At 71.2% G+C, this 57,671-nt stretch carries 45 protein-coding genes (1 of these 45 only partly in view); 21 read left to right on the forward strand and 24 right to left on the reverse strand.

Annotated elements, in window-relative coordinates; translation table 11 throughout:
* Positions 1 to 41: 41 nt before the first annotated feature.
* From ACN6LB_RS07040 to ACN6LB_RS07055, 4 genes are read right to left on the reverse strand one after another with little or no spacing between them, the layout of a single operon-like run.
* The gene (locus ACN6LB_RS07040) at positions 42 to 1,202 is read right to left on the reverse strand and encodes an acyl-CoA dehydrogenase family protein (protein WP_356141180.1); all 1,161 of its coding nucleotides are present in this window, start codon (positions 1,200 to 1,202) and stop codon (positions 42 to 44) included.
* 5 nt (positions 1,203 to 1,207) lie between these two features.
* On the reverse strand, positions 1,208 to 2,167 hold the full coding sequence (locus ACN6LB_RS07045; protein WP_445025014.1) for a hydroxymethylglutaryl-CoA lyase: 960 nt from the start codon (positions 2,165 to 2,167) through the stop codon (positions 1,208 to 1,210).
* A complete protein-coding gene (locus ACN6LB_RS07050) occupies positions 2,164 to 4,179 on the reverse strand; it encodes an acetyl/propionyl/methylcrotonyl-CoA carboxylase subunit alpha (RefSeq protein ID WP_445025015.1) in 2,016 nt (671 codons plus the stop codon). The genes ACN6LB_RS07045 and ACN6LB_RS07050 overlap by 4 nt, the downstream gene beginning before the upstream one ends.
* A gap of 6 nt (positions 4,180 to 4,185) precedes the next feature.
* The gene (locus tag ACN6LB_RS07055) at positions 4,186 to 5,802 is read right to left on the reverse strand and encodes a carboxyl transferase domain-containing protein (RefSeq protein ID WP_445025016.1); all 1,617 of its coding nucleotides are present in this window, start codon (positions 5,800 to 5,802) and stop codon (positions 4,186 to 4,188) included.
* A gap of 87 nt (positions 5,803 to 5,889) precedes the next feature.
* Between ACN6LB_RS07055 and ACN6LB_RS07060 the strand changes: the two genes are divergently transcribed.
* The 4 genes from ACN6LB_RS07060 to ACN6LB_RS07075 all read left to right on the forward strand — a co-directional run bounded on the left by ACN6LB_RS07060 (position 5,890) and on the right by ACN6LB_RS07075 (position 9,492).
* Positions 5,890 to 6,480 (forward strand): SACE_7040 family transcriptional regulator, encoded by a 591-nt coding sequence (locus ACN6LB_RS07060; RefSeq protein WP_445025017.1) that lies wholly within the window; start codon positions 5,890 to 5,892, stop codon positions 6,478 to 6,480.
* 107 nt (positions 6,481 to 6,587) lie between these two features.
* Positions 6,588 to 7,745 (forward strand): acyl-CoA dehydrogenase family protein, encoded by a 1,158-nt coding sequence (locus ACN6LB_RS07065; protein WP_445025018.1) that lies wholly within the window; start codon positions 6,588 to 6,590, stop codon positions 7,743 to 7,745.
* A gap of 45 nt (positions 7,746 to 7,790) precedes the next feature.
* On the forward strand, positions 7,791 to 8,663 hold the full coding sequence (gene tesB, locus ACN6LB_RS07070) for an acyl-CoA thioesterase II (RefSeq protein WP_356141168.1): 873 nt from the start codon (positions 7,791 to 7,793) through the stop codon (positions 8,661 to 8,663).
* 151 nt (positions 8,664 to 8,814) lie between these two features.
* Positions 8,815 to 9,492 carry a maleylpyruvate isomerase N-terminal domain-containing protein gene (locus tag ACN6LB_RS07075; RefSeq protein ID WP_445025019.1) on the forward strand — a complete coding sequence of 226 codons (678 nt, stop codon included), beginning with the start codon at positions 8,815 to 8,817 and terminating at the stop codon, positions 9,490 to 9,492.
* A 187-nt stretch (positions 9,493 to 9,679) separates the two neighbouring features.
* Here ACN6LB_RS07075 and ACN6LB_RS07080 read toward each other — a convergent pair whose 3' ends face one another.
* On the reverse strand, positions 9,680 to 10,468 hold the full coding sequence (locus tag ACN6LB_RS07080; protein WP_445025020.1) for a phosphatase: 789 nt from the start codon (positions 10,466 to 10,468) through the stop codon (positions 9,680 to 9,682).
* 121 nt (positions 10,469 to 10,589) lie between these two features.
* Positions 10,590 to 12,119 carry a PucR family transcriptional regulator gene (locus ACN6LB_RS07085; protein ID WP_445025021.1) on the reverse strand — a complete coding sequence of 510 codons (1,530 nt, stop codon included), beginning with the start codon at positions 12,117 to 12,119 and terminating at the stop codon, positions 10,590 to 10,592.
* Positions 12,120 to 12,225: 106 nt separating this feature from the next.
* Between ACN6LB_RS07085 and ACN6LB_RS07090 the strand changes: the two genes are divergently transcribed.
* The 3 genes from ACN6LB_RS07090 (at position 12,226) to ACN6LB_RS07100 (ending at position 16,464) form a co-directional block, all read left to right on the forward strand.
* On the forward strand, positions 12,226 to 13,698 hold the full coding sequence (locus tag ACN6LB_RS07090) for a sodium:solute symporter (protein WP_445025022.1): 1,473 nt from the start codon (positions 12,226 to 12,228) through the stop codon (positions 13,696 to 13,698).
* Positions 13,699 to 13,813: 115 nt separating this feature from the next.
* Positions 13,814 to 14,782: an agmatinase gene (speB, locus tag ACN6LB_RS07095; protein ID WP_356141158.1), complete on the forward strand. Its 969-nt coding sequence runs from the start codon at positions 13,814 to 13,816 to the stop codon at positions 14,780 to 14,782.
* On the forward strand, positions 14,779 to 16,464 hold the full coding sequence (locus tag ACN6LB_RS07100) for a thiamine pyrophosphate-binding protein (RefSeq protein WP_445025023.1): 1,686 nt from the start codon (positions 14,779 to 14,781) through the stop codon (positions 16,462 to 16,464). The genes speB and ACN6LB_RS07100 overlap by 4 nt, the downstream gene beginning before the upstream one ends.
* A 62-nt stretch (positions 16,465 to 16,526) precedes the next feature.
* On the opposite strand, the gene ACN6LB_RS07105 is transcribed toward ACN6LB_RS07100, so the two are convergent.
* Positions 16,527 to 17,330: an endonuclease I family protein gene (locus tag ACN6LB_RS07105; protein ID WP_445025024.1), complete on the reverse strand. Its 804-nt coding sequence runs from the start codon at positions 17,328 to 17,330 to the stop codon at positions 16,527 to 16,529.
* Between the two features lie 205 nt (positions 17,331 to 17,535).
* Entirely contained in the window at positions 17,536 to 19,770 is a 2,235-nt protein-coding gene (locus tag ACN6LB_RS07110) for a mannosyltransferase YkcB-related protein (RefSeq protein ID WP_445025025.1), read from the reverse strand.
* Positions 19,771 to 19,982: 212 nt separating this feature from the next.
* On the opposite strand from ACN6LB_RS07110, the gene ACN6LB_RS07115 reads away from it, so the two are divergent.
* Together ACN6LB_RS07115 and ACN6LB_RS07120 are read left to right on the forward strand one after the other, a co-directional pair.
* On the forward strand, positions 19,983 to 20,921 hold the full coding sequence (locus ACN6LB_RS07115) for a serine hydrolase (protein ID WP_445025026.1): 939 nt from the start codon (positions 19,983 to 19,985) through the stop codon (positions 20,919 to 20,921).
* A 145-nt stretch (positions 20,922 to 21,066) separates the two neighbouring features.
* Positions 21,067 to 24,795 (forward strand): ABC transporter ATP-binding protein, encoded by a 3,729-nt coding sequence (locus ACN6LB_RS07120; protein WP_445025027.1) that lies wholly within the window; start codon positions 21,067 to 21,069, stop codon positions 24,793 to 24,795.
* Positions 24,796 to 24,807: 12 nt separating this feature from the next.
* Here ACN6LB_RS07120 and ACN6LB_RS07125 read toward each other — a convergent pair whose 3' ends face one another.
* On the reverse strand, positions 24,808 to 25,299 hold the full coding sequence (locus ACN6LB_RS07125) for a hypothetical protein (protein ID WP_356143311.1): 492 nt from the start codon (positions 25,297 to 25,299) through the stop codon (positions 24,808 to 24,810).
* Between the two features lie 156 nt (positions 25,300 to 25,455).
* On the opposite strand from ACN6LB_RS07125, the gene ACN6LB_RS07130 reads away from it, so the two are divergent.
* On the forward strand, positions 25,456 to 25,842 hold the full coding sequence (locus tag ACN6LB_RS07130; protein ID WP_445025028.1) for a hypothetical protein: 387 nt from the start codon (positions 25,456 to 25,458) through the stop codon (positions 25,840 to 25,842).
* A gap of 104 nt (positions 25,843 to 25,946) precedes the next feature.
* Positions 25,947 to 27,395, forward strand: coding sequence for a S28 family serine protease (locus tag ACN6LB_RS07135; protein ID WP_445025029.1), 1,449 nt, complete (start codon positions 25,947 to 25,949; stop codon positions 27,393 to 27,395).
* A gap of 31 nt (positions 27,396 to 27,426) precedes the next feature.
* Here the strand turns inward: ACN6LB_RS07135 and ACN6LB_RS07140 are convergent, their stop codons facing one another.
* A complete protein-coding gene (locus tag ACN6LB_RS07140) occupies positions 27,427 to 28,071 on the reverse strand; it encodes a hypothetical protein (RefSeq protein ID WP_445025030.1) in 645 nt (214 codons plus the stop codon).
* Positions 28,072 to 28,209: 138 nt separating this feature from the next.
* On the reverse strand, positions 28,210 to 30,057 hold the full coding sequence (locus tag ACN6LB_RS07145) for a glycoside hydrolase family 3 protein (RefSeq protein ID WP_445025031.1): 1,848 nt from the start codon (positions 30,055 to 30,057) through the stop codon (positions 28,210 to 28,212).
* A 494-nt stretch (positions 30,058 to 30,551) separates the two neighbouring features.
* On the opposite strand from ACN6LB_RS07145, the gene aroA reads away from it, so the two are divergent.
* The gene (gene aroA / locus ACN6LB_RS07150) at positions 30,552 to 31,793 is read left to right on the forward strand and encodes a 3-phosphoshikimate 1-carboxyvinyltransferase (protein WP_445025032.1); all 1,242 of its coding nucleotides are present in this window, start codon (positions 30,552 to 30,554) and stop codon (positions 31,791 to 31,793) included.
* Entirely contained in the window at positions 31,790 to 32,422 is a 633-nt protein-coding gene (locus ACN6LB_RS07155) for a GNAT family N-acetyltransferase (protein WP_445025033.1), read from the forward strand. The genes aroA and ACN6LB_RS07155 overlap by 4 nt, the downstream gene beginning before the upstream one ends.
* Positions 32,423 to 32,460: 38 nt before the next feature.
* On the opposite strand, the gene ACN6LB_RS07160 is transcribed toward ACN6LB_RS07155, so the two are convergent.
* The 7 genes from ACN6LB_RS07160 to ACN6LB_RS07190 form a co-directional block, all read right to left on the reverse strand.
* Positions 32,461 to 34,281, reverse strand: a complete 1,821-nt coding sequence (locus tag ACN6LB_RS07160; protein ID WP_445025034.1) for an SPFH domain-containing protein — start codon at positions 34,279 to 34,281, stop codon at positions 32,461 to 32,463.
* A complete protein-coding gene (locus ACN6LB_RS07165) occupies positions 34,272 to 35,693 on the reverse strand; it encodes a TIR domain-containing protein (RefSeq protein WP_445025035.1) in 1,422 nt (473 codons plus the stop codon). Before ACN6LB_RS07165 ends, ACN6LB_RS07160 begins: the two co-directional genes overlap by 10 nt.
* A gap of 97 nt (positions 35,694 to 35,790) precedes the next feature.
* Positions 35,791 to 36,717: a protein kinase domain-containing protein gene (locus ACN6LB_RS07170; protein ID WP_445025037.1), complete on the reverse strand. Its 927-nt coding sequence runs from the start codon at positions 36,715 to 36,717 to the stop codon at positions 35,791 to 35,793.
* The gene (locus ACN6LB_RS07175) at positions 36,717 to 37,295 is read right to left on the reverse strand and encodes a TIR domain-containing protein (protein WP_356143290.1); all 579 of its coding nucleotides are present in this window, start codon (positions 37,293 to 37,295) and stop codon (positions 36,717 to 36,719) included. Before ACN6LB_RS07175 ends, ACN6LB_RS07170 begins: the two co-directional genes overlap by 1 nt.
* Before the next feature lie 82 nt (positions 37,296 to 37,377).
* Positions 37,378 to 38,175: a sugar phosphate isomerase/epimerase family protein gene (locus ACN6LB_RS07180; protein WP_445025102.1), complete on the reverse strand. Its 798-nt coding sequence runs from the start codon at positions 38,173 to 38,175 to the stop codon at positions 37,378 to 37,380.
* Between the two features lie 32 nt (positions 38,176 to 38,207).
* Positions 38,208 to 39,362, reverse strand: coding sequence for a dihydrodipicolinate synthase family protein (locus ACN6LB_RS07185; protein WP_445025038.1), 1,155 nt, complete (start codon positions 39,360 to 39,362; stop codon positions 38,208 to 38,210).
* Complete coding sequence (locus ACN6LB_RS07190; protein ID WP_445025039.1) at positions 39,359 to 40,510, reverse strand: Gfo/Idh/MocA family protein; 1,152 nt, start codon at positions 40,508 to 40,510, stop codon at positions 39,359 to 39,361. Before ACN6LB_RS07190 ends, ACN6LB_RS07185 begins: the two co-directional genes overlap by 4 nt.
* A gap of 440 nt (positions 40,511 to 40,950) precedes the next feature.
* On the opposite strand from ACN6LB_RS07190, the gene ACN6LB_RS07195 reads away from it, so the two are divergent.
* From ACN6LB_RS07195 to ACN6LB_RS07220, 6 genes are all read left to right on the forward strand, one after another.
* Positions 40,951 to 42,000, forward strand: a complete 1,050-nt coding sequence (locus tag ACN6LB_RS07195; RefSeq protein ID WP_445025040.1) for a LacI family DNA-binding transcriptional regulator — start codon at positions 40,951 to 40,953, stop codon at positions 41,998 to 42,000.
* 211 nt (positions 42,001 to 42,211) lie between these two features.
* On the forward strand, positions 42,212 to 42,661 hold the full coding sequence (locus tag ACN6LB_RS07200) for a nuclear transport factor 2 family protein (RefSeq protein ID WP_445025041.1): 450 nt from the start codon (positions 42,212 to 42,214) through the stop codon (positions 42,659 to 42,661).
* A gap of 145 nt (positions 42,662 to 42,806) precedes the next feature.
* A complete protein-coding gene (locus ACN6LB_RS07205; RefSeq protein ID WP_445025042.1) occupies positions 42,807 to 43,331 on the forward strand; it encodes a hypothetical protein in 525 nt (174 codons plus the stop codon).
* Between the two features lie 48 nt (positions 43,332 to 43,379).
* The gene (locus ACN6LB_RS07210; protein ID WP_356143278.1) at positions 43,380 to 44,318 is read left to right on the forward strand and encodes a bifunctional helix-turn-helix transcriptional regulator/GNAT family N-acetyltransferase; all 939 of its coding nucleotides are present in this window, start codon (positions 43,380 to 43,382) and stop codon (positions 44,316 to 44,318) included.
* An 11-nt stretch (positions 44,319 to 44,329) separates the two neighbouring features.
* Complete coding sequence (locus tag ACN6LB_RS07215) at positions 44,330 to 45,130, forward strand: sugar phosphate isomerase/epimerase family protein (RefSeq protein ID WP_445025043.1); 801 nt, start codon at positions 44,330 to 44,332, stop codon at positions 45,128 to 45,130.
* Positions 45,131 to 45,207: 77 nt separating this feature from the next.
* Positions 45,208 to 46,449: an MFS transporter gene (locus tag ACN6LB_RS07220; protein ID WP_445025044.1), complete on the forward strand. Its 1,242-nt coding sequence runs from the start codon at positions 45,208 to 45,210 to the stop codon at positions 46,447 to 46,449.
* Between the two features lie 214 nt (positions 46,450 to 46,663).
* On the opposite strand, the gene rbsD is transcribed toward ACN6LB_RS07220, so the two are convergent.
* The 5 genes from rbsD to ACN6LB_RS07245 form a co-directional block, all read right to left on the reverse strand.
* Entirely contained in the window at positions 46,664 to 47,053 is a 390-nt protein-coding gene (gene rbsD / locus ACN6LB_RS07225; RefSeq protein ID WP_356143272.1) for a D-ribose pyranase, read from the reverse strand.
* Positions 47,050 to 47,949 carry a ribokinase gene (locus tag ACN6LB_RS07230; RefSeq protein WP_445025045.1) on the reverse strand — a complete coding sequence of 300 codons (900 nt, stop codon included), beginning with the start codon at positions 47,947 to 47,949 and terminating at the stop codon, positions 47,050 to 47,052. The genes rbsD and ACN6LB_RS07230 overlap by 4 nt, the downstream gene beginning before the upstream one ends.
* Positions 47,950 to 48,041: 92 nt before the next feature.
* A complete protein-coding gene (locus ACN6LB_RS07235; RefSeq protein ID WP_356132974.1) occupies positions 48,042 to 49,997 on the reverse strand; it encodes an ABC transporter permease/substrate-binding protein in 1,956 nt (651 codons plus the stop codon).
* Entirely contained in the window at positions 49,987 to 51,534 is a 1,548-nt protein-coding gene (locus tag ACN6LB_RS07240; protein WP_445025046.1) for a sugar ABC transporter ATP-binding protein, read from the reverse strand. Before ACN6LB_RS07240 ends, ACN6LB_RS07235 begins: the two co-directional genes overlap by 11 nt.
* Positions 51,531 to 52,547 carry a LacI family DNA-binding transcriptional regulator gene (locus ACN6LB_RS07245; protein ID WP_356132978.1) on the reverse strand — a complete coding sequence of 339 codons (1,017 nt, stop codon included), beginning with the start codon at positions 52,545 to 52,547 and terminating at the stop codon, positions 51,531 to 51,533. The genes ACN6LB_RS07240 and ACN6LB_RS07245 overlap by 4 nt, the downstream gene beginning before the upstream one ends.
* A 179-nt stretch (positions 52,548 to 52,726) precedes the next feature.
* Here ACN6LB_RS07245 and recD2 point away from each other — a divergent pair, with 179 nt between their 5' ends.
* Both recD2 and ACN6LB_RS07255 read left to right on the forward strand, forming a co-directional pair.
* A complete protein-coding gene (gene recD2 / locus ACN6LB_RS07250; RefSeq protein WP_445025047.1) occupies positions 52,727 to 54,988 on the forward strand; it encodes an SF1B family DNA helicase RecD2 in 2,262 nt (753 codons plus the stop codon).
* A gap of 243 nt (positions 54,989 to 55,231) precedes the next feature.
* Positions 55,232 to 56,530 carry a citrate synthase gene (locus tag ACN6LB_RS07255; RefSeq protein ID WP_356132982.1) on the forward strand — a complete coding sequence of 433 codons (1,299 nt, stop codon included), beginning with the start codon at positions 55,232 to 55,234 and terminating at the stop codon, positions 56,528 to 56,530.
* A gap of 590 nt (positions 56,531 to 57,120) precedes the next feature.
* On the opposite strand, the gene ACN6LB_RS07260 is transcribed toward ACN6LB_RS07255, so the two are convergent.
* Positions 57,121 to 57,671: the final stretch of a heavy metal translocating P-type ATPase gene (locus ACN6LB_RS07260; protein ID WP_445025048.1), read on the reverse strand. 1,720 nt of this gene lie beyond the right edge of the window; only the last 551 of its 2,271 coding nucleotides appear in the window; its start codon lies beyond the right edge, outside the window — the gene reads right to left on this strand; the stop codon is at positions 57,121 to 57,123.

Below are 57,671 nucleotides of genomic sequence, written 5' to 3' on the forward strand. Positions count from 1 at the left end.
CTCCCGGGCGTGCCCGGGAGCCCCGAAGCACGATGGCGAGCTCAGCCGGTGAGCCCCAACTCCCGGGCGATCAGCATCCGCTGGACCTCACTCGTGCCCTCGCCGATCTCCAGGATCTTGGAGTCGCGCCACATACGGGCCACCGGGTACTCGTTCATGAAGCCGTAGCCGCCGTGCACCTGCGTGGCGTCGCGGGCGTTGTCGACGGCGACCGTGGAGGAGTAGAGCTTGGCGATCGCCGCCTCCTTCTTGAAGGGCTCGCCGGCGACCAGCCGGGACGCGGCGTCGCGCCAGCCGACGCGGGCCATGTGCGCCTTCATCTCCATGTCCGCGATCTTGAACTGGATCGCCTGGTACGCCCCGATGTTCCGCCCGAACGCATGCCGCTCCTTGGCGTACTTCACCGACTCGTCCACACAGCCCTGCGCGAGCCCGGTCGCGAGCGCCGAGATGGCGATGCGGCCCTCGTCGAGGATCCGCAGGAACTGCGCGTAGCCGCGGCCCTCCGCGCCGAGCAGGTTCGCCGCCGGGACGCGCACGTCGGCGAAGGACAGCTCACGGGTGTCCGACGCGTTCCAGCCGACCTTCGAGTACGGCGCCGCGACCGTGAAGCCCGGGGTGCCGGACGGCACGATGATCGAGGAGATGAGCGGCTTGCCGTCGGGCTTGCGGCCGGTGACCGCCGTGACCGTCACCAGCCCTGTGATGTCGGTGCCCGAGTTGGTGATGAAGCACTTGGTGCCGTTGATCACCCATTCGTTGGTGTCCGCGTCGAGGCGGGCCGTCGTCCGGGTGGCGCCCGCGTCGGAGCCGCCGTCCGGCTCGGTCAGCCCGAAGGCGCCGAGGATCTCGCCCGAGCACAGGCGCGGCAGCCACTCGGCCTTCTGCGCGTCGGTGCCGAAGAGATGGATCGGCATCGCGCCCAGCGAGACGCCCGCTTCCAGGGTGATGGCCACGGACGAGTCGACGCGGGCCAGCTCCTCCAGGGCGATGCCGAGCGCGAGGTAGTCGCCGCCCATGCCGCCGTACTCCTCCGGGAAGGGCAGCCCGAACAGGCCCATCCGGCCCATCTCCCGCACGATCTCGTACGGGAACTCGTGCCGCTCGTAGAGGTCGCCGATCTTCGGAGCGACTACGTCGTGCGCGAACTCCTCGACGGTGCGCCGGAGTTCTTCGAGCTCGGGTGAGAGCTTGTGGTCCATGGGTGTCACTGCTCCTGGTCGGGAGGTGTCGTCTTGCCGAGGGCTTTGACGGTGCGGGACGGGCTGGGTCGGCCCAGTTGTCCGGCCATCCACACGCTGGTGGCGGTGAGACGGTCGAGGTCGACCCCGGTGTCGATGCCGAGGCCGTGCAGCATCCACACGAGGTCTTCGGTGGCGAGGTTGCCGGTGGCGGACTTGGCGTAGGGGCAGCCGCCGAGACCTCCTGCGGAGGCGTCCACGGTGCGCACGCCGTGCTGGAGCGCGGCGAGGGTGTTGGCGAGCGCCTGGCCGTAGGTGTCGTGGAAGTGCACGCCGAGCGTGTTCGTGGGCACACCCTGTTCGTTCAGGGAGGCGAGGAGCGCGAGGACATGCCCCGGGGTGGCGACGCCGATCGTGTCGCCGAGGCTCAGCTCGTCGCAGCCCATGTCCCGCAGGGCTTTGCTGACGTGGACGACCTGCGCGAGCGGGACCGCGCCCTCCCAGGGGTCGCCGAAGCACATCGAGAGATAGCCGCGGACGTGCACGCCCTGCGACTTCGCGCGCGCCACCACCGGCTCGAACATGGCGAGCGCCTCGTCGACCGTCCGGTTCAGGTTGGCCTTGGCGAAGGACTCGGTGGCGCTGGCGAACACGGCGACACGGCGGGCGCCGAGAGCGAGGGCGCGATCCAGGCCGCGTTCGTTCGGCACCAGCACGGGCAGGTGCACGCCCGGAAGGCCGCCGAGGAGAGGGAACAGCTGCTCGGCGTCGGCAAGTTGGGGAACCCACTTGGGGTGGACGAAGCTGGTGGCCTCGATCGTGGTCAGCCCCGCGTCGGCGAGCCGGCGCACGAACTCCGCCTTGACCTCCGTCGGGACGGTGGACTTCTCGTTCTGCAGCCCGTCGCGGGCGCCGACCTCATGGATCCGCACGCGAGCGGGCAGACCCTCGGCCGGTACGACCATGGGGAGCCCTTGAACAGTCATTCCGCCTCCTCGTGCGGGGTGATGACGGCCAGCACCTGGTCCATGGCGACCGTGGTGCCCGGCGTGACGTCCAGCTCGCTGACGGTCCCGGCGTGCGGCGCGGAGATGACGTGCTCCATCTTCATCGCCTCCACCACCAACAGGCTCTGCCCGGCGGTCACTTCGTCACCGACGGCGACCTTCACCACGGTCACCGTGCCCGGCATCGGCGCGGTGAGGGAGTCGGCGCCGCTCGCCCCGGCTCCGGTCAGCGAGGCGGCCACGGGGTCGTGGTCGCGCACGTGCCAGGCGTCGCCGTCGCGGCCGAGCCATGTGCCGTCCGGCAGGGCGGCGAAGGTGTGGAGGACGCCGTCGAGCCGGAAGGTGAACCAGCCTTCGGCGCCGGGCCGCGGGGGCACGCCCCCGGACCCCCGAAGAGGCTTGTCCGCGCCGGGCAGCAGCAGCTCCGTCGCGCCGTCCGGCGTGCTGCGCACGCGCACGGTGACCGGCTCGTGGCCCGGCACCCGCACATGGTGCGGCGTCCACGCCCGCTCGCCGCCCAGGCGCCAGCCGTCCGCGGCAGCGAACGGGTCGGCCCAGCCGGAGCCGGCCGCGGGCACGAGAGCGGCCTGGCGCGCCAGCGCCGCCGCCGCGTAGACCTCTACGGGCACGTCGTCCGTGACGAGCGCGTCCACCTCCCGCTCGACCAGCCCCGTGTCCAACTCGCCCGCCACGACCGCCGGATGGGCAAGGAGCCGGCGCAGGAACCCGGCGTTCGTCTGCACGCCCAGCGTCACCGTCCCCGCGAGGGCGGCCCGGAGCTTTCTCAGCGCCGTCTCCCGATCCGGCCCGTACGCGATCACCTTGGACAGCATCGGGTCGTAGAGCGAACCGACCTCCGTGCCCTCGGTCAGGCCCGAGTCGGTGCGCACGCCGTCGCCCTGCGGCTCGCGCAGGGAGAGCACCGTGCCGCCGGACGGGAGGAACCCGCGCGAGGGGTCCTCGGCACAGATGCGGGCCTCGACCGCGTGTCCGGTGAGAGAGATGTCGTCCTGCCCGTAGGGCAGTTGCTCGCCGGCCGCGACCCGCAGCTGCCACTCGACCAGGTCCAGGCCGGTGATGAGTTCGGTCACCGGGTGCTCGACCTGGAGGCGGGTGTTCATCTCCATGAAGAAGTACGAGGAGGGGTCGCCGCCGGGGACGATGAACTCGACCGTGCCCGCGCCCTCGTAGCCGCAGGAGCGGGCCGCCTGGACCGCCGCCTCGCCCATCGCCGCGCGCGTGGCGTCGTCGAGGAGCACGCTGGGCGCCTCCTCGATGATCTTCTGGTGGCGGCGCTGGAGGGAGCATTCGCGCTCGCCCAGGTGGACCACGTTGCCGTGGCCGTCCGCCAGGACCTGGATCTCGATGTGCCGGGGTCGGTCCACCCAGCGCTCCACGAGGAGGGTGTCGTCGCCGAAGGAGGCGCGGGCCTCGCGGTGGGCGGCGGCGATCTCATCGGCCAGTACGCCCGCGTCGCGCACCAGCCGCATGCCCTTGCCGCCGCCGCCCGCGCTGGGCTTGAGCAGCACGGGCATGCCGATCTCCCGTGCGGCGTCGGCGAGTTGGGTGTCCGTGAGACCGCTGCCGCTCGACCCCGGTACCACCGGGACCCCGGCAGCCTTCACCGTCTCCTTGGCGCGGATCTTGTCGCCCATCAGCGAGATCGCGTCGGCGGGCGGCCCGATGAAGACGAGCCCCGCCTCCGTGCACGCACGCGCGAACGCGGCGTTCTCCGCGAGGAATCCGTAGCCCGGGTGGACCGCCTGCGCGCCCGTCCGTGCGGCGGCCTCAAGGAGCCGCTGCGCCGACAGATAGCTCTCGGCCGCCGGCGCCGGACCGATCCGTACCGCCGTGTCGGCCTCCCGCACATGCCGGGCGTCCGCGTCGGCGTCGGAGAAGACGGCCACCGAGCGCACACCGAGCGCGCGCAGGGTGCGGATGACGCGCACGGCGATCTCGCCCCGGTTGGCGACGAGCACTGTGTCAAACATGGGTCCTCACATCCGGAAGACGCCGAACTGGGGGTCACCCAGGGGCGCGTTGGCACAGGCGGTCAGGGCCAGACCCAGCACCTGGCGGGTCTCCATCGGGTCGATCACGCCGTCGTCCCAGAGGCGGGCCGTCGCGTAGTAGGCGTTGCCCTGCTGCTCGTACTGGGCGCGGATCGGCGCCTTGAAGGCCTCTTCGTCCTCCGCCGGCCAGGACTCGCCGCGCCCCTCCAGCTGGTCGCGCTTGACGGTCGCAAGGACGGAGGAGGCCTGCTCGCCGCCCATCACGGAGATCTTGGCGCCGGGCCACATCCACAGGAAGCGCGGCGAGTAGGCCCGGCCGCACATCGAGTAGTTGCCCGCTCCGTACGACCCGCCGATCACCACCGTCAGCTTCGGCACGCGCGTGCAGGCGACGGCCGTGACCATCTTGGCGCCGTGCTTGGCGATGCCCCCGGCCTCGTACTGCCGGCCCACCATGAACCCGGAGATGTTCTGCAGGAACACCAGCGGGATGCCGCGCTGGTCGCACAGCTCGATGAAGTGGGCGCCCTTCTGGGCGGACTCGGAGAACAGGATGCCGTTGTTGGCGACGATCCCGACCGGGTGGCCGTGGATCCGGGCGAAGCCGGTGACCAGGGTCTGCCCGAACTCCGCCTTGAACTCGGCGAACCGCGAGCCGTCGACCACGCGCGCGATGACCTCGCGTACGTCGTAGGGGGTGCGGGAGTCGACCGGCACGGCCCCGTAGATCCCGGCGGGGTCCACCTTCGGCTCGACGGAACTCTCGACGGACCAGGGCAGTGCCCCGCGCGCGGGAAGCGTGGCGGCGATGTTCCGGACGATCCGCAGCGCGTGCGCGTCGTCCTCCGCGAGGTGGTCGGTGACGCCGGAGACCCGGGAGTGCACCTCGCCGCCGCCCAGCTCCTCGGCCGTGACGACCTCGCCGGTGGCGGCCTTCACCAGGGGCGGGCCGCCGAGGAAGATCGTGCCCTGGTTCCGCACGATCACGGCCTCGTCGCTCATCGCCGGGACATACGCGCCGCCCGCTGTGCAGGAGCCGAGAACCGCCGCGATCTGCGGGATTCCGGCGCCCGACATACGCGCCTGGTTGTAGAAGATCCGCCCGAAGTGCTCGCGGTCGGGGAAGACCTCGTCCTGCATCGGCAGGAACGCGCCCCCGGAGTCCACCAGGTAGATACAGGGGAGGCGGTTCTCCAGGGCCACCTCCTGGGCGCGCAGATGCTTCTTCACGGTCATCGGGTAGTAGGTGCCGCCCTTGACCGTGGCGTCATTGGCGACGACCACGCACTCGCGGCCGCTCACCCGCCCCACTCCGGCGATCACTCCGGCGGCCGGTGCCTGCCCGTCGTACATCCCGTCGGCCGCCAGCGGCGCCAGCTCCAGGAAGGGCGAGCCCGGGTCCAGCAGGGCGTCCACCCGCTCGCGCGGCAGCAGCTTCCCGCGCGCGGTGTGCCGCTCGCGGGCCCGCTCGCCGCCGCCGAGCCGGGCCGCGCTCAGCTTCTCGCGCAGCTCCTCGCCCAGCGCCCGGTGTGCCGCCTCGTTGGCCCGCCAGGCCTCCGACGCGGGATCCGCCGCGCTGTGGAGCTCCGGTGCCTCGTGCATCCTGCGGTCCCCTCATAAATGTTAATGAGCGTTAACGCGTTTCCTCCAGGTTAACGAGCGCTAACCTCCCTGTCTAGAATTACTTCCATGGCCACGAGAACCGACGCCCCCACCCGCCGCGAGCAGATCCTCAAGGAAGCCGCTCGGCTCTTCGCCGAGCGCGGCTTCCATGGCGTAGGAGTCGACGAGATAGGGGCGGCCGTCGGCATCAGCGGCCCCGGTCTGTACCGGCACTTCCCTGGCAAGGACGCGATGCTCGCCGAGCTGCTGGTCGGCATCAGCGGCCAGCTGCTGACCGGCGGGAAGCGCCGGGTCGCGGAGGCGCGGGGGGGCGCCGAGGGCCTCCTCGACTCGCTCATCGAGGGGCACATCGACTTCGCGCTCGACGACCGCCCCCTGATCACCCTGCACGACCGCGAGCTGGACCGCCTGCGCGACAGCGACCGCAAGCTCGTACGGCAGTTGCAGCGGCAGTACGTCGAGCTGTGGGTGGAGGTCGTCCGTGAGGTCTATCCGGGCCTGGCCGAGCCCACGGCCCGCTCGGCGGTGCACTCGGTCTTCGGGCTGCTGAACTCCACACCGCACCTGGGGCGGCCCGGCTCGCTGCCCGGGCGCGCGGCCACGGCCGAGCTGCTGCACCGGATGGCCCGTGGGGCCTTCGAGGCCGCCGGAGCGTGACGAGCGTCTCGGGGTGGTTGCTCTGGACGACTGTTGCGACTGGCCGGTAACCTTTGTCTGAGCAAGCGCTTAGACATAACCCCGGAACGACTCAGGTGGAGGTAACGGTGCGCCGTACGGTGTTCAACGAGGATCACGAGGCGTTCCGGGAGACCCTGCGCGCCTTCATCGAGGCCGAGGTCGTTCCGGTCTACGACGAGTGGTTCGCAGCCGGCCAGGCGCCGCGCGACTTCTACTACAAGCTCGCCGAGCTGGGTGTCTTCGGCATCCGCGTCGACGAGGAGTTCGGCGGCGCCGGCATCGACTCGTACAAGTTCGAAGCCGTGATGTACGAGGAGACGGCCCGCGCGGGCGTCCAGTTCGGCGGCTCCGGCGTGCACGTGCTGCTCGGCCTGCCGTACATCAAGATGCTCGCCACCGACGAGCAGAAGAAGCGCTTCCTGCCGAAGTTCGTCTCCGGCGAGGAGATGTGGGCCCTCGCGATGACCGAGCCGGGCACCGGCTCCGACCTCGCGGGCATGAAGACCACCGCGAAGCTGTCCGACGACGGCACGCACTACGTCCTCAACGGCTCCAAGACCTTCATCACCGGCGGCGTGCACGCCGACAAGGTCATCGTCTGCGCCCGCACCGACGCCCCGTCGGCCGATGACCGCCGCCACGGCATCTCCCTCTTCGCCGTCGACACCAAGTCCGAGGGCTACTCCATCGGCCGCAAGCTCGACAAGCTCGGCCTGAAGACCTCCGACACCGCCGAGCTGGCGTTCGTCGACGTGAAGGTCCCCGTCGAGGACCTCCTCGGCGAGGAGAACAAGGGCTTCTACTACCTCGGCCACAACCTCGCCTCCGAGCGCTGGGGCATCGCCTTCGGCGCGTACGCGCAGGCCAAGGCCGCCGTCCGGTTCGCCAAGGAGTACGTGCAGGAGCGCACCGTCTTCGGCAAGCCCGTCGCGTCCTTCCAGAACACCAAGTTCGAGCTGGCCGCCTGCCAGGCCGAGGTGGACGCCGCCGAGGCCGTCGCCGACCGCGCCCTGGAGGCCCTCGACGCCGGCGAGCTCACTCCCGCCGAGGCCGCCAGCGCCAAGCTGTTCTGCACCGAGGTCGCGCACCGCGTCATCGACCGCTGCCTCCAGCTGCACGGCGGCTACGGCTTCATGAACGAGTACCCGATCGCCCGCCTGTACGCGGACAACCGCGTCAACCGCATCTACGGCGGCACCAGCGAGATCATGAAGACGATCATCGCGAAGGACATGGGCCTGTAAGGCCCACGGAAGATCACAGGAACAACTGCGCGGTACAACTGACGCATGAGTCAGGCACTTGAGTCCCTGCTCGATCTGCTCGACCTGGAGCAGATCGAGCGGGACATCTTCCGCGGCGAGTCCCGCTCCGCCGTCGTCCCCCGCGTCTTCGGCGGCCAGGTCGCGGCCCAGGCGCTGGTCGCCGCCGGGCGCACGGTCCCCGAGGACCGGCTCGCGCACTCCCTGCACGCGTACTTCCTGCGCGCCGGGGACCCGGGCGCGCCCATCGTCTACTCGGTGGACCGCATCCGCGACGGGCGCTCCTTCACCACGCGCCGTGTCGTCGCCGTCCAGCACGGACAGCCCATCTTCCACCTCTCCGCGTCCTTCCAGACGTACGAGGAGGGCATGGAGCACCAGGCGGACATGCCGCCCGCGCCCGACCCCGAGACGCTCCCGACCGCGGCCGAGCTGCTGCCGCGCTACGCCCACCTCTTCACCGACCCGGGCGTCACCGAGCGGCTCCTCGAAGCCCGCGAGGCCGTCGACCTGCGCTACGTCGACGCGCCGCCGTACGGCACGGTCGGCGAGGCCCGCGAACCCCACTCCCAGGTGTGGTTCCGCACCAACGGCAAGCTCGCCGACGACCCGCTGCTGCACGTCTGCCTCGCCACGTACGTCTCCGACATGACCCTCCTCGACTCCGTGCTCCTCGCGCACGGCCGCGGCGGCTGGGTCACCGGCGACGTCGTCGGCGCCTCGCTCGACCACGCGATGTGGTTCCACCGGCCCTTCCGCGCCGACGAGTGGCTCCTGTACGACCAGGAGTCACCGTCCGCGTCCGGCGGGCGCGGCCTCGGGCAGGCCCGGATCTACACGCAGGACGGACGGCTGGCCATTTCGGTCATCCAGGAGGGTGTCGTCCGCGTTCCTCGGTGAACCGCGCGTGCCTGGACCCGACGCCGAGGCATGCGTGGCGACGGGGGGCTCAACCCTTGGCCTTGGTCCACTTTGTGTGAAGTGGACCAGTGGGTGGAGGGCTACGCGTGCGAGGATCCCGACACGGGAGCTTGGACACGAGGGGGCGGGCATGGCCGGGGTGGACGAGACGTGGAACTGGCGGGGCGAACGGATCCGGGAGGCGTTCACCGAGGCCGCGGAGACAGTCGCCGTACTGCTTGACGAGCCCGCCGTCGCCGCGGACTGGGGGAAGCCCGGCGCGCTGCGGGACTTCAGTGTCGGAGGCCTTGCCGGGCACCTCTCCTGGCAGGTGACGGCCCTCCCGGAACTGCTGGCGAAGCCCGTGCCGACGGAGCCGGTGGTCTCGCTGCGCGAGTACTACCTCGCGCGGGTGACCTGGGTGGACGCCGGAGTGGACGACGCGGTCAACGTCCGTATCCGGCAGGGCGGCGAGGCCACCGCGGCCGACGGGCCCGAGCGGCTCGCGGCGCGTGTCCGGGAAGCGGCCGGCCGACTGCGGGACCAACTGCCGCAGGTGCCCGCCGGACGCCCTGTCCGCATGCCGTCCTGGGGCGACTGGTCCCTCGCCCTCGACGACCTCCTGCTCACCCGGTTGCTCGAACTCGTCGTCCACGCCGACGACTTGGCGTACAGCGCGGGCTTCCCGGGGCCCGACTTCCCGGAGCACGTCACCGCACCGGTGGTGGAACTGCTGGCACGGCTGGCCGTACGACGGCACGGCACGGTGAACGTCCTGCGCGGGCTCGCACGGACCGAACGGGCACCGCGGTCGATCGCCGGGATCTGAGGCCTGTCCGGCCGAGCAGGATCCAGGGGGTGTTTTGAAAGTCCCGCACAGCACCCACGGCGCCCGGCACGCACCCTCGCCGCACCGGCCGAAGCCCCAAGTACGTCCAGTACGAGGGCCTTCGTCCGGCACGCCGAGGGCGCGCACCGAACACCGCGGGCACCGCACAGGACTTTCAAAGCACCCCCTAGGCGAGCCCCGCCGCGTCCAGCAGATACGCCGTCATCGGGTCGTAGTAGCGGGGGCTCTTGACGTGGTCGTCGAGGGGGACCGTCACCTGTACGGTGCCCTCGGCCTCGGCGAGGAAGAGGGCCGGGTCGTTGCAGTCTGCGTAGCCCATGGAGTCGACGCCGAGCTGGCCCGCGCAGCCCGCCCAGCCGTGGTCGGCGACGACCAGGTCGGGCAGCGGACGGCCCTCGCGGTCCAGGCCGGTGAGGATCTGGCGCATCGGCTCGCCGGAGTGGGTGTGCCACAGCGTGGCGCCATGCTCCAGGACCGACACGTCCGCGAACTGGACGACGTATCCCTCGTCGGTCTGCAGGCCCTCCGGGATCACGACGATCTCGCAGCCCGCCGCGCGCAGGGCCCCGGCCGTGGCGCGGTGCACGTCGAGGAGGCCGCCGGGGTGACCGGTGGCGAACAGCACCCGCTCCTTGCCCGCGGCCGCCTTGCGCAGCCGGGCCGCCATCCGCTCCAGGGCGTCGACCGTCAGATCGGGGTCGATGCTGTCCTGTCCGTAGCGGTACTCCGGGTCGTCGTTCACACCGCAGCGCTCCGCCATCACCGCGAGGACGTCCTGTTCGTCCTTCCAGCGGTCGCCGAGTTCCAGGCCGAGCCAGAAGTTGCGGTCGCCGTTCGCGAGCTTGCGGTAGTGGGAGAGGTTGTTCTCGCGAGGTGTGGCCACGTCGCCCGCGATACGCGTCTGTACGAGGTGGTCGACGAGCGCGGCGCGGCTGGGGATCCCGGATATCGGCATGGTTCCCATTGTGCCGGTGCGGGTCGCCGCAGGCGGCGCTGTCCCGAAGCCTGGGATGTGCGTCACGTGGGGGTATGGGGCCGCGCCCGCCCCCTCCGCGGCGGTCACATGCCCCTCACCCTCACCCCTCCCGCAACGCGAACCACAACTCCATCCGCACATCCGGGTCGTCCAGGTCCGTCCCCAGCAGCGCACCGCATCGCGCGATGCGCTGCCGGACCGTGTTGCGGTGCACCGACAGTGCCACCGCCGTGCGGTCCCAACTGCCGTGCAGGGAGAGCCAGGTGCGCAGCGTCTCGGGGAGGGCGGGGGTCCCCGCCAGCGGGGCGAGGAGGGCGCGGGCGTGGGCCTCGGCCTCGGCGGGCGGGACGAGGTCGGCGAGCGCGGGTCGTTCGCCGTGCCGGACCAGGGGCGAACGGGTGGCGCGGGCGCGGGCCAGCGCGCGGGCCGCCCGGGTGTCGGCGGCGGCCCAGTCGCGCGGGTTGACCGCCGTGCTCACGCCGAGGGTCCAGCCCGGCTGCGCCGCCGGTTCCCGCTCGGCCGGGACGAGGACCCGTACGACGTCGCGGCCCGCGTCGACGAGCGCCGAACCCAGCGCCGCACCCAGCGCGGACGCGGCGACGGCGTCCGGCGCGGGCCCGCCCCCTTCCCGGGCCGGCCGCGCGTGCACGACGATCCACCGTCTGCCGCCCAGCAGCGGGGCCACGTCCTCGGGCGCGGCGCCCAGCAGCAGCCGTACGAGAGCCGACGAACGCGCCGCCCCCGTCGCGCTCTGGTGCTCCCCGGTGAGCAGCGAGAGCAGGACGGCCGCCACGGAGGCGATGGTGTGGTCACCGGGGTCGCGGTGCGGGGCCGCGACGCCGAGGACGAAGCCCTGCCCGGCACCGAGGGCGTAGGCGGAGAGATGGGTGCCGTCGACGGTGTCGGTGGCGGAGGAGGGCCCTCGGCCCCCCTCGGGGCGTACGACACCCGCCAGCGCGGCCAGTGACCGGGTCACACCCGCTCCGGGTTCCTTGCCCGCCCGCCTCAGCTCCGCTCCGTCCGGCCCGTGGAGCACCGACCAGCCGCCCACCCGCCGGGCGAGCTGCCGCAGCACGGCGGACACCGGGTCCGGGCGGGCCGCCGCCGCGGCCAGGCTCTGCTGGGCCTCCGTCACCCGGCGCAGTTCCGTGTGCCGCGCCTGGGCCATGAGCTGCCAGACGGCACGGGCCACGCCCGAGAACGTCGTGCGGGGCGGCACCTCCAGCAGCGGGAGCCCGTGGTCGTCGCAGGCCACCACCAGCGCCCTCGGCACCGTGTCGTGGACCGGCGCCAGGCCGAAGCCGAGGGCCGCGCCGCCCGCCTCGACGATCCGGGAGACGTAGTCGTCGAAGTAGGTGCCCGAACCGGCCGCCTCCGGGATGTGCACCCCCGCGGTCAGCAGCAGCTCGCCGCCCAGCAGATACGGGTACGGGTCCGCCATCTCCGACGTGTGCGCCCAGTGGATCACCGCGTCGGGGTCGACGGGGCCCGCGATCCGGCGCAGGCCCAGGTCCTCGCGGGCCAGCAGCGCCTCGATCCGTACGGGCGGCGTCGGCGGAACCGGGGGGAGGGGCGGGACCTGAGGGACTGGTGAGGCGGATGCTTCCGGCATGGTGGACGTTCCTTCCATCCCGAGCTGTTCAAGTGGATGAAACGTACACTTCAGAGTCGCTTTCCGGCCACCTAGTGTCAGTGCCCATCAGCCGCCACGGGGAGTGCGCGAAGGAGGGTCCGACATGGCCGTCGACTACGCAGTGATCGTCATCTATCTGGCCGGCATGCTGGCCATGGGCTGGTGGGGCATGCGCCGCGCCAGGTCCAAGAGCGAGTTCCTGGTGGCCGGCCGCCGCCTCGGTCCCGCGATGTACTCCGGCACCATGGCCGCGATCGTCCTCGGCGGCGCGTCCACCATCGGCGGTGTCGGGCTCGGATACCAGTACGGACTGTCCGGCGCCTGGATGGTCTTCACCATCGGCCTCGGGCTGCTCGCCCTGTCCGTCTTCTTCTCCGCCCGCATCGCCCGTCTGAAGGTCTACACCGTCTCCGAGATGCTGGATCTGCGGTACGGAGGCCGGGCTGGGGTCATCTCCGGCGTCGTCATGTGGGCGTACACCCTCATGCTCGCGGTGACGTCCACCATCGCGTACGCCACGATCTTCGACGTCCTCTTCGACATGAACCGCACGCTCGCGATCATCCTCGGCGGCTCGATCGTCGTCGCCTATTCGACGCTCGGCGGCATGTGGTCGATCACGCTGACGGACATGGTGCAGTTCGTGGTGAAGACGATCGGGGTGCTGCTCCTGCTGCTGCCCATCGCCGTCGTCAAGGCGGGCGGCTTCGGCGAGATGAAGGCCAAGCTGCCCACCACGTACTTCGACCCGCTGGGCATCGGCGGCGAGACGATCTTCACCTATGTGCTGATCTACACGTTCGGCATGCTCATCGGGCAGGACATCTGGCAGCGCGTGTTCACCGCGCGCAGCGACACCACGGCCAGGTGGGGCGGCACGGTCGCGGGCACCTACTGCCTCGTGTACGCCCTCGCCGGCGCCGTCATCGGCACGGCGGCCAAGGTCCTCTACCCGAAGCTGCCCAGCGCCGACGCCGCCTTCGCGACCATCGTCAAGGACGAACTGCCGGTCGGCGTAAGGGGGTTGGTGCTCGCCGCCGCCCTCGCGGCCGTGATGTCGACGTCCTCCGGAGCGCTCATCGCCTGTGCCACCGTCGCCAACAACGACATCTGGTCGCGGCTGCGGGGAGCCGTGTCCCGCGACAGTGGCGGCGACGACGACCACGACGAGGTGCGCGGCAACCGTGCCTTCATCCTGGTCATGGGCATCGCGGTGATCGGTACGGCGATCGCCCTCAACAACGTGGTCGAGGCGCTCACCGTCGCGTACAACCTGCTCGTCGGCGGACTCCTCGTCCCCATCCTCGGCGGCCTGCTGTGGAAGCGCGGCACCGCGCAGGGCGCGCTCGCCGCCGTCGTGGTCGGCGGTCTCGCCGTCATCGGTCTGATGGCGGGCTACGGCATCCTCGCGAACGAGCCCGTGTACTACGGGCTGGCGGCCTCGCTCGCGGTGTACGTCGCCGTCTCCCTGGCCACACCGGCCACGGACCCGGCGCTCCTCGCGGCCTGGCGCGAGCGCCTCGCGGGCCGGGGCGCCTGCGAACCTGTGTCCGAACCGGTCCCGGCTCACCAGTAGAGTCGTACCCAGTCACCCCATATGACTCCGTACAACTCCATACAGCTTTATAGAAGTGCAAAGCAGTGCATAGATGTGCATACGCGATGAGGCGTAGGAAAGAAGGCAGCACCCCATGACCAGCAACGAGACGCCCCGCGGACCCGTCGACTCGTCCCGCATCCCGCGGTACGCCGGCCCCGCGACCTTCGCCCGGCTGCCCCGCCTCGACGAGGTCGGCACCGCCGATGTCGCGGTCGTGGGCGTTCCGTTCGACTCCGGCGTCTCGTACCGGCCGGGGGCCCGCTTCGGCGGCAACGCCATCCGGGAGGCCTCGCGGCTCCTGCGCCCGTACAACCCGGCGCAGGACGCCTCGCCCTTCGCGCTCGCCCAGGTCGCCGACGCGGGTGACATCGCGGCGAACCCGTTCAACATCAACGAGGCCGTCGAGACCGTCGAGGCCGCCGCCGACGAACTGCTCGCCACCGGCGCCCGGTTGATGACCCTCGGCGGCGACCACACCATCGCGCTGCCGCTGCTGCGCTCGGTCGCGAAGAAGCACGGCCCGGTCGCGCTGCTCCACTTCGACGCCCACCTCGACACCTGGGACACGTACTTCGGCGCCGAGTACACGCACGGCACGCCGTTCCGCCGCGCCGTCGAGGAGGGCATCCTCGACACCTCGGCCCTCTCGCACGTCGGCACACGCGGCCCGCTGTACGGCAAGCAGGACCTCACCGACGACGAGAAGATGGGCTTCGGCATCGTCACCTCGGCGGACATCTACCGCCGCGGCGCCGACGAGGTCGCCGACCAGCTCCGCCAGCGCATCGGCGACCGCCCGCTGTACATCTCCATCGACATCGACTGCCTCGACCCGGCGCACGCGCCCGGCACCGGTACGCCCGAGGCCGGCGGCATGACCTCCCGCGAACTCCTGGAGATCCTGCGCGGGCTGGCGTCCTGCAACCTGGTCTCGGCGGACGTCGTCGAGGTGGCCCCCGCGTACGATCACGCGGAGATCACGGCGGTGGCGGCATCCCACACGGCGTACGAACTGACCACGATCATGTCCCGTCAGATTGCTGAGGCGCGCGCGAAGTGACCCACGACCACGACCTGGTGCTCCGTCCGACCGCCGCCCAGACGGAGGCCGCGCTGAACCCTCCCCCCGGCCGCAACGGCGGAGACCTGGTCGTGGAGACCCTGGCCGGGCTCGGCGCGACGACCGTCTTCGGCCTGCCCGGCCAGCACGCGCTGGGCATGTTCGACGCGCTGCGCCGCTCGGACCTGAGGTACGTCGGCCTGCGCGTCGAGAACAACGCGGGGTTCGCGGCGGACGCGTACGGCAGGATCACCGGCGAGGCGGCCCCGCTGCTGCTGTCGACGGGGCCGGGGGCACTGACCTCGCTGGCCGCCCTCCAGGAGGCGGCGGCCGCCTCGGCGCCGGTGCTGGCGATCAGCAGCCAGGTCCCGACGGCCGGTCTGGGCGGCGGGCGCCACGGCTATCTGCACGAACTCCCCGACCAGGCGGCCTCGTTCAGGGGAGTGGTCAAGTCGGTCCACACCGTCCGCGCCCAGTCCCAGATCCCCTCGGCGATCGAGGCGGCCTGGAAGTCGGCGCTCTCGGCACCGCACGGACCGGTGTGGGTGGAGATCCCGCAGGACGTGCTGCTCGCCGAGACGTCGATCCCCGTGGTGACGGGCGGCGACGCCTTCCCCGAGGAGCTGCCCCCGCGCCCCGAACTGACCGCGGTGGCCGCCGACCTGCTCTCCAAGGCCGCCCGCCCGGCGATCATCGCGGGCGGCGGAGTGGTACGGGCCGACGCGTCCGGCAAGCTCCGCCGGCTCGCCGAACGGCTGAACGCTCCCGTCGTCACGACCCCCGGCGGCAAGGGTGCCTTCCCCTGGGAGCACCCCCTCTCCCTGCAGTCCTGGCTGGAGGACCGCCACACGACGGACTTCCTGGAGGACGCGGACGTCCTGCTCGTCATCGGCTCCGGCCTCGGCGAACTCTCCTCCAACTACCACACGTTCAAACCCCGCGGCCGCGTCATCCAGATCGAGGCGGACCTCGGCAAACTGGAGTCCAACCACCCGGCCCTGGGCATCCACGCCGACGCGCGGCTCGCACTGCAGGCCCTGCTGGAGACGGTGGACGCCCGCGCGGACGACACGGCCGCGGACCGCGTCCGCAGCGTGCTGTCGCTGGTCGGCGCGCGCATCGCGGCCCAGGAACTCACCCTGGAGCAGGACGTGTTGGCGGCGGTCCGCCGCGCGCTGCCGTCCGACTCCCCGTCCTTCTGGGACATGACGATCCTGGCGTACTGGGCGTGGTCGGCCTTCGACGCCAAGGGCCCCAACCGCATGCACTCCGCCCAGGGCGCGGGCGGCCTCGGCTACGGCTTCCCGGCGGCGCTCGGCGCGGCGGCGGCCGACCCGACCCGGCCCGTCCTCGCGGTCTCCGGTGACGGCGGCGCCCTGTACTCGATCGCCGAGCTGGCGACGGCCCGACAGTACGACCTGAACGTCACCTGGCTGATCGTCGACGACGGCGGCTACGGCATCCTGCGCGAGTACATGACCGACACCTTCGGCGAGGCCACCGCCACGGAACTCGCCCGCCCGGACTACGTGGCCCTCGCGGAGTCCTTCGGGGTGCCGGGGGTGCGGACGACGCCTTCGGCCCTGGAGGCCGACCTGGCGAAGGCGCTGGCGGCACCGGGGCCCTCGGTGGTCGTCCTTCCGGCGCTGCTGCGGATGTTCGCGCCGACGCATCTGGGCTGAGCACCTGAAACAGCTGAACTCCCCGTACATGACGGGGAGTTCAGTCGCATGCGCTGCTCGGCCTACCAGATCGCGTCGACCCACTCCGGGTGGTCGATGAACGGGTTGCGGTTGTGCTGGTAGGTGTCGTAGATGACCTGGTTGCGGTTCTCCTCGAAGGCGCTCGGCGGGTCCTCGTCGTTCCACTCCTTGAGGACGGAGAGCTTCCCGATGTACGGGTTGCTGCCGTTGTTGACCTGCTCGTTGGGCTCCAGGTCGGCGAAGCCGTCGCCGCCGTCGTAGCGGACCGCCATGTAGAGGATCATGCGGGCCACGTCGCCCTTGTCGGCGTCGCGCGGCTCGAAGGAGTCGGAGTCCTTGAGGCTGCCGCCGCCGCCCGAGACCGCGCTGCCGCCGTTGTCGAAGTCCAGGTTGCCGCGGATGCTGTTGACCGTGACGTCCGCGGGGCGCAGGTGGTGCAGGTCGGTGCCGGGACCGGTCACCTCGCCGAAGTCGCCGTGGGACTTGGCCCACACGTGCTCGCGGTTCCAGTCGCCGACGTCGCCGCCGTTGAGGGACTTGCTGCGCGAGACGCCGCTGTACAGCAGGATCACGTTGCTGCTGTTGTTCGGGTCCTGGTCGGTGACCTTGAGCGCGTTCCAGACGGCGGAGTACGAGATCTTCGTCTGGCTGCTGATGATCGTGTGCAGCGAGGACTTGAGGCTCGTGCCGGTCTTGCCGACCGCGTTCTTGTAGTACGTCGAGTCGTACGAGGTCGTCGTGGCCGCAGCGGGGGATGCGGTCAGTGCCGGAGCGGCGAGGCCGACCAGCACGGCCGAGACGGTCAGCGCGACCGACTTCCAGCGGCGTATGGATCTCACGGGCATGTGGGGGTGTCCGATCTACGCGTGTTGAATGGAGCGGGCAAACGGGAGCGTGACATGGACATGAGCCCCTGTAAATAAACTCAACATGTCGATCAGGTGACCTGGCCCGACAATTTGCCCCTTGTCTACGCGAGTTGACCTGCCGGAACGGCCCCTGACCGGTCGGTCAGGGGCCGTTCTGCAGGGCCGTTCGGCGGCGGCTGTGTCAGCCGGCGTCCGACGCGTCCAAGCGGTAGATCGTCGACTGGCTGCTCTGCGAGGCCGAATCGGAGGACGCGGACGACGAGTTCGATGTCGTACTGCCGCTGTACGCGCTCTCCTTCACCGCCGTGCCGTGCTTCTTGACCCAGGCCGTGACCGCCGAGCTGACGCTGTTGCCGCCGCCCATGCCGCCGCCGCCCATGCCCGAGCCGCCGACCTGGATGTAGTGGAGTTCGCCCTTCTTCACCAGCTCCTTGAGCTTGGCGACGGTCATCGCCTTGTCGGAGCCGGTGAAGCCCCACATGGAGATGACGGGCTCCTTGCTCGCCAGGACGAGCTGCGCGGCGGACTGCGAATTGGACACCGCGAGCAGCCACTTGGCTCCGTCCCGGTGCTTCTTCAGGTACGCGATCAGCTCGGTGCTCGCGCCGCCGCCCACACCGCCGCCACCGCCACCGCCCATGCCGCCGGGCCGGCCGCCGGTGCCCGCGTCGCCGCCGGTCCCGGTCGGGGGCGTACCGGTCTCGCCGCCGCCCTGCTGACCGCCACCGGGGAACGAACCGTTCCCGCCACCCGGGGCGCCGGAGGGCGCACCGCCGCCGGGAGCCGAACCCGTCTGGCCGCCCTGCTGGTTGCCGCCGGGCGCCTCGCCGTTTCCGGGTCCGCCGGCGTTCCCGCCGCCGAAGCCGCCCCGGCCGCCGCCCCCGCCGGGACCGCCCATGCCGCCGCCGGTGGTGGGCCCGGCGGTCGGGTTCGAACCGCCCATGCCGCCGCCCGACCCGGAGACCGAAGACGCCGCGTACGCGGCCGGACCGGCGACCGACGCGAGGACCGCGGCGGCCACGGAGGCCGCGAGCAGCCGCGCCCGGGTGCCGGAGCCCGCGGAGCGGAAGACGAGCAGGCCCGCGATCGCCGACGCCATGACCACCGCGATCGTCGGCCACAGCCAGCTGTTCCAGTCGGAGGACCGGCGCAGCAGGACCACGGACCAGATGCCGGTGACCGCCAGGGCGAGGGGGAGCACCCACGCCCACCGCTTGTCGGCGCGGAAGGCGCGCAGCAGCATGACACCGCCGGCTCCGCACAGCGCCGCGATGCCGGGGGCGAGCGCGGTCGTGTAGTAGGGGTGCATCGTGCCTTCGGCCATCGCGAAGGTCAGGTAGTGCAGCAGTGTCCAGCCGCCCCACAGGACGAGTGCGGCGCGGGTGAGGTCCGTGCGCGGGGCGCGGCCGGCCAGCACCAGTCCGCCGACGAGCGCGATGCCCGCGAAGGGGATCAGCCAGGAGATCTGGCCGCCGAGGATGTCGTTGAACATCCGGCCGAGGCCGGCGGTCCCGGAGAAGCCGCCGCCTCCGCCGCCGCCCCCGCCGTTGCCCTCACCGCCCAGGACCCGGCCGAGGCCGTTGTAGCCCATGATCAGGTTCCAGGCGCTGCCGTCCTCCGAGCCGCCGATGTAGGGCCGGTCGTCGGCGGGCACCAGCGACACGGCCGTCGCCCACCAGAAGCTGGAGACGGCCAGCGCGACGCCCGCGAGCAGCAGGTTCACGATCCGCTTCACCAGGGGGAGGCGGGAGGCGTACAGGTAGACCGCGAAGACGGCGGGCAGCGCGATGTAGCCCTGGAGCATCTTCGTGTTGAACGCGAGCCCGAAGCAGACCGCCGAGCCGAGCAGCGGCAGCAGCCTGCCGTCACGCGTGGCGCGCAGCCCGAGGGCCGCACCGCCCACCATCAGCAGCAGGAGCAGGGTGTCGGGGTTGTTGTCGCGGTTGATGGCGACCGTGATCGGGGTCAGTGCGAGGACCAGCGCGGCCACGGTGGCCGCCGCGTGCCCGAAGACCCGCTTCACCGAGGAGTGCAGGATCCAGATCGTGCCGAGCGCGGCGACGACCATGGGCGCCATCATCTGCCAGGTGCCGAAGCCGAGGATCCGGCACGACAGGCCCATGACCATGAGAGCGAGCGGCGGCTTGTCGACGGTGAGGAAGTTGCCCGCGTCGATCGAGCCGAAGAACCAGGCCTTCCAGCTCTGCGTGCCGCTGAACACGGCGGAGCTGTAGAAGGTGTTCAGGCCGGAGCCCGACAGGTTCCAGGAGTACAGCGCCGCCGCGAGCGCCAGGATCGCGATCAGGGCGGGCAGCGACCAGCGGGGGGCCTTGTCCGGTGGCGCCTCGGTCACCGCCGGCGGCGGGAGGTCGGGGGTCACGGAGGCCTGGGGGTGTGGGTCGGTGGCAGATGTCACCGGTGCACCGTGCCCGCGGGCGATGGGTACGTGCTGTGCCCTGCCTGGGAACGGGCTGTGGGTGGGTGAGAACCGGGTAAGAGACCGCACCCGGCGGCGCCCGGCGGCACCCGATGGGAACCGTCGTACAACTTTCGGTCATCCTTGCGAGTCGAAAGAGACGAACGTGCCGGGGGCGCGTTCGTATCGCTTCAAGGGGATGGGAAGCCTTCATGACTCACCGGATATCCCGGGGTACCCGTGTGCTCGCAGCGAGCCTCGGGGCCGGCGTGATCGTGCCGTTCGCGGTGGCCGCCGCACCGGCTGCCGCCGCGCCTACGCCCACGGTCACCTGCACTTCCGCGCAGGCCGGCCTGGCCACCAAGCTGCAGAGGGACATCACCGCGGCGCTGGCGAACCGCTCGGGCACCGTCGCGGTCGGCCTCTACGACCGCACGACCAAGACGACCTGCACCCTGCGCGCCACCTCGACGTACGACTCCGCGAGCGTCGTCAAGGTCACGGTCCTCGCCACGCTGCTGTGGGACGCCAAGAAGCACAACCGCTACCTGACCGACCGCGAGACCACGCTCGCCAAGGCCATGATCACGCAGTCGGACAACGACGCCACCTCGGCCCTGTGGCGGCAGCTCGGCATGACGAAGATCAAGGGCTTCCTCACCGCCGCGGCGATGACCAGGACCGTGCCGGGCGCGGACGGCTACTGGGGCCTGACCCAGATCAACGTCACCGACGAGCAGAAGCTGCTCAAGCTCGTCACCGCCGGCAACACCGTGCTGAGCGACAACTCCCGCGCGTACATCCTCAAGCTGATGAACCAGGTCACCTCCTCGCAGCGCTGGGGCACGCCGGCCGGGGCGCCCTCGTCCGTGACCGTGCACGTCAAGAACGGCTGGCTGCAGCGCTCCACGCACGGCTGGCGGGTGCACAGCCTCGGCACCTTCAACGGCGGCGGCCACGACTACATGATCAGCGTGCTCACCCACGGCAACAGCACCATGAGCTACGGCGTCACCACCATCCAGAACGTGGCCAAGGCCATCCACAAGGACCTGGTGCCCACGACGGCCACGAACAGCGCGACCATCCAGCGGTACGTGCCGACGGACACGCCCAAGGAGTCGATGCCGGCGGTGCCCGCGGCCGGCTGACGCCGCACACCGGGCTTCCCCGGCGCTTCACGGAGGGGCCTCGCACAGGGGCCCCTCTCTTGCGCCTTTTGTTGCGGGGGGATGAAATCCGCTGCTCCGAGCGTTGATGCCTTCCGGCGGACAAGGATCTACGGAAGGTACCGGCGTGGCAGCGCAGCAGGGGGAGCGGCAGGGCTGGGCGCGTCGGCTCGCCGGGTACGCGTGGCGGTATCCGAAGGACGTCGTCCTGGCCCTCGGCTCGTCGCTGGCCGGCATGGCCGTCATGGCGCTGGTCCCGCTGATCACCAAGGTGATCATCGACGACGTCGTCGGCGACCACACCCGCAGCATGGCCCCCTGGGCGGGCGCCCTGATAGGCGCCGCCGTCATCGTCTACGTCCTCACCTACATCCGCCGCTACTACGGCGGCCGCCTCGCCCTCGACGTCCAGCACGACCTGCGCACGGAGATGTACCGGACGATCACGCGGCTCGACGGGCAGCGGCAGGACGAGCTCTCCACCGGGCAGGTCGTCGGCCGCGCCACCAGCGACCTCCAGCTGATCCAGGGCCTGCTCTTCATGCTGCCGATGACCATCGGCAACCTGCTGCTGTTCCTGATCTCGCTCGGCATCATGGCCGCGCTGTCCCTCCCGCTCACCCTCGTCGCGCTCGCCGTCGCCCCCGCCATCTGGTTCGTCGCCAAGCGCAGCCGCTCCAAGCTGCACCCCGCCACCTGGTACGCGCAGGCGCAGGCCGCCGCCGTCGCCGGTGTGGTCGACGGCGCCGTCAGCGGCGTACGCGTGGTGAAGGGCTTCGGGCAGGAGGACCAGGAGACCGGGAAGCTGCGGGAGGTGGGGCGCCGGCTCTTCGCGGGGCGGCTGCGCACGATCCGGCTGAACTCCAAGTACACCCCGGCCCTCCAGGCCGTCCCCGCGCTCGGCCAGGTCGCGATGCTCGCGCTCGGCGGCTGGCTCGCGGTGAAGGGCCAGATCACACTCGGCACGTTCGTCGCGTTCTCCTCGTATCTCGCGCAGCTCGTCGGACCCGTCCGGATGCTCGCCGTGGTGCTGACCGTCGGCCAGCAGGCCCGGGCCGGCGCCGAGCGGGTCCTCGAACTGATCGACACCGAGCCGTCGATCAAGGACGGCACGAAGGCCCTGCCCGCCGACGCTCCCGCGACCGTCGAGTTCGACGACGTGTCCTTCGGCTACGAGGACGCCTCCGGGAAGCTCAGCCCGGTCCTGGACGGGCTCTCCTTCGAGATCCGCCCCGGCGAGACCCTCGCCGTCGTCGGCTCCTCCGGCTCCGGCAAGTCGACGGTCTCCCTCCTGCTGCCGCGCTTCTACGACGTGACGCACGGCGCCGTCCTCATCGGCGGCCACGATGTGCGCGAGCTGACGCAGGAGTCGCTGCGCGCCGCGATCGGGCTGGTGCCCGAGGACTCGTTCCTCTTCTCGGACACCGTGCGCAGCAACATCGCCTACGGCCGCCCGGACGCCACACAGGAGGAGATCGAGACCGCCGCCCGCGCCGCCCAGGCGGACCGTTTCATCGCCGAGCTGCCCGAGGGCTACGACACCAAGGTCGGCGAGCACGGCCTCACCCTCTCCGGCGGCCAGCGCCAGCGCGTCGCGCTCGCCCGCGCCATCCTCACCGACCCGCGCCTGCTCGTCCTCGACGACGCCACCTCCGCCGTCGACGCCCGTGTCGAGCACGAGATCCACGAGGCGCTCACGCACGTCATGGAGGGCCGCACGACCCTCCTCATCGCCCACCGCCGCTCCACCCTCAACCTCGCCGACCGCATCGCCGTCCTCGACGCCGGTCGCCTCGCCGACATCGGCACCCACGACGAACTCCAGGCGCGCTCCCCGCTCTACCGCCGGCTGCTGACCGACCCCGATGAGCTGGGCGGCGTCTCGCCCGGCCACGAACAGCCCGCCTGCCCGCCGGAGGACACCTCCGTACGGGACGAGCTGGACGCCGAGTTCGACGCCGAGCGGGGCGTCACGCCCCGGCTGTGGACCGGCGACCGCGAGCCGAAGGACATCGCGCTCGCCGGGATGCCCGCCACACCCGAACTCCTCGCCCAGGTCGAGGCGTTGCCCCCGGCGACCGACGTCCCCGGCATCGACGAGGCACGTGCCGTCACAGCCGAGGAGTCGTACGGCCTCAGGCGCCTGCTGCGCGGCTTCGGGCTGCCGCTCCTGGTGAGCCTCGGGCTCGTCGCCGTGGACGCGGGCATGGGCCTGCTGCTGCCCGTCCTGATCCGGCACGGCATCGACAAGGGTGTCTCGCAGCTCGCGCTCGGCGCCGTGTGGGCCGCGGCCGCGCTCGGTCTGGTCGCGGTGCTCGTCCAGTGGGTGGCGCAGATCGGCGAGACGCGGATGACCGGCCGTACCGGCGAGCGGGTGCTGTACGCACTCCGCCTGAAGATCTTCGCGCAGCTCCAGCGCCTCGGACTCGACTACTACGAGCGGGAGTTGACCGGGCGCATCATGACCCGGATGACCACGGACGTGGACGCGCTGTCGACGTTCCTGCAGACCGGTCTCGTCACCGCGTTCGTCTCCGTCGTCACCTTCTTCGGCATCATGGGCGCCCTGCTGGTGATCGACCTGCAACTGGCGCTGGTCGTCTTCGCGACGCTGCCGCCGCTGGTCATCGGCACGTTCTTCTTCCGCCGGGCGAGCGTGAAGGCGTACGAACTCGCCCGCGAGCGCGTGGCGGTGGTCAACGCCGAGCTCCAGGAGTCGGTGTCCGGGCTGCGCATCCTCCAGGCGTTCCGGCGCGAGGGCTCCAGCGGGCAGCGGTTCACGGACGGCAGCGCGAGCTACCGTGAGGCCCGTATCCGCGGGCAGTGGCTGATCTCCGTGTACTTCCCGTTCGTGCAGCTGCTGTCGTCGGTGGCCGCGGCCGCCGTGCTGATGGTCGGCGCCCACCGCGTCGACGCGGGCACGCTGACGACGGGCGCGCTCGTCGCCTACCTCCTCTACATCGACCTGTTCTTCGCCCCCGTGCAGCAGCTCTCGCAGGTCTTCGACGGCTACCAGCAGGCGACCGTCTCGCTGGGCCGGATCCAGGAGCTGCTCCAGGAGCCGACGTCGACGAAGACCACCGCCGAGCCCCTTGAAGTGCCGTCCCTGCGCGGCGAGATCGCCTTCGAGGACGTCGACTTCGCGTACGCCGGTGACGAAGAGGCCCTGAGCCAGGTCGCGTTGACCATCCCGGCCGGGCAGACCGTCGCCTTCGTCGGCGAGACGGGCGCGGGCAAGTCGACGCTGGTGAAGCTGGTCGCGCGGTTCTACGACCCGACGGGCGGCCGGGTGACGGTCGACGGCACGGACCTGCGCTCGCTCGACCTCACCGCCTACCGTCACCGGCTCGGTGTGGTCCCCCAGGAGGCGTACCTCTTCCAGGGGACCGTCCGGGACGCCATCGCCTACGGCCGCCCCGACGCGAGTGACGCCGAGGTGGAGGCGGCGGCCCGCGCGGTCGGCGCGCACGACATGATCGCCACGCTCGACGGCGGCTACCTCCACGAGGTCGCCGAGCGCGGCCGCAACCTCTCCGCCGGACAACGCCAGTTGATCGCCCTGGCCCGCGCCGAACTCGTCGACCCGGACATCCTCCTGCTCGACGAGGCCACCGCAGCCCTCGACCTCGCGACCGAAGCCCTGGTCAACCAGGCCACCGACCGCATCGCCGGCCGCCGCACCACCCTGGTCGTCGCCCACCGCCTGACCACGGCCGCCCGCGCGGACCGCGTCGTGGTCATGGATCGCGGGCGGGTCGCGGAGGACGGTACGCATGCGGAGTTGCTGGCATCGGGCGGGCTGTACGCGGGGTTGTGGCGGACGTTTGTCGGCGAGGCCGAGGCCGCTGCTGCGTGAGGCGGGCCGGCGTCAGCTCTTCTGCTTGATGTCGGAGATCTTCTGCGTCGCGAGATCCGACTGCACCGTCAGATAGCTGTACGTCGGGTGCTGGGCGGAGCCCCAGGTCAGCCGGACCGTCGACCAGGTGTGCCCCATGCCGCTGTCGCCCGCTGTCACCTTCCAGGCGCGCGGCACGTCCTGGGCGCGCAGGACGCCGTCGGCGTGCTCGTGCTTCTCCCAGGAGGCGAGGCGCGAGCGCAGGTTCGAGGTCAGGTAGAAGCTGCGCAGCTGCGTGCTGAAGCGGCCGGACCCCTCGTCGTTCACCGCGTCGATGTAGGCGCCGTAGAAGTTGGCGACGCGGTCGTACGCCGGGCCGTTGCTGCCGCTGCGCGCCGGCGGCGGAGAAGCGGTGCCGGCGACGGCGGGCACCGAGGCCCCGGCCGCGGTGAGCAGCGCCGCGGCGACGAGCACGCGGCCGGCCGTACGTGAGGGAACCATGCGTGAGCGAACCATGCGGGACATGGGCTACCACCTTTCCGTTTCCGACCCGTTGGACAACGGGTAAACCGGCAAGGTTGCCCCAAATCCGGAAAAACTTCCGCGTCCCCCCGACGCAACCATCCGATGTACGTCCGGCGTCCGTACATCAGTACGCTGACTGCAGCGGGAGGGACGACAGTGGACAGTGGTGCGATACGGCGACGGGTGGCGCTCGGCATGGCCGTGCTCGCCGCCTCCGGGCTGCTCACGCTCGCGATGCCGGGCAGCGCGCACGCGGCCTCGTACTGCTCGGGGCACAAGGTCCGTACGCTGACCTTCGCCTCCGGCTCCGTGCAGGTCTACAAGAACCGCGGATACGTCTGCGCCGTGACCTTCCCCAAGTCGGGGGGCGCCCGGAAGTGGATGTCCGTCAGCGTGCAGGCCCGCGGCAACCGCCCGGTCGTGAACGCGGGGCGCTTCCTCCATCACGCCGGCCCGATCACCGTGCACGCCGGACACCGCTGCGTGTGGATCAAGGGCGCGGTCGGGTCGAGCAAGGTCAGCTCGGGCTGGATTCTCTGCTAGGGGGCGCTCAGCTCTCTCACAGGGTTTACCCAAACTCCTCTGGTGTCACGCCGGTTGCTCCGCTAGGTTCCGGCGGACATCTGCGTAAACCCAGGGGAGTGTGCATGCGCAAGGCGCTCAGATGGCTGCTCGCGCTCACGGTGCTCATAGGCACGCTGAGCACGGCCGGGGCGGCCACCGCCGCCCAGCCGGAGGCCACGGGTACCGCGGCCTCGGCCGACACCGACATCAAGGACCGGCTCCTCGCGATACCGGGCATGAGCCTGATCGAGGAGAAGCCGTACACCGGCTACCGCTTCTTCGTCCTCAACTACACCCAGCCGGTCGACCACCGGCACCCGTCCGCCGGTACGTTCCAGCAGCGCATCACCGTGCTGCACAAGGACACCTCCCGCCCGACGGTCTTCTACACCGGCGGCTACAGCGTCTCCACGACACCCAGCCGCCGCGAGCCGACCCAGATCGTGGACGGCAACCAGATCTCGATGGAGTACCGCTTCTTCACTCCGTCCCGGCCCGAGCCGGCCGACTGGACCAAGCTCGACATCTGGCAGGCGGCGAGCGACCAGCACCGTATCTTCAAGGCCCTCAAGCCGATCTATGGCCAGAAGTGGCTGTCCACCGGCGGCTCGAAGGGCGGCATGACCGCCACCTACTACGAGCGCTTCCACCCGCGCGACATGGACGGCGTCGTCGCGTACGTCGCCCCCAACGACGTGGTGAACAACGAGGACTCCGCCTACGACCGCTTCTTCGGACACGTGGGCACCAAGGAGTGCCGCGACAAGCTGAACGCCGTCCAGCGCGAGGCCCTCGTGCGACGTGCGCCGCTGGAGAAGAAGTACGCGGCGTACGCCGCCGACAACGGCTACACCTTCACCACGACCGGCAGCCTCGACAAGGCGTACGAGGCCGTCGTCCTCGACTACGTGTGGGGCTTTTGGCAGTACAGCCTGCTCTCCGACTGCGACACGATCCCGGCCGACGCCGCGCACGCCACGGACGACGCGATCTGGGACTCCGTCGACACGATCTCCGGGTTCTCCGCCTACACCGACCAGGGCCTCGCCGACTACACGCCGTACTACTACCAGGCGGCCACACAGCTCGGAGCGCCCACGATCCACTTCCCGCACATCGAGAAGAAGTACATCCGCTACGGCTACCAGCCGCCGCGCAACTTCGTCCCGCGCTCCATCCCGACGAAGTTCCAGCCGTGGGTGATGCGTGACGTCGACACCTGGGTCCGCCACCACGCCGACCACATGCTCTACGTGTACGGCCAGAACGACCCGTGGGGCGCCGAGCGCTTCCGGTTCGGGGCGGGCGCGCACGACGCGTACGTCTTCACCGCGCCGGGCTCCAACCACGGCGCCCGCGTCGCCGGACTCGTCGACGACGAGAAGGCGCTCGCCACCGCCCGCATCCTGGAGTGGGCGGGCGTCGCCTCCGCCACGGTCCAGGCGAACCCGTCGGCGGCCAGGCCGCTGGCGAAGTACGACGCGAAGCTGGACCGGCACGACGTGGAGCGCGAGCCCGCGCTGCGGCCGTAGCACCAACCGCGTTGCTGCGCCCGTCCGTTGACTACACCGGGCGGGCGCAGCCCACCGGCTCGGTGCCGCCGAGCTGGACGTAGAGCGCGGTGGAGGCCGGGCACCGGGAGCGGGCGGTGACCGCGGAGGTCACCTTGTACTCGGGCGGCTTGCGGCCCGAGCCGTCGCACGCCGTCTCGCGGACCTGCCCGCGGCCCGCGCCGTAGACGCAGTCGCCGACGATCGTGCGGGGGCCTCCGCCGCCGCCCGGGTCGCCGGGGTGCGGGGGTTCGAGGTTGCGCATACAGGCGTAGCCCTGCGGGACCGCGCCGTCGCCGTCCTCGTCGGACGACGGTCTCGTCTCGCTGATGTGCAGCACGAAGTCGGTGGTGGGCGGGCAGGACGGGCCCTGGGCGACCTCGCCGTCGTAGCGGGCGACGACCCGGGCAGCCGCGCGCTCGCTGGTGCACGGCACCTCGGTGAAACTCGTCTTCCCGAAGGAGCTGCACTCCCTGACGTCGAGGAACACGGTCCCGTAGCCGCTCGGACGCGTCGCTGTGGACTCCTTGCCGTCGAGTCTGCCGTCCCCCGAACCGGAGCCGCTCTGGCAGCCGGTGAGGGCCACCGCGACCAGCGCGAGCGCCACCAGCGCGCCCGGCACGGCACGCATGACGCACATGACTCGCGTGGCTGACATGACCATCCCCCCGGTACCTCCGCCCAGCGTGACCCGCCACCGCGGGCCCACGCCAGACGTGCGGGGGGCTTTGCGTCTCTTGGGTGGGGCGTACGGGGGGCACGGCGTACCCCTCGTACGTCTCCGGCCCCTGCGCCGCTAGTACGACAGGCCGTACCCGATCGGATACAGCACCTGCGCCGGATCGTCCGCCCGCTGCACCGCCACCGGCAGTCTGCCTCCGGGCGCCACCCTGCCCGCGATCACCCGGGCCGCCGCACGCAGTTCGACGTCCGTCCAGGAGTAGGACGCCAGGAAGGCTCCCACGTCCTGGAGCTGGGCCACGTCGTACGGGTTGCGGACGGCGACGGCGACGACCGGGACGCCGGTCGCGACCAGCTGGGTGACCAGGGACTTCTGGGAACTGCTCGCCGTCACGTTGTACGTCGCGACGACCACCGCGTCCGCGTCCCGCGCCGCCGTCACCGCACGCGCGATCGTCGCCGCCGAGGGTGCCGTGCCGGTGGACAGGGCACTCGCCGCGAAGCCCACCTCGGTGAGGGCGGCGGCGAGCACGGTCGTCGGCGGTCCGTCCGTGCCGGAGGGGGAGGCCGGATCGGCTCCCACGACCAGCACGTTCCTGTGCGTACGACGGGAGAGCGGCAGCAAGTGCCCGTGGTTGAGCAGGAGCGTGGTGGTGCCGTCGGCGATCGCGTCGGCCGCCTTGCGGTGCGCCGCGGTGCCGACCTTGCGGTCGACGCCGCGCGCGCTGACGTAAGGGTCGTCGAGCAGGTTCAGCTTCGCCTTCAGCCGCAGGACACGCAGGATCGACTCGTCGAGCCGGGCCTCGGTCAGCTCACCGCCGCGGACCGCGTTCAGCACTGCGTTCCAGGCGATGTCCAGGGACGGCGGGTTGAGGAGCTGGTCGACGCCGGCCTTCAGCGCGAGGACGGGCACGCGGTCGTCGCCGTACTTCTGGCGTACGCCCTCCATGCCGAGGGAGTCCGTCACCACGACCCCGTCGTAGCCGAGCTCGCCGCGCAGGATGCCGGTGAGGATCGGGTGCGAGAGGGTCGCCGGGTCGCCGGAGTCGTCGAGGGCCGGGACCATGATGTGCGCGGTCATGATCGAGTCGATGCCCGCGCGGACGGCCGCCCGGAACGGCACCGCGTCGAGGCTCTGCCACACCTCCCGGCTGTGCGTGATGACCGGGAAACCGAAGTGGCTGTCGACGGCGGTGTCCCCGTGCCCCGGGAAGTGCTTGGCGGTGGCCGCCACCCCGGACTCCTGATACCCCTTCACCTCCGCTGCCACCAGCCCGGCCACCGCGTCCGGGTCGGCGCCGAAGGAGCGGACGCCGATGACCGGGTTCGCCGGGTTGACGTTCACGTCGGCGACCGGGGAGTAGTCCTGCCGGATGCCGATCGCGCGCAGTTCGACCCCGGAGATACGGCCGAGCGCGTGGGCGGCGGAGCGGGAGCCGCCCGCGCCGACGGCCATCGCGCCGGGGAACAGCGTGGCGGGCTTTCCCACGCGCGCGACTATCCCGTGCTCCTGGTCGGTGGAGATGAGCACCGGCAGACCGCGGGGCAGGTCCAGGGACGCCTTCTGGATGCCGTTGGACAGGTCCGCGATCTGGTGCGGGGTGCGCGTGTTGTGCGCCCAGGTGAAGTAGATGATCCCGCCGACGCGGTACTTGGCGACCAGCTCGGCCGCCGTCCTGACTCCGATCTCGCTGAGGTTCGCGTCGATGTCGGCCTGGTCCGGCGCGGTGGCCGAGTGGCCGTAGACGCGCATCACGAAGAGCTGGCCGACCTTCTCTTCCAGGGTCATACGGGAGATGAGGGCGCGCAGGGCGGTGTCGTCGCGGGGTTCGGCGGGGTGGGGCTCGGCGGCGTGGGCCGCCGGGGTCGTGCTCACGGCCAGGGCGGCCGTGACCCCCGCGGTGGCGGCGAGAAGGGTACGTCTGGAGGGACTTGCGGTGCTTCCCGTGCTGCTCTCGTGCACGTGCGCTCCTTCCGGAGGACTGCATGAACGGCGATGAACGGCTATGAAGGAAACTTCCGAGGAGTCACGAATATCCGGGAAGTTTCTGCCAGTCAAGAGTGTGCACAGGAACACGCGAAAACGTGGGAAGGGGCCGTCACCGGCGCTGTTGGAGGGGGGCGCGCCGGTGACGGCGTGCTGCCGGCCGCAGGCGGCGGAGAGGGTAGGTCAGCGATCGCAGCCAGCAGCGAAGCCGACACCGCACTGCGCAGACTCATCCGACAGCATGCTGGTTGGACGAAGGGGTACGGGTCCGGGTTCCCGGATTCGGGGCAACTCCGGAAGTTGGGGCGGGGGCGACGCAGGGGGCTCCTGGGCCGCTCGGCCGCGCGCACCGGAGGACACCCGGGCTCCGCCCGCCCGCGAGCACCGGAGGACGCCCGGGCTCCGTCCCGCCCGCGTCCACTGGGCGGACGCTCCAGCGAAGGAGCAGTTCAGCGAGCCAGCATGACCGCATGGCCGTAGTCGACATTCCGGGTTCCAAGTCCATCACCGCCCGCGCCCTCTTCCTCGCCGCGGCGGCCGACGGGGTCACCACCCTGACCCGTCCCCTCCGCTCCGACGACTCGGAAGGGTTCGCCGAGGGCCTGCGCACGCTCGGCTACCGCGTCGGCCGCACCCCGGACGCCTGGCAGATCGACGGCCGACCGCAGGGCCCCGCCGTGACGGACGCGGAGGTCTACTGCCGTGACGGCGCCACCACCGCCCGATTCCTGCCGGCCCTCGCCGCCGCCGGCCACGGCAGCTACCGCTTCGACGCCTCCGCCCAGATGCGCCGCCGCCCCCTGCTCCCGCTCACCCGGGCCCTGCGCGACCTGGGCGTGGACCTGCGGCACGAGGAGGCGGAGGGCCACCATCCGCTCCGCATCGAGGCGGCGGGCGTCGAGGGCGGCGACGTGGTCCTGGACGCGGGCCAGTCCTCCCAGTACCTGACGGCGCTGCTGCTGCTCGGGCCGCTGACGCGGAAGGGCCTGCGGATCACGGTGACCGACCTCGTGTCGCAGCCGTACGTCGAGATCACCCTCGCGATGATGCGGACCTTCGGCGCGGACGTACGCCGCGACGGAGCCACCTACCTCGTCGCCCCCGGCGGCTACACGGCCACGACGTACGCGGTCGAACCGGACGCCTCCACCGCGAGCTACTTCTTCGCCGCGGCCGCGCTGACCGGCGGTGAGGTCACCGTCCCGGGCCTCGGCACCGGCGCTCTCCAGGGCGACCTGGGCTTCGTCGACGTACTGCGCCGCATGGGCGCGCGGGTGGAGATCGGCGCCGACCGCACGACGGTGGCGGGAACGGGCGGGCTGCGCGGCGTCACGGTCAACATGCGGGACATCTCGGACACCATGCCGACCATCGCGGCGATCGCCCCCTTCGCCGACGGCCCGGTCCGCATCGAGGACGTCGCCAACACACGCGTGAAGGAGTGCGACCGCCTGGAGGCCTGCGCGCAGAACCTCCGCCGGCTGGGCGTCGAGGTGGCGACGGGCCCCGACTGGATCGAGATCCGCCCGGGCGCCGCCCTCCCGGCGGGTGCGGAGATCAAGACCTACGGCGACCACCGCATCGTCATGTCCTTCGCGGTCACCGGCCTGCGGACGCCCGGTATTTCGTTCGACGACCCCGGCTGCGTACGGAAGACTTTCCCGGGTTTCCACGAGGCGTTCGCGGAGCTGCGAAGGGACATCGGACAGTGAGTTTCAAGCTGGAGGGGCCGGTTCTGGAGGGCGCGCTCGTGCGCCTGGAGCCGCTCGACCACCGCCACGCGGCCGACCTGGCCCTGGCGGCGGAGGAGGACCGCGACACGTACGCGTTCACCTGGGTGCCGAGGGTGGACGAGGTCGGCGGTTACATCGACGCGCAGCTCGCCCGGGCGGCGGCCGGGAAGCTGGCTCCGTACGCCCAGGTGTCCCTCGCCTCGGGCCGGGCGATCGGTGCCACGTCCTTCTGGGAGCCGCGCTCCTGGCTGTCGGACGACCGACTCGACGCCATCGAGGTCGGGTTCACCTGGCTCGCCGGGTCGGCCCAGGGGACCGGCCTGAACGCCGAAGCCAAGCTCCTCCTCTTCCGCCACGCCTTCGAGGAGTGGAACGTCTCGCGGGTCGACCTGAAGACCGACGCCCGCAACGCCCGCTCCCGCGCCGCCATCCTGAGCACGGGCGCCCGCTTCGAGGGCGTACTGAGGAACTGGTCCCGCTCCTGGGCACCGGGCGAGGACGGCCGCCTCCGTGACTCCGCGATCTTCTCGATCACGCAGGAGGAGTGGCCGCAGTGCCGGGAGCGGCTGGAGGAGCGGGTGGCCGGCTTCCTGGCCCGCGCGGTGTGACGTCGGGGCCGGCCGGGTGTGCCTCCGCTCGCCCGGCCTCAGCCCTCGGTGTCGCCCGCGGTGGTCGAGGTGTCCTGCTCGACCTGGTGTTCCTCGCTCTTCGTCAGTTGCTGCCGGTCCGGTCCCACGCCGAGTTGCTGGGCGCGGCGCATGTCGTGGACCCGGGCGAGAAGGTCCTGCATGGCGGGGAGCGGGAGCGTCTGGAGGTAGGCCGAGATGTCGCCGCCGCCGCTGATGTACTCGGGGACGTCGAACTTGGCGAACTCGCCGACGATGCGGATCATCGTGACGTTCTCCGGACCCAGGAGTTTCACCTCGGTCTTGAGCTCCAGGCCGAAGCGCCGGATCTCCGCCCGTACCTCCAACGCGTCGATCTTGTCGCTCAGTTCGGCGTGCCGTACGCCCGCTTCGAGCCTGCCGTCGCGCATCTCGTCCTTGAACTGCTCCTGGAACGCGGTGAGCAGGGCGGGGTTCCTCGGGATGAACCTGCCGAGACTGGTCCGCAGGACCTGTACGCCGGTCTCCTCCAGCGCGTGCTTGACCTTGTCGGTGAGGTCCTTGCGGATGTCCTGGTACCTGCCGAGGAACTCCAGTACCGAGGCCGTCACGGCGATCTCGGCGAAGTAGCCCGCGACCGTGACCCCGAGGACGTCCCTGACGAACCGCTTCATCGGGGCCGGGTCGTCGACGAGGCCGCCCAGACCCGAGGTGCGGACGCCGCCGAACTGGCTGACCAGACGCGGCGCCACAGCGGGCGGAATCTGCAGGTTCTGCGAGAGGTCGACGTCCAGGTCGAAGCCCTGGACGCTGACGGTGATCTGCCCGAGGTCCGCGTCGTAGTTGTCGGCCTCGGAGTCCTGCTTGTTGTGCCACTTGAGGATGAGCACCCGGGTGGGGATCCGGATCACCCGGACGAACCAGGGGTTGAGCGGATAGCTGGTGCCCTCGCCCAGCGTTTCCTCCTGGACGCCCCGCTGCCCGCCGTTCCTGAGGAACTCCCACGGCCGGCGGAAGCTGCTGTGCCCGTTCACCCGCGGTGCCACCGTGCCCGTGGCACCCTGCTGCGGCTCCGCCCCGTCCAGCGTGATGACGACCCCGGTGCACCCCTCCTCGATGGAGACCTCCTGGAGGTGGGCCTCGGTCAGCCCGTCGCGGGAGGCCGCCACGTTGTCGACCGTGATCACGTCGAACAGCTCGGGGTTGATGTCGTAGTACGCCCCGCCGCCGAGGATGGCGAGCTGACGGCCCTGTTCGCCGCCGCCGAGCAGGAACGCCTCACCGTTCTGGAAGCTGTTGCACTCGACATGCCGGCCGAACCGCCGGTCGGGCGGGCGCACGGCACCCGCCTTCGCCTGGACGAGGCCGACCGTGCCCGGAGGGACGTAGACACGCGGCACCATCGCGACGTCGAACAGCCGGGTGTTGACGTAGTACGACTGCCCGCCGCTGAGGGTCGTCACCTGTACGCCCTGCTCGCCGCCGCCGAGCAGGAAGGCCCGGCCGTTCTGGAAGTTGTCGCAGTCGATGTGACGGCCCAGCGTCCGGCCCTCGGTCCGGGTGTGGCCCTCCTTCGCCGAGACCAGGCCGACCATTCCCGCGGGCACGCGCACCCTGGGCACGTACTCCACCGAGTGCAGCACCGGGGTGAGCCAGTGGAAGCCGCCGGGGAGCAGCGTGCGGGCGTGGACCCCGCGGGCGTTGTCCGGGTTGACCTCCTTGAACGCGGAGTCGGGGTGCGCGGGGCCGAACCGCCGGGTGACGATGCCGACATGGTCGGCGGGCACCACTACGCGGCCCGACCAGCCCGCCCACGTGGCGGCCCCGAGCAGGACGAACAACACGAACAGGGTCAGCAGCATGGGTCGCTTCTCCACTCTCGCAGCCGTGCGTGCACCGCCGGCACGGTCGAACTCCAACGGTCGTACCAGTCGGGGTCGTTCTCGCGGCCCGGGTCGCGCAGCGTGGGGAAGAACCCGGAGCGCCGGCCGGGCCCGGCGCGCTGTACGAAGTCGCGGTAGAGGCGGGGCACGGGGGAATCGGCCGAGTCGCGCCAGCCCAGCGCGGCGCCCAGTTCGGCGAAGCGCGGGCCGCGTCGGCCGCGGTCCGCGGGGGCCAGTGCGCGCTGGCGGCCGAAACCCTGGCGGCCCTCGGAGCGGGCGGTCCACAGCGCGTCGATGCCGGCCAGCACGTCCAACGGCAGTGCGCGCGCGTGCCGTTCGCCGAGCCAGCCCTCGGTGAGCCGGCCGGCCGTCTCCAGGACGATCCGGGTGGTCAGCAGGTCGGCGTGCTCGTACTCGTCCTCGGCGAGGTGGGCGCGCAGCCGCTCCAGCGCGGCCGGGGGCGTCATGCGCACCACGGGGGCGGTGGAGCCGACGCCGGGCTCGGGCAGGCGGGGCGGGCGGCCCCGTGTCACGTCCCGGTGCAGGGCGCGCAGCAGGTCCAGTTCCGCGGCGTCGAGCAGGGCGCCGTCGCGGGCGTCGACGTGCCAGGTGGCGGCCAGGTGGTAGTTGACGTCGCCGTCGAGGAGGACGGGGACGAAGGTCCGGCCGTGCACCTGGCCCTCCAGGATCATGCGGGTGACGTCGTCGGAGTCCTGCGACTGCGGGGTCATCACCACGACCACGGCGACGGCGTGGCGCAGCTGCTGCCTGATCGTCCAGAACTGGGCGTCCCCGGGCCGCAGATCGTCCGTCGACCAGACCGGCAGCCCCGCCGTACGCAACTGTTCGGCGAGCCGCCCGCCGAACGCGGCGTCCGCGGGTGCGGAGCAGACGACGAAGGCGGGTCTCCGCGGTGGGGTGAGCGGCCGGGGCGGAGCGGGGTGCGCGGCCCGGGTGTTGTCCGGATCGGGCGCGCCGCCGGCAGGGGGCGGCCGGCCCGCGATGACGGCGGCGAGCTCGGCGACCTTGTCGGCGAACGCCCGGCCCCTCGCGTCGCTGAAGTCCCGCCAGACGCGGTGGGCGGCGAAGGGTGGTGCGGGCACGTGCCCGAGCAGCACCGGTACGAAGCGCAGACCGTTCGCGGCCGACGCGGTGGCCAGCGCCGCGTACTCGTCCATCGCGGGCGCGGAGCGCAGGGACGCCGGGCTGATCACGGCGATCCCGTTCCTGGAGCTGAGCAGGGCCCTCTCCTGCTCGTGGACCACCACCTGCCCCGGCTCGATGCTCCACTGGTCGAAGTGCACCGACAGCCGGTGTCCGACGAGGTGTTCGGCCAGTGTCCTGGCCCAGGCGGCGTCGGCGGCCGCGTAGGAGACGAAGACGTCGTTCAACGGCTGGGACCTCCTCCGGGGAGCGACCAAGGTAAGGGCGGAAGGTCCGCTTCCGCCCGTCCATCACACAAACAGCACACCTTCGTGTGGAGGGCCCTCAGCGAGCCGACCCGGGTGCGGGGAGAAGGGCCTTCACCAGGGGTGCGGCGAGTGTTTCCAGGGTCGCGCGGCCGCGTTCCTCCCAGTGCCGGCCGAGTGTCCTCTTCGCCGCCCGCCGCAGCCCTGTCAACAGCACGTCGGGGGGTGGCCGCAGGGCCGGGTCCTTGGCCAGTCCGGCGGCGAACAGCGCGTGCAGCGGCTCGGGGAGCGCGGTCGACGGCACGGGCGCCGTGCTGTGCCTGGCCATCAGGGTGAACAACTGCGGCGCGGTGAAGGGGAGTTCGCCGGTCAGGCAGACGTGCAGGACGCAGCAGGCCGCGTACACGTCCGCCTCGGGCGTCGCGGTCGCGGCGCCGCGCCAGAGTTCCGGGGCGCGCAGTCCGGGGGCGGCGCCGGTGGTCAGTGCGGCCAGCCCCAGCCCGGTCAGCGTCGTGGTCCCGTCGCTGTGCACCAGCACCTTGCCGGGCCGTACGTCGCCGTGCGCCAGCCCCCGGTCGTGCGCGGCGGCCAGCGCCCGCAGCGTCCGCCGGAAGACCGTCAGCGCGGCGGGCGCGGGCAGGGTGCCGTGCTGCTCCAGCACCCGCGCCAGGGTGCTGCCCTCGACCGCGTCGCTCACCAGGGCGCCGCCGACCGCCCCGGCCCACCGGGCGTACGCGGAAGCGAAGCGGGGTGCGTGCACATAGTGGCGGAACGCGACCGCTTCGGGCGCTGCGAGTCCGGTCAGCCGTCGGAGGTCCGCATGGAAGGCGTCCGCCCGGGGCCGGTGGATCAGCAGGGCCGCCGGTACGTAGCGCACCGCCACGAGATCGCCGGGCGCATCCGCCTCGCCGTCGAGCCGCGCCAGCACGGTCCGCCCGCAGCGGCCCCGGTGCACCTCGCGCACCTCCGTGCTCCGCGGCAGCCGCCACGGCCGGGCGACCACCATCAGGCGCCCGTCCGTCGCCGCTGCCGGTCCACGATCTCCACCAGGCGGGCGACTTCGGCGTCGTAGCGCGGGCTGCCGGGCTCTCGCAGATCCACCGGTTGCCGGATCGCGGCGAACAGCGGGAGCTCGACGTCCGCGGTTCGTGCCGGTACGAACCGCAGCCCGCCCTCGTGCGCGCGCTGGAGCAACGCCGCGTACTCGTCCTTGATCCCCCGGTCGTCCATGGTCGCGACGCCGAACAGCAGCACACCCAGCGCCGTGCTCGCCAGCGCGTTCTCGGCCTCCAGCCGCGGGAGCAGCCCGGGCGCGACCCACCGCACCAGGAACACCGACGCGCCCGCCCGCCCGAGGTCACCGGCCAGCAGCTCCGCCGCACGGGCCTCGGCGTCGGCGTAGGACACGAAGACGTCGTAGGGGACCCCCGGATCCGGCGGCGGGGGAGCGGGCGAGGGCGCGGGATCGCGGCCGGCGCCGCGGCGCCGACGTATCTGCCCCCGCACCCCGATCCAGCCGAAGTACGTGCCCGCCACCGTGGCAATCAAGCCGACGAGTGCGATCGCCAGGTTGGCCCCCTCCATGACCGGAAGTCTAGGGCGACCGGCCAGGGGACAGGGGCTGTTCCCGTGTTACGTCATCCGCCGCGCAGCAGGTGCCGTGTCGTCAGGCCGTGTGCTCCACGAACCGGGCCGCCGTCTCCGCGAGGACCTCGCGTCCGTCCCGGGCCCACAGCGCGTCGTTGAAGAGTTCCACCTCGATCGGCCCGTCGTACCCGGCCGCCTCCACATACGCCTTCCACTCGCGCATGTCGATCGAACCGTCGCCGATCTGGCCGCGTCCGTTGAGGACGCCCTCGGGCAACGGGGTGGTCCAGTCGGCGAGTTGGAAGGTGTGGATGCGACCGCCGGCGCCCGCGCGGGCGATCTGAGCGGGAGCCGTGTCGTCCCACCAGATGTGGTACGTGTCGACGGCGACGCCCACCTGGTCCGCGGGGAAGCGTTCCGCGAGGTCCAGGGCCTGGGCGAGGGTCGACACGACGCAGCGGTCGGCGGCGTACATCGGGTGCAGCGGTTCGATGGCCAGGCGTACGCCCCTCTGCGCCGCGTACGGGCCCAACTCGCCCAGCGCGTCGGCGATCCGCTCGCGCGCGCCGTGCAGGTCCTTCGACCCGGCGGGCAGCCCGCCCGAGACCAGGACGAGGGTGTCCGTGCCGAGCGTCGCGGCCTCGTCGATCGCCGCCCGGTTGTCGTCCAGGGCGCGGGCGCGCTCGGCGGGGTCGATCGCCGTGAAGAAGCCGCCGCGGCACAGGGTGGTGACGCTCAGGCCCGCGTCGCCGATCAGCTTCGCGGTGGCCTCGACGCCGTACGACTGGACGGGCTCGCGCCACAGGCCGACGCCCGGGACACCCAACTCAAGGCAGGCGTCGACCAGTTCGGGCATCGACAGCTGCTTCACGGTCATCTGGTTGATGCTGAAACGCTCAAGTGCCGTACTCACTGGGCCACTCCGTACAGGGCGAGCAGGTTCTTCATGCGGGCCTCCGCCAGCTCCGGGCTCGGGAACAGGCCCAGCTGGTCGGCGAGTTCGTAGGCCCGCGCGAAGTGCGGGAGTGAGCGCGCCGACTGCAGGCCGCCCACCATGGTGAAGTGCTCCTGGTGGCCCGCCAGCCAGGCGAGGAAGACCACGCCCGTCTTGTAGAAGCGGGTGGGCTTCTGGAAGAGATGACGGGACAACTCGACCGTGGGGTCCAGGAGTTCGCGGAACCCCTTCACGTCTCCCGTGTCCAGGACGCGGACCGCTTCGGCCGCGAGTGGGCCGAGCGGGTCGAAGATGCCGAGCAGCGCGTGGCTGAAGCCCTGCTCGTCGCCCGCGATCAGCTCGGGGTAGTTGAAGTCGTCGCCCGTGTAGCAGCGCACGCCGTCCGGGAGGCGGCGGCGCAGGTCGACCTCGCGCTGCGCGTCCAGCAGGGAGACCTTGATGCCGTCGATCTTGTCCGGGTGGGCGGCGATCACCTCCAGGAAGGTGTCCGTCGCCGCGTCCAGGTCGGACGAGCCCCAGTAGCCCTCCAACGCCGGGTCGAACATCGGGCCGAGCCAGTGCAGGACGACCGGGTCGGCGGCCTGGCGCAGCAGATGCCCGTACACGTCGAGGTAGTCCTCGGGGCCCTTGGCCGCCGCCGCGAGCGCCCGCGACGCCATGAGGATCGCCTGCGCGCCCGTCCCCTCCACGAGCGCGAGCTGCTCCTCGTACGCCGCCCGGACCTCCTCCAGGGTGGCCGGGGCCGTCAGCTGGTCGGTGCCCACGCCGCACGCGACGCGTCCGCCGACCGCCTTCGCCTCGGCGGCCGAGCGGCGGATCAGCTCCGCCGCGCCCGCCCAGTCCAGGCCCATCCCGCGCTGCGCGGTGTCCATGGCCTCGGCGACACCGAGCCCGTGCGACCACAGGTGGCGGCGGAAGGCGAGGGTCGCGTCCCAGTCGACGGCGGCGGGGCCGTCGGGGGTGACGTCGGCGTACGGGTCGGCGACGACATGCGCCGCCGAGAAGACCGTACGGGAGGTGAAGGGGGCGCCGGTGGTGACGGCGAGAGGCTCGGAGCGGGGCTCGTACGCCCTCAACCGCCCCTCTGCGCCGGGGAGTCGAATGGTCACAGGGAGACCTCCGGCACATCGAGGCGGCGGCCCTCGGCGGAGGACTTCAGGCCCAGCTCGGCGAGCTGGACTCCGCGGGCGCCGGCCAGCAGGTCCCAGTGGTAGGGCGCGTCGGCGTACACGTGCCTGAGGAAGAGCTCCCACTGCGCCTTGAACCCGTTGTCGAACTCGGCGTTGTCCGGGATCTCCTGCCACTGGTCGCGGAAGGAGTACGTCGCCGGGATGTCCGGGTTCCAGACCGGCTTCGGCGTCGAACTGCGGTGCTGCACACGGCAGTTGCGCAGGCCCGCCACCGCGGAGCCCTCCGTGCCGTCGACCTGGAACTCGACGAGCTCGTCGCGGTTGACGCGGACCGTCCAGGAGGAGTTGATCTGGGCGATCGCGCCGCCGTCGAGCTCGAAGATGCCGTAGGCGGCGTCGTCGGCCGTGGCGTCGTACGGCTTGTCCTGCTCGTCCCAGCGCTGCGGGATGTGCGTCGCGGTCAGCGCCTGGACCGACTTCACCCGGCCGAAGAGCTCGTGGAGCACGTACTCCCAGTGCGGGAACATGTCGACGACGATGCCTCCGCCGTCCTCCGTGCGGTAGTTCCAGGAGGGGCGCTGGGCCTCCTGCCAGTCGCCCTCGAAGACCCAGTAGCCGAACTCGCCGCGGATGGAGAGGATCCGGCCGAAGAAGCCGCCGTCGATCAGGCGCTTCAGCTTGAGCAGGCCCGGCAGGAACAACTTGTCCTGGACGACGCCGTGCTTGATGCCCTTGTCATGGGCGAGCCGGGCCAGCTCCAGGGCGCCGTCGAGCCCGGTGGCCGTCGGCTTCTCGGTGTAGATGTGCTTGCCCGCGGCGATCGCCGCCTTGATCGACTCCTCGCGGGCGGAGGTGACCTGCGCGTCGAAGTAGATGTCGATGGACGGGTCGGCGAGGACCGCGTCGAGGTCCGTCGACCAGTGCTCCAGGCCGTGCCGCTCGGCCAGCGCCTTCAGGGCGTGCTCGCGGCGGCCGACGAGGACCGGCTCCGGCCACAGCACGGTGCCGTCGCCGAGGTCGAGACCGCCCTGCTCGCGAAGAGCGAGGATCGAGCGGACCAGGTGCTGGCGGTAGCCCATGCGCCCGGTCACCCCGTTCATGGCGATACGCACCGTCTTGCGTGTCACGTCATTCCCTTCGTACGCGTCAGCCGCCGCGTACGCCCCAAGGGGAACAGGTGAGCGTCACAGCAAGCGCTTTCTATACGGTGAGAAGCTAGCCTCTGTGCAGTGGCTCAGGCAAGACCGCGTGGGTGACGAGATGGTCGAAATGTTCGACGATCCGGACAGGGTGGGGCCTTCGCAGGGGAGAAGGTGCCCCGGATGAGGGGAAATATCCGACGACTCGGACACGGCGTCCGGGAGGGGGCCAGGTGAGGCGGGCATGTTCGATCACCCGAACCACTGGACGCGGGGGCTCGCGCGCGATCGGATGTACGCGACTGAGACATGCGACTGAGGCGTGGGACCGAGGTGCGGAGCTGTTGCGCACGGCTGGTGGATGCGACACGACCGGATGCAGCGACTGATGTACGTGAGCGGATGTACGTGACCGGAGGACGAAATAGATGACCGTGACCCTGGCGGACGTGGCGGCCCGCGCGCAGGTCTCGCCCGCGACCGTGTCCCGGGTGCTGAACGGGAACTATCCCGTCGCGGCGTCCACGCGCGAGCGGGTGCTGCGCGCCGTGGACGAGCTGGACTACGTGCTCAACGGACCCGCCAGCTCCCTGGCCGCGGCGACCTCCGACCTCGTCGGAATCCTCGTCAACGACATCGCCGACCCCTTCTTCGGGATCATGGCGAGCGCCATCCAGAGCGAGATCGGCGGCCCCGGGGGGCGCGCGGGCGGTGAGCGGCTCGGCGTCGTGTGCAACACCGGCGGCTCCCCGGAGCGCGAGCTCACCTATCTCACGCTCCTTCAGCGCCAACGCGCCGCCGCGGTCGTCCTCACCGGCGGCGCCATCGAGAACACGGCGCACGTGGCGGCGGTCTCCGCGAAGCTGAGCAAGCTCGCGGCGGCCGGGACCCGGGTCGTCCTCTGCGGCCGGCCGCCGGTGCCCGACACCCCGGAGGCGATCGCCCTCACCTTCGACAACCGCGGCGGCGGCCGCGAACTCACCGAGCACCTCATCGGGCTCGGACACCGGCAGCTCGGCTACATCGCCGGACCCGAGGAGCGCACCACGACCCGGCACCGGCTCGAAGGCCACCGGGACGCGCTCGCCGCGCACGGCATCAAGGACGACCCGCAGCGCACGGTCCACGGCCGCTACGACCGCCGGTCCGGTTACGAGGCGACCCTCGAACTCCTGCGCCGCGACCCGTCGCTCACGGCCATCGTCGCCGCCAACGACTCCGTCGCGGTCGGCGCGTGCGCGGCGCTGCGTGAGTCCGGCCTGCGCACCCCGGACGACGTGTCCGTCGCCGGCTTCGACGACCTGCCCTTCAGCATCGACGCGGTGCCTGCGCTGACGACGGTCAGGCTGCCGCTGTCGGAGGCGGGGGCCCGGGCCGGGCGCATCGCCATGGGGCGGGAGGAGCCGCCGCCGGGGGGGATCGCCACGGTGCGGGGGGAACTGATGGTGCGGGGGTCCTCCGGACGGCCGCGGGGGTGAGGGTGCGGTTCGCTCTTTCGGCACCCGGGGGTGGTGCCGGCCCCTGCTGGGGGCTGCCGCCCCCAGACCCCCGCTTCGGCCTGAACGGCCTCGTCCTCAAACGCCGGACGGGCTGAAACGCCTCCCCGTTCCGGACGGGGCAAAAGGCCTCGCGCGCCGGACGGGCTGACCTCCTTGACCTCAAGTGGGCTTGAGGGGCGAGTGTCTGATCATGGACACAGGGACAGCAGAGATCAGCGCGCTCGTGCATCGGCTCTTCCGGGCCCTGGACGAGCGGACGTTCGGCGTCGGCTGGATGCGGGACTTCGTCACCGATGGCGTAAGGATGGAGACGCCGCTCGGGACCACCGACGGTGCTGATGCCGGCGGCGCCGCGGCGGAGGTGGCGCTCGGGCGTTACGACCGTACGCAGCACATCGCGTCCGGCATCCTCGCCGACGTGGATGCCGGGGCGGGGCGGGCCACCGTCTCCTGGAACGCGCTGATGACCCATGTCCACCACGACACCACCCGCGAGGCGCTCGGCGCGGACGCCGACCCGTTGTTCACGGTCGGCGGCTACTACGAGGCCGACGTGCTCCGCACCCCGGACGGCTGGCGCTTCAGCCGGGTCGCCGTCCGGCCGGTCTGGACGAAGGGGAGCCCGCCCCTGGGTGTGTAAAGGACATCGCTGGGCGCCGGTGGGGTGCGGCATGGTGCCCGGATGTCCGATGACCTGGCGTTTCCCGTCCTCCGTCCGCCGATCCCGGCGAGGCGTTCCGTGTGGCACGACACACGTGGTGGGCGTGCGGGACGCGTTGCCCGGCATGTCCTTCAGGACCGGCGTTCGGATGGAGCGGGTGGACGGAGAGCCCGTCGACCCGACCGGGCTGCACGGCGGAGTCGGAGGCGCCGACCTCTCCACCGACCCCGCCTTCCTGGCCCCGTATCTGCCGCTGTGGGCGGAACGGTGGGGCGCGCCGGTTGGCAGCATCGAGGACACCTTCGTCGCCCTCGCGGCGGGACACGTGCCTGAGATCTGGTGGAACTGGCTGGTGTGGCCGGACGTCCCGGAGCTGGACCTGGACGCGGAGACCACACACGCCGGAGTCTCCGTGCTCTTCAACACCCGGACGCGCGAGCTGGACGTACGGGCCGACGACCACACCGTTCTCGTACACGTGCGGAGCCTCAGCTCCATGGAGTACATGCACCGGCAGGCCTCCCTGGCCGGCCGAGCGGATCGGGAAGACCGTCGTCGGGGCTCCGCTGCGCACTCAGCAGCGCGGTGCACGGCCATGGACGGGCGGCGCGTCGGGTTCTACGCTCGACTCAGCGATACCTCTGACTGAGTCAACCATCCCGGGCCCATCCGCCCACGCCAACCACCGGGGTCGAGCATGACCGTTCAGGACATCCGTACCTTCAACCGCTTCTACACGAACGTCATCGGCGCCCTCGACTACAGCCGTCAGCTCTATGCGCCGTACACCCTCACCGAGTCCCGCGTGCTGTACGAACTCGCGCACTCGCCACGTACGGACGCCGCCGATCTGCGGGGCGAACTGTCGTTGGACGCCGGGTACCTGAGCCGGATCCTGAACAAGTTCGAGCAGGACGGGCTGATCGAGCGCGGGCCCTCGATGCGCGACCCGCGCCGGCGCCACATCGCGCTCACCGCGCGCGGGCGCGAGACCGCCGACCTGCTCGCCGAGCGCGCGAGCGAAGCCGTCGGGTCGCTGCTGTCGACCGTGCCGGCCGCCGACCGCCCGCGTCTCGCCGAGGCGATGCACACGGTGCGCGAGATCCTCTCCGAGGGCCGTCCACCCCGCCGCGAGGACGTCGTACTGCGCGGCCCGGGCCCCGGCGAACTCGGCTGGATCGTGCAGCGCAACGCAGCGCTGTACACCGCCGAGCACGGCTGGAACACCGACTACGAAGGCCTGGTGGCGAGGATCGTCGCCGACTTCGCCGAGGACCACGACCCGCACCTGGAGCGGGTGTGGATCGCCGAGCTCGACGGGCGTCCGGTGGGGTGCGTGATGTGCGTACGGGACGAGGCGCCGGGCGCCGCCCGGCTGCGGCTGCTGCTCGTCGAACCGGACGCACGGGGCCTCGGCGTCGGCGACCGGCTGGTGGACGCGGTCATCGAGTTCGCGCGCGGCGTCGGCTACCGGGAACTCGTGCTCTGGACCAACGACGTCCTCGCCGCAGCCCGCCGCATCTACCAGCGCCACGGCTTCGTCCTCGTCGCCGAGAAACCCCACCGCTCCTTCGGCAGGGATCTCCTCGGCCAGGACTGGCGTCTGGACCTGCATGGGAACGCGAGCGACGGGTAGGGTCCGGCAGCATGAAGCTGGCGTTCTCCACCCTCGGCGTACCCGGTCTCCCGATTACGGACGTGGTCCGGCTCGCGGCCACGCACGGCTATCACGGTGTCGAACTGCGCGCACACCCCGAAGAGCCGGTGCACCCGGGCATCGGACTGACCGAACGGGCCGACGTCACCGCCGAGTTCAAGGCGGCCGGCATCGAAATCCTCGGCCTCGCGGGATACGCGCGGGTCGCAGAGCCCGGCGACGACACCCCCGTCCTCACGGAGATCCGCGAACTCCTCGACCTCGCCCGCGACCTGGGCGCCCCCTACGTACGCGTCTTCCCCGGCGGCGGCAGCGAGCAGAGCCCCGGGGAGGCGGACGCGACGGCGGCCAGGCGCCTCGGCGAGGCCGCGGAGTACGCCGCCGACCTCGGCGTACGCATCCTGCTGGAAACCCACGACTCGCACCGCACCGGCGCCGACGCCATCCGCGTCCTGGGCCTGGTGGGCCACCGCCAGGTCGGCTCGCTCTGGGACGTCATGCACACCTGGCTCGGCGGCGAGCAGCCGTTGTCGACGTACGCGGCCCTCTCGCCGTTCCTCGGATACGTCCAGGTCAAGGACATCGCCTCCGCCGAGGACACCACCCCGCTGCCGCTGGGCGCGGGCGTCCTCCCGCTCGCCGAGTGCGTCGAGCTGCTCTCCCGGGAGGGCTGGGACGGCTGGCTGTGCTGGGAGTACGAGAAGCGGTGGTACGAGGCGGCGGCGCCGCTGCCGGAGCTGCTGGGGGCCGGGCGCGAGCACCTCGCGCGGCTGCTGAACGACTCCGCGTAATCCGTTCGCCCCCACCAGGGGCTTCGGGTTAACCTCCGCGCCGTGAAGCAGCCCGAGCCGTGCCCCGGCGTCCCCTCATGAGTCCGACCCGCATGTTGATCGACGTCCGGCCGCTGCGGACGTACCCGGTGTTCCGGCGGCTGCTGATCGGCCGGACCGTGTCCGTGCTCGGCAGCTTCATGACCATGGTCACCGTCATGTACCAGGTGTGGGACATGGCCCACAGCGCCGCCTGGACCGGCGCGGTCGGGCTCGCGCAGGCGCTTCCGCTGGTCGGGTTCGGGCTGTTCGCCGGTGCCTGGGTCGACCGCGGCGACCGGCGGCGGATCTACCTCGCCGCCACCGTCGGACAGGCCGCCTGCTCGGCTCTGCTCGCCGTGCAGGGCTTCACGGGCCATGTGCCGGTGGTCGGAGTGCTCGCGCTCGTCGCCGCGCAGTCCTTCTTCGCAGCGGTCGGCGGCCCGGCCGCGGGTGTCTTCGTGCCACGGCTGCTGCCGAAGGAGCAGGTCGCGGCCGGGCTCGCCCTCAACCAGATAACCGCCCAGGCGATGATGCTGATCGGCCCCGCCCTCGGCGGCCTGCTGCTCGGCTGGCTGGGCATCGGCGCCTGCTACCTGATCGACAGCCTCAGCTTCGCCCTCGCCTTCTACGGCGCCTATGGACTGCCCGCGCTGCCGCCCGAGGGCGAGCCGTCGCGGGCCGGACTCCACGGGGTGCTCGACGGGCTCCGCTTCCTGGCCGGACACCGGGTCGTGCGCGGGGCGCTGATCACCGACCTCGCGGCGACCGTGCTGTCGTTCCCCGCGAGCCTGTTCCCGCTGGTCAACGCCGAGCGGTTCGGCAACAACCCGCGCACCCTCGGTCTGTTCCTGTCGGCCCTCGCCGTCGGGGGGATCACCGCCTCCGCCCTGTCCGGCTCTGTCACCCGGTTCGGGCGCCCCGGTCTGGTGATGCTGTGCGGTGCCGGGGCCTGGGGCGGCGCGCTCGTCCTCGTCGGACTGACCACGAGTCCTTGGGCGGGCCTCGCCCTCCTGGTCCTCGCCGGCGCCGCCGACACCACCTCCGTCATCTCCCGCTCCACCATCGTGCAGACCCGGACCCCGGATGCGCTCCTGGGGCGGGTGACCGCCGCCGAGCAGATCGTCGGACAGGCCGGACCGAGTCTCGGCAACGTCCGCGGTGGCCTCGTCGCCGGCTGGACCTCCGGCACGACCGCCCTGGTCAGCGGCGGCCTGCTCTGTGTCCTGGCGGTCGCCTCCGTCGGCGCGACGACCCCCGAACTGTGGGCGGCGGAAGGCCGAAAAAAATTCTCGGAATGACGTACAACCCTTTCCGCACACCGCGGGTCGTACTTGGCATCAGGACTTCTGGAGGGGGATCTGGGGGGATCGCGGGGGTTCTGATACGGAGGGGAAACCCGAGGGGGCCCGGTCGACGGACCGGGCCCCCTCGAACGTTCCCGGGAAGCGTTCAGGACCTCCCGGGACGACTTCGCCGCCGATGCGCGGACACCGCGGACACCGGCTCAGCCACTCAGAAGAACACTCCGCAGCGCAGCAGTACGTTCGCGTACGGGCGCGCCTCCCCGGTCCGTACGACAAGACGCGCGCCCGCCGACAAGGACTTCAGCTCCTCGTGCGGGACCAGCTCCAGGGCGGGGAAGCGCGCGTCCAGCAGGGCCGTCGCCGCGGGATTGGCGTCCCGGACCTCGTGTGCGGCCGTCGCACCCTCCACCACCAGCTCCGCCAGCAGCCCGTCGACGACCTCGGCGAACGACGGCACCCCGGCCCGGAACGCCAGGTCGACGACCCGGGGCCCGTCCGGTATCGGCATGCCCACGTCGCAGACGAGCACCCCGTCCCCGTGGCCCAGCTCGGCCAGCGCTCCCGAGAGATGACGGTTCAGGATCCCGGACTTCTTCACGGGGCTGCCACCTCCTCGGCGGTCGGGAAGGACTCCTGCGCGCCCTGCCTGGTGACCGCGGCGGCCCCCACCCGGGCCGCGTACGTGGCGGCCTCCGGTGCCGGTTCGCCGAGGCCCAGCCGCCAGGCCAGCGCCGCGGTGAACGCGTCGCCCGCGCCGGTCGTGTCCACGGCCTCGACCTTCACCGCCGGAATTCGGGTGGTGGTGTCGGAGGAAGCCACCAGAGCGCCCTCGGCACCCAGCGTGATGACCACCGAGCGCGGCCCGAGGGCGAGCAGGGCCCGCGCCCAGTCCTCGGGGGAGCCGTCGAGGGAGCCGCCGGCGATGACCCGTGCCTCGTGCTCGTTGACGATCAGCGGATCGCAGGCGGCCAGCACCTCGTCGGGCAGCGGCCGCGGGGGCGAGGGGTTCAGGACGAAGCGCGAGCCCGGCGCGAGACTCCGTACGACCTCCACGACCGTCTCCAACGGGATCTCCAGCTGCGCCGAGACCACCCGGGAGGCATGGAAGAGGCTCGCCGCGGCCCGTACGTCCCCGGGCGTGAGCTTCCCGTTCGCGCCCGGCGAGACCACGATGCTGTTGTCCCCGGACGGGTCCACCGTGATCAGTGCGACCCCGGTGGGCGCCCCGCCGACCAGTACGCCCACGGTGTCGACGCCCGCCGCGCGCTGCGAGTCGAGCAGCAGCCGCCCGTGCGCGTCGTCGCCGACGCGCGCCAGCAGGGCCGTACGGGCCCCGAGGCGGGCGGCGGCGACCGCCTGGTTGGCGCCCTTGCCGCCGGGGTGGACGGCGAGGTCGGAGCCGAGCACCGTCTCCCCGGCCGCCGGCCGCCGTTCGACGCCGATCACCAGGTCGGCGTTGGCCGACCCTACGACCAGAAGGTCGTAGTCGTACATGAACTGTCTCCCTGCATAGGTGACTTGATGGGACAACCGGGGGTGGGCGGTCTCGTGGAGCGCCCCCCCCCGGCCGGTCGGTCGGAGGCCTCTCAGCCGCCGAAGCCCGCCACGTTCTTCGACGTGACCACCTTCACCGGCACCTTCACCGTCTCGGCGGTCTTCTTGCCGTCGGCCGCCTTCAGCGCGTTCTCGACGGCGATCCGGCCGAGCTCCTTCGGCTGCTGGGCCACGGACGCGTAGAGCGTGCCCGCCTGTACGGCCTTCAGACCGTCGGGGGTGCCGTCGAAGCCGATGACGGAGACCGACTTGCCGGCCTTGGAGCCGAGCGCCTTGATCGCGCCGAGCGCCATCTCGTCGTTCTCGGCGAACACACCGTCGACGTCGGGGTGGGCCTGGAGCAGGTTCGTCATCACGTCGAGGCCCTTGGTGCGGTCGAAGTCCGCGGGCTGCTGGGCGACGACCTTGATGCCCGGGTAGGCCTTCAGGCCCTCGGCGAAACCGGCCCCGCGCTCGCGGCTCGCCGACGTTCCGGCCAGCCCCTGGAGGATCACGATCTTGCCCTTGCCGCCCAGCTTCTCGGCCATCGCCTTGGCGCCGAGCTTGCCGCCCTCGATGTTGTCGGAGGCGACCAGCGCGGCCGTGTCGGCCTTGTTGACGCCGCGGTCCACGCCGACGACGGGGATGTCGGCCTTGTTCGCGGAGCGCACCGAGGGGCCCGCGGCGTCCGAGTCCACCGGGTTGACGATGATCGAGCCGACCCCGGAACTGGTGAAGTTCTGCAGCTGGTTGGCCTGCTGGGAGGCGTCGTTCTGCGCGTCCGTCACCGTCAGGTCGGCGCCCAGCTTCTTCGCCTCCTCCTGCGCACCCGCCTTGATCTGCACGAAGAACGGGTTGTTCAGGGTGGAGAGGGACAGGCCGATCTTCTTGTTCGCCGCGGCCGAGGAGTCGTCGTTGTGCAGGAACGACATCGCTCCGACGACGGCGGCCGCGACCACCGCGGCGATCACGTACGTCGCCGCCTGCCGGCCCCGGTCGCCACCGCTCGACGTACCGGCGGCCACCGGGGTCGCCCCGGCCTTGCGGCGGACCGTGTCGAGGAGCACCGCGAGCGCGATGACGACACCGATGACGACCTGCTGCCAGAACGCGGACACCGACAGGAGGTTGAGGCCGTTGCGCAGCACCGCGAGGATCAGCGCGCCGATCAGGGTGCCGGACGCCTTGCCGGTGCCGCCCGCGAGGGAGGCGCCGCCGATGACGACCGCGGCGATCGCGTCCAGCTCGTAACCCTGCGCGGCCTGCGGCTGCGCGGAGGAGAGGCGGGAGGCGAGGACGATGCCCGCGGCGGCCGCGAAGAGACCGGAGAGGGCGTAGATCGCGATCTTCTGCTTCTTCACCCGGAGGCCGGAGAGACGGGCCGCCTCCTCGTTGCCGCCGATCGCGTACATGGAGCGGCCGATGTACGTACGGCCGAGGATCACGGCGGTGATCAGGCCCATCACGACCATCACCAGGACCGGCACCGGCAGCCAGCCGCCCAGGGTGTCACCGAGGTGCGAGACCGAGTCGGGGAACGCGATCGGGCTGCCCTGCGAGATGACGAGCGACAGGCCGCGGCCCACCGAGAGCATGGCCAGCGTCGCGATGAACGGCGGCAGCTTCCCGTACGAGATCAGGACGCCGTTGACGAAGCCGCAGGCTATGCCGGTGGCGATCGCGAGGATCACCGCGATCCAGACCGGGACGCCCTCCGAAGTGGCCATCCAGGCAAGGACGGTGGCGGAGAGCGCGGCGACCGAGCCGACCGACAGGTCGATGCCCGCCGAGACGATCACGAAGGTGACGCCGAAGGCGAGGATCGCCGTCACGGCCGCCTGGACGCCGATGTTGAGCAGGTTGTCCGTCGTCAGGAAGTCGCCGGACAGCGCCGACATCGCGACGACGAGGACGATCAGCGCGCTGAGCGCACCGTTGTCGAGCAGGAGGCGGCGGACCGCCGAGGCGCCACTCGCGCCCGTTGTGCTCTTGAGCGTGTCAGTGGCCACGGGGGGCCTCCTTCTCGGTCTTTTCGGTGTTCGTGCCGGCGGCTTCCGTGTTCGTGCCGACGGCGAGGGCCATCACCGAGTCCTGGGTGGCCTCGGCGGCGGTGAGTTCGCCCGCGATGCGGCCCTGCGCCATGACGAGGACCCGGTCGCTCATGCCCAGGACCTCGGGCAGGTCGCTGGAGATCATCAGGACGGCGGCGCCGGCGGCCGTCAGTTCGTTGACGAGCTGGTAGATCTCGACCTTGGCGCCGACGTCGATACCGCGCGTCGGCTCGTCGAGGATCAGCACCTTGGTGTCGGCGAGCAGCCACTTGCCGATGACGACCTTCTGCTGGTTGCCGCCGGAGAGGGTGCGCACATGCTGGCCGAGCCCGGCCATCCGGACGCCGAGCTGCTCGGCGATCCGCGCGGCGGACTCCCGCTGGCTCTTGAGGTCGACGAACCCGCCGTGGGTCGCGGTGCGCAGTGTCACCAGGCCGAGGTTCTCCTCGACGGAGGCGTCGAGGACGAGCCCCTGCCCCTTGCGGTCCTCCGGCACGAGCCCGATCCCCGCGGTCATCGCCGCGTTGACGTCGTGCCGCGGCAGCCGTGCCCCGGCGACCTCGACGGACCCCTTGTCGTAGGGGTCGGCGCCGAAGACGGCCCGTACGACCTCGGTACGTCCGGCACCGACGAGCCCCGCGATGCCGACGACCTCACCGGCGCGCACCTCGAAGCTCACGTCGCGGAAGACGCCGTCCTTGGTGAGCCCCTCGACGGTCAGCAGCGCGGCACCGGTGTCGGCCCGTTCGCGCGGGTACTGCTGTTCGATGGAGCGGCCCACCATGAGGCGTACGAGTTCGTCCTCGGGCGTGGACGCGGGCACCTGGCCCACGCTCCTGCCGTCGCGGATGACCGTGACCCGGTCGCCCAGGGCGGCGATCTCCTCCAGGTGGTGCGTGATGAAGACGATGCCCACGCCGTCCTCGCGCAGCCGGCGCACGATGGTGAAGAGCTTCTCGACCTCTTCGGAGGTGAGCACGGCGGTGGGCTCGTCCATGATGAGCACGCGCGCGTTCAGGCTGAGCGCCTTCGCGATCTCGACCATCTGAAGGCGTGCGATACCGAGTTCACGGACACGCGCGCGTGGGGACACGTTGACGCCGACACGCTTCAGCAGTGCCTCGGCGTCGGTCTCCATGGTCTTGCGGTCGATCAGTCCGAAGCGGCGGGGCTGCCGGCCCAGGAAGATGTTCTCGGCGACCGTCAGATCGGGGACCAGGTTGAACTCCTGGTAGATCGTCGCGATGCCGAGGCGCTCGGAGTCCTGCGCCCCGTGGATGCGCTCTTCCTTGCCGTCGACCAGGACACGTCCTGAATCGGGCTGGTAGGCGCCGGACAGCATCTTGATGAGGGTGCTCTTGCCCGCGCCGTTCTCGCCGAGCAGCACGTGCACCTCGCCGCGGCGCAGATCGAAGTCGACGCTGTCGAGCGCGACCACACCGGGGAAGGTCTTGCGTATCCCTTCGATACGCAGCAACTCGTCCGGGTTGCTCACGGGTTGCTCCTGTTCGTTACGGGGGACTCGCCGCACGAGCGGCGCACGACGAGTCGGGCGGGGAGGGTGACGGACTGCGGGGGCCGTCCCTCGATGCGGTCGATCAGGGCCCGTACGGCGGCCCTGCCCAGCTCGCCCGTCGGCTGGGCGATCGCCGTGATCGGCGGATCGGTGTGCACGAACCACGGGATGTCGTCGAACGCGGCGAGCGCGAGGTCCTCGGGAACCCGCATCCCGCGCGCGCGGACCGCGTCCAGCGCGCCGAGCGCCATCAGGTTGTCCGCGGCGAAGACGACCTCGGGCGGCTCGGGCAGGTCGAGGAACCCCTCGGTCGCCCGGCGCCCGCTCTCGGCCTGGAAGTCGCCCTGGCCTATGTAGGCGTCGGGGAGTTCCAGACCGTGGGCGGCGAGTGCCTCGCGGAAGGCCTCCACGCGTTCGCTGCCGGTGGTGGTCGCCGCCGGGCCCGCGATGATGGCGAGCCTGCGGTGGCCGAGGCCGTGCAGATGGGCGACGAGATCGCGGACTGCCGCGCGCCCGTCCGCCCGCACCACGGGCACGTCCACGCCCGGGATCCAGCGGTCCACGAAGACCATCGGGGTCCCCGCGCGGGCGGCGCCCAGCAGCGCGGGCGAGCCGCCGTCGGCGGGGGAGACGAGGAGGCCGTCGATACGGCGGTCCAGGAGCGTACGGACGTGGTGGTCCTGCAGCTCGGGCCGCTCGTCGGCGTTGCCGATGATGACGCTGTAGCCGAGCGCGCGGGCCTCCTCCTCGACGGAGCGGGCCAGCTCGGTGAAGTACGGGTTGAGTACGTCGCTGATGACCAGGCCGAGGGTGCGGGTCTGGTCGGTGCGCAGGGAACGGGCGACGGCGTTGGGGCGGTAGCCCAGCGTGTCGACGGCAGCCAGGACGCGGGTGCGCGCCTCGGGGCTGACGGACGGATGGTCGTTCAGGACACGCGAGACCGTGGCGACGGATACGCCCGCCTCGGCGGCGACGTCCTTGATGCTCGCCATCGTCGCTCCACCTCCTCGTGGAATCGATTACACGACTTCGTGTACCGAGGATTGGAATCGATTACACGGGACTTTGGCAAGACCCTGAGACTCGATTGTGATGAAGCCCGCCGCAGGTGCGCGGCCTGGCTTGCCCACAGGCCGCCCGCGCTGTCAGTCCCCGGCGGTAGCGTCGGATCATGTCCAATCAGGCGGGGACCACCCGGCAGGTCAACCTGGCGGTGGTGGAGGGCGTACTGGAGCGCATCACGTACGCGAACGAGGAGAACGGGTACACGGTCGCCCGGGTGGACACCGGACGGGGCGCCGCCGACCTGCTCACCGTCGTGGGCTCACTCCTCGGAGCCCAGGTGGGGGAGTCCCTGCGCATGGAGGGCCGCTGGGGCTCGCACCCGCAGTACGGCAAGCAGTTCACGGTGGAGAACTACACGACGGTGCTCCCGGCCACCGTCCAGGGCATCCGCCGCTATCTGGGCTCCGGCCTGGTCAAGGGCATCGGCCCGGTCTTCGCCGACCGCATCACCCAGCACTTCGGCATCGACACCCTGCAGATCATCGAGGAGGAGCCGAAGCGGCTCATCGAGGTCCCCGGCCTCGGCCCCAAGCGCACCAAGAAGATCGCCGACGCCTGGGATGAACAGAAGGCGATCAAGGAGGTCATGCTCTTCCTCCAGACCGTCGAGGTGTCCACGTCGATCGCGGTGCGCATCTACAAGAAGTACGGCGACGCCTCGATCTCGGTCGTCAAGAACCAGCCCTACCGCCTCGCCTCCGACGTCTGGGGCATCGGCTTCCTCACCGCCGACAAGATCGCCCAGTCCGTCGGCATCCCGCACGACAGCCCGGAGCGCGTCAAGGCCGGCCTGCAGTACGCCCTGTCGCAGTCCACCGACCAGGGCCACTGCTTCCTCCCCGAGGAGCAGCTGATCGCCGACGCGGTGAAGCTCCTCCAGGTCGACACGGGCCTGGTCATCGAGTGCCTCGCCGAGTTGGCGGCATCCCCGCAGGAGGGCGAGGACCCCGGAGTCGTACGGGAGAAGGTGCCGGGCCCGGACGGCGGCACCCCCGTGACCGCGATCTACCTGGTCCCCTTCCACCGCGCCGAACTCTCCCTCTCCGCCCAGCTGTTGCGCCTGCTGCGCACCGAGGAGGACCGGATGCCGGGCTTCCACGACGTGGCCTGGGACAAGGCGCTGACCTGGCTCAAGGGGCGTACGGGCGCGGAGCTGGCCCCCGAGCAGGAGGAAGCCGTCCGGCTCGCGCTCACCAAGAAGGTCGCCGTGCTCACCGGCGGCCCCGGCTGCGGCAAGTCCTTCACGGTCCGGTCGATCATCGAGCTGGCCCGCGCCAAGAAGGCGAAGGTCGTGCTCGCCGCCCCCACCGGCCGCGCCGCCAAACGCCTCGCCGAGCTGACCGGAGCCGAGGCCTCCACCGTGCACCGGCTCCTGGAGCTGAAGCCGGGCGGCGACGCGGCGTACGACAAGGACCGCCCCCTGGACGCGGACCTGGTGGTGGTCGACGAGGCGTCGATGCTCGACCTGCTGCTCGCCAACAAGCTGGTCAAGGCGGTTCCCCCGGGCGCCCATCTGCTCTTCGTCGGGGACGTCGACCAGCTGCCCAGCGTCGGCGCGGGCGAGGTGCTGCGCGATCTCCTCGCGGACGGCGGCCCGGTCCCGGCCGTCCGCCTGACCAAGGTCTTCCGCCAGGCCCAGCAGTCCGGGGTGGTCACCAACGCGCACCGGATCAACTCCGGGCAGCACCCGGTCACCGACGGCATGAAGGACTTCTTCCTCTTCGTCGAGGACGAGACGGAGGAGGCCGGCCGGCTCACCGTGGACGTGGCGGCCCGGCGGATTCCGGCCAAGTTCGGCCTCGATCCGCGGCGCGACGTCCAGGTCCTCGCACCGATGCACCGGGGCCCGGCGGGCGCGGGCACGCTGAACGGCCTGCTGCAGCAGGCGATCACGCCCGCCCGCCCGGACCTCCCCGAGAAACGCTTCGGCGGCCGTGTCTTCCGGGTCGGCGACAAGGTCACCCAGATCCGCAACAATTACGACAAGGGCAAGAACGGTGTCTTCAACGGCACCGTGGGCGTGGTGACCTCCATCGATCCGGACGAGCAGCGCCTTACGGTGCTGACGGACGAGGACGAGGAGGTGGCGTACGAGTTCGACGAGCTCGACGAGCTGGCGCACGCCTACGCGGTGACGATCCACCGCTCCCAGGGCAGCGAGTACCCGGCGGTGGTGATCCCGGTCACCACCGGAGCGTGGATGATGCTGCAGCGGAATCTGCTCTACACGGCGGTGACCCGTGCCAAGAGGCTGGTCGTCCTGGTCGGTTCGCGCAAAGCCATAGGTCAGGCGGTACGCACGGTGTCCGCCGGACGGCGGTGCACGGCGCTGGACTTCCGGCTCTCCCCCCGGCCTCTGGACCGCTGATCGACCCGCTTCGGGGCCCCTCGGAGCAGGCATCGTGAAAAATGATCGATCAAACGAGTCGCAAAGGTCACAGAGCACTTCCGGAAGCGAGGCGAAGGGGGGCAGGATGAGCAGGTTGGCGGCACTGAGTGCCGCCAATAGGCCCAATGGTCGACCCCCAGTGCACTCTTCAGGGCCGAATGGGGGATGGTAGAGACAGTCAGGGCACCTCGAAGAAGAGGCACAACGTCGGTGAGGGATGACGTGAGCGAGCAGACCAACAACGCTGTAGTACTGCGGTTCGGCGATGGCGAGTACACCTACCCGGTGATCGACAGCACCGTCGGCGACAAGGGCTTCGACATCGGGAAGCTCCGCGCCCAGACCGGGCTGGTGACGCTGGACAGCGGATACGGCAATACCGCCGCGTATAAATCCGCGATCACCTACCTCGACGGCGAGCAGGGCATCCTCCGCTACCGCGGCTACCCGATCGAGCAGCTGGCCGAGCGCTCCACGTTCCTGGAGGTGGCCTACCTCCTGATCAACGGTGAGCTGCCGACGGTCGACGAGCTCTCCACGTTCAAGGACGAGATCACGCAGCACACCCTGCTGCACGAGGACGTCAAGAACTTCTACCGCGGCTTCCCGCGCGACGCCCACCCGATGGCGATGCTGTCCTCGGTCGTCTCCGCACTGTCCACGTTCTACCAGGACAGCCACAACCCGTTCGACGAGAAGCAGCGCAACCTCTCGACGATCCGGCTGCTCGCCAAGCTTCCGACGATCGCCGCGTACGCGTACAAGAAGTCGATCGGCCACCCCTTCGTCTACCCGCGCAACGACCTCGGGTACGTCGAGAACTTCCTGCGCATGACCTTCTCGGTCCCCGCGCAGGACTACGAGCCGGACCCGGTCGTCGTCTCCGCGCTCGAGAAGCTGCTGATCCTGCACGCGGACCACGAGCAGAACTGTTCGACCTCGACGGTCCGCCTGGTCGGCTCGTCGCAGGCCAACATGTTCGCGTCGATCTCCGCCGGCATCTCCGCCCTGTGGGGCCCGCTGCACGGCGGCGCCAACCAGTCCGTCCTGGAGATGCTCGAGGGCATCCAGGCCAACGGCGGCGATGTCGACTCCTTCATCCGCAAGGTGAAGAACAAGGAGGACGGCGTCCGCCTGATGGGCTTCGGCCACCGGGTGTACAAGTCCTTCGACCCGCGCGCGAAGATCATCAAGGCTGCCGCGCACGACGTCCTCTCGGCCCTCGGCAAGTCCGACGAGCTGCTGGACATCGCGCTCAAGCTGGAGGAGCACGCGCTCTCCGACGACTACTTCGTCTCGCGCAACCTCTACCCCAACGTGGACTTCTACACGGGCCTGATCTACCGCGCCATGGGCTTCCCGACCGAGATGTTCACGGTCCTGTTCGCCCTCGGCCGCCTCCCGGGCTGGATCGCCCAGTGGCACGAGATGATCAAGGAGCCGGGTTCCCGCATCGGCCGCCCGCGCCAGATCTACACGGGCGAGGTCCTGCGCGACTTCGTTCCGGTCGAGGCGCGCTGACCTCGTAGCCGCCGGTTGCCCTGCCAGGGCAACCCGCAGCGCGCCTCTTCGGAGGCGAACCGAGCCCCAAAAAATACGGAAAGCGCCCCGCTACCAGTCCCCCCACGGGCTGGCAGTCGGGGCGCTTTCCTTGTCCCGGTGCGGATTCCCCCCACGGGATCCGGCCGGGCGTCTGTGGACAGCGCCTGAATCGCTGCGAGCAAAACGAGCAAAACTCGATGTGCTCCGGTACTGCGTACTGCGTCCTGCGGTGCTGCGTTGCGATCTGCCGGGACCCGTACGACGGGAGGGCCGCTCAAAGCTCCCCGGTGTACGTGTCCCGGCAACGCAATTTCCGGGAACGTCCCCCAAGACATCCCCAGATGTCAGTCACGCCCCCCAAGACGCTTCTGACATCGCCAACTTAGACTCACGAACCCCTTCGATGGTTACGTTCACATCACTGTGATCTGCGTCTCTTGCGTATGTCCTGAAGATACGCAAGAGCCCCAAAACGTCAATCGGGACCCAAGCGTAAGGAAGATGCGCGAGCCTTGTGAAGAGCTTATGTGAGGCTCCCGTTGGACTCTAGGGGGACTCTTACTTCGAAGTCATGAGAATGTCCGGAGCCGAAGGCTGTTCGTCACCACGAACACCGATGAGAAGGCCATCGCGGCGCCCGCGATCATCGGGTTCAGCAGCCCGGCCGCGGCCAGCGGCAGCGCGGCCACGTTGTACCCGAAGGCCCAGACCAGGTTTCCCTTGATGGTGCCGAGGGTCCTGCGCGACAGCCGGATCGCGTCCGCGGCCACCCGCAGGTCCCCGCGCACCAGGGTCAGGTCGCTCGCCTCGATCGCCGCGTCGGTGCCGGTGCCCATGGCCAGGCCCAGGTCGGCGGTGGCGAGCGCGGCCGCGTCGTTGACGCCGTCGCCGACCATCGCGACGCTGCGGCCCTCGCCCTGCAGCCGCTTCACCACGTCGACCTTGTCCTGCGGCAGCACCTCGGCGATCACGTTTTCGGCGTCGATGCCCACGGCCCGGGCGACCGACTCGGCGACTGCCCGGTTGTCCCCGGTCAGCAGCACCGGCGTGAGCCCGAGGGCACGCAGTTTCCGTACGGCCTCGGCGCTGGTCTCCTTGATCGCGTCGGCGACGGTCAGTA

This window comes from Streptomyces sp. SAS_270 (assembly GCF_052543295.1).

Bases quoted from the DNA above. Each gene is read 5' to 3' on its own strand.
- ACN6LB_RS07040 (WP_356141180.1), bottom strand. From the start codon at position 1,202: ATGGACCACAAGCTCTCACCCGAGCTCGAAGAACTCCGGCGCACCGTC.
- ACN6LB_RS07045 (WP_445025014.1), bottom strand. From the start codon at position 2,167: ATGACTGTTCAAGGGCTCCCCATGGTCGTACCGGCCGAGGGTCTGCCC.
- ACN6LB_RS07050 (WP_445025015.1), bottom strand. From the start codon at position 4,179: ATGTTTGACACAGTGCTCGTCGCCAACCGGGGCGAGATCGCCGTGCGC.
- ACN6LB_RS07055 (WP_445025016.1), bottom strand. From the start codon at position 5,802: ATGCACGAGGCACCGGAGCTCCACAGCGCGGCGGATCCCGCGTCGGAG.
- ACN6LB_RS07060 (WP_445025017.1), top strand. From the start codon at position 5,890: ATGGCCACGAGAACCGACGCCCCCACCCGCCGCGAGCAGATCCTCAAG.
- tesB (WP_356141168.1), top strand. From the start codon at position 7,791: ATGAGTCAGGCACTTGAGTCCCTGCTCGATCTGCTCGACCTGGAGCAG.
- ACN6LB_RS07075 (WP_445025019.1), top strand. From the start codon at position 8,815: ATGGCCGGGGTGGACGAGACGTGGAACTGGCGGGGCGAACGGATCCGG.
- ACN6LB_RS07080 (WP_445025020.1), bottom strand. From the start codon at position 10,468: ATGCCGATATCCGGGATCCCCAGCCGCGCCGCGCTCGTCGACCACCTC.
- ACN6LB_RS07085 (WP_445025021.1), bottom strand. From the start codon at position 12,119: ATGGAAGGAACGTCCACCATGCCGGAAGCATCCGCCTCACCAGTCCCT.
- ACN6LB_RS07090 (WP_445025022.1), top strand. From the start codon at position 12,226: ATGGCCGTCGACTACGCAGTGATCGTCATCTATCTGGCCGGCATGCTG.
- speB (WP_356141158.1), top strand. From the start codon at position 13,814: ATGACCAGCAACGAGACGCCCCGCGGACCCGTCGACTCGTCCCGCATC.
- ACN6LB_RS07105 (WP_445025024.1), bottom strand. From the start codon at position 17,330: ATGCCCGTGAGATCCATACGCCGCTGGAAGTCGGTCGCGCTGACCGTC.
- ACN6LB_RS07115 (WP_445025026.1), top strand. From the start codon at position 19,983: ATGACTCACCGGATATCCCGGGGTACCCGTGTGCTCGCAGCGAGCCTC.
- ACN6LB_RS07125 (WP_356143311.1), bottom strand. From the start codon at position 25,299: ATGTCCCGCATGGTTCGCTCACGCATGGTTCCCTCACGTACGGCCGGC.
- ACN6LB_RS07135 (WP_445025029.1), top strand. From the start codon at position 25,947: ATGCGCAAGGCGCTCAGATGGCTGCTCGCGCTCACGGTGCTCATAGGC.
- ACN6LB_RS07140 (WP_445025030.1), bottom strand. From the start codon at position 28,071: ATGTCAGCCACGCGAGTCATGTGCGTCATGCGTGCCGTGCCGGGCGCG.
- aroA (WP_445025032.1), top strand. From the start codon at position 30,552: ATGGCCGTAGTCGACATTCCGGGTTCCAAGTCCATCACCGCCCGCGCC.
- ACN6LB_RS07160 (WP_445025034.1), bottom strand. From the start codon at position 34,281: ATGCTGCTGACCCTGTTCGTGTTGTTCGTCCTGCTCGGGGCCGCCACG.
- ACN6LB_RS07170 (WP_445025037.1), bottom strand. From the start codon at position 36,717: ATGGTGGTCGCCCGGCCGTGGCGGCTGCCGCGGAGCACGGAGGTGCGC.
- ACN6LB_RS07175 (WP_356143290.1), bottom strand. From the start codon at position 37,295: ATGGAGGGGGCCAACCTGGCGATCGCACTCGTCGGCTTGATTGCCACG.
- ACN6LB_RS07180 (WP_445025102.1), bottom strand. From the start codon at position 38,175: ATGACCGTGAAGCAGCTGTCGATGCCCGAACTGGTCGACGCCTGCCTT.
- ACN6LB_RS07195 (WP_445025040.1), top strand. From the start codon at position 40,951: ATGACCGTGACCCTGGCGGACGTGGCGGCCCGCGCGCAGGTCTCGCCC.
- ACN6LB_RS07200 (WP_445025041.1), top strand. From the start codon at position 42,212: ATGGACACAGGGACAGCAGAGATCAGCGCGCTCGTGCATCGGCTCTTC.
- ACN6LB_RS07205 (WP_445025042.1), top strand. From the start codon at position 42,807: ATGTCCTTCAGGACCGGCGTTCGGATGGAGCGGGTGGACGGAGAGCCC.
- ACN6LB_RS07210 (WP_356143278.1), top strand. From the start codon at position 43,380: ATGACCGTTCAGGACATCCGTACCTTCAACCGCTTCTACACGAACGTC.
- ACN6LB_RS07215 (WP_445025043.1), top strand. From the start codon at position 44,330: ATGAAGCTGGCGTTCTCCACCCTCGGCGTACCCGGTCTCCCGATTACG.
- ACN6LB_RS07220 (WP_445025044.1), top strand. From the start codon at position 45,208: ATGAGTCCGACCCGCATGTTGATCGACGTCCGGCCGCTGCGGACGTAC.
- ACN6LB_RS07230 (WP_445025045.1), bottom strand. From the start codon at position 47,949: ATGTACGACTACGACCTTCTGGTCGTAGGGTCGGCCAACGCCGACCTG.
- ACN6LB_RS07245 (WP_356132978.1), bottom strand. From the start codon at position 52,547: ATGGCGAGCATCAAGGACGTCGCCGCCGAGGCGGGCGTATCCGTCGCC.
- recD2 (WP_445025047.1), top strand. From the start codon at position 52,727: ATGTCCAATCAGGCGGGGACCACCCGGCAGGTCAACCTGGCGGTGGTG.